This is a genomic window from Sphingomonas hengshuiensis (genome assembly GCF_000935025.1).
In the GTDB taxonomy this organism is placed as follows: domain Bacteria; phylum Pseudomonadota; class Alphaproteobacteria; order Sphingomonadales; family Sphingomonadaceae; genus Sphingomonas; species Sphingomonas hengshuiensis.
On sequence record NZ_CP010836.1, the window covers coordinates 1,253,648 to 1,311,318 of the forward strand.

Consider the following 57,671-nt stretch of genomic DNA (forward strand, 5'->3'; position numbering starts at 1 on the left):
CGCGTCCTCGGTACTCGGCGTTGGCGGAACGCTGGGCGCGGCCGGTTCGATCGTGTTCGATCCCGACGGCGACAGTCCGTCCAACGGCTTCTCCCCGCGCGAAGGCATTCGCGAGGACGACTGGTCGCTCTCCTATGGCTTCCGCGGCGAAGCCGGCGGCTTCACCTATGATCTAAGCACCACCTATGGCCAGGACAAGAACCTGGTCTACACGCTCGACAGCGCCAATCGCTCGCTGTTCATCGACACCCACTTCACGCCGACCACGTTCTACAACGGCTCGTTCAAGGCGACCGAGCTGACCGGCAACGCCGATTTCACCTATGCGCTGGAAGCCGGTTTCGCGGAGCCGGTGACGATCGCGTTCGGCGCCGAATATCGCAAGAACACCTATGCGATCGGCTCGGGCGACTCGGCATCGATCTACAAGGAAGGCGGCCAGTCCTATCCGGGGTTCCGCCCATCGGATGCCGGGTGGCACAGCCGCGAGAACGAGGCGGGCTATCTCGACATCGCGGCCAGCCCGATCGTCGGGCTGAAGCTGGATGGCGCGGTGCGCTACGAGCATTATTCGGATTTCGGCAGCCAGTGGATCTTCAAGGGCACGGGTCGCTATGATTTCACCGATACGTTCGCGCTGCGCGGCACGGTGTCCACGGGGTTCCGGGCGCCGACGCTGGCGGAGAGCTATTATTCGGCGACCAACGTCTCGCCGACCTCGGCCTTTGTCCAGTTGCCGGCCAATTCGGCGGCGGCGAAGCTGATCGGCTTCCAGAACCTCGAGCCGGAGAAATCAACCAACTTCTCGGCCGGGTTCGTGGCGCGCCCGGTGGATCGCCTGACGATCACGGCGGACGCCTATCAGGTGAAGATCAAGAACCGAATCCTGGGGACGGGGTCGATCTTCGGCAGCGGGGGCGCGACCAATTTCGCGGTGGTCACCCAGGCGATCGTCGCCAACGGCAATGTCCTCGATCCGACGGTGTCGCAGACCGGCATCAACATCTTCACGAACGGCGCCGACACCCGCACCCGTGGCCTTGAGGTAACGGCCAGCTACCCCACCGATCTCGGCGCCTATGGCCGGATCGCCTGGACGCTGTCGGGCAATTACAACGAAACGAAGGTCACCAAGGTCAAGGCGGCGCCGACCAAGCTGACTCCCACTGGATCGACGACGCCGATCGCGCTGTTCGACCTGGCGACGATCAGCAACCTCGAAAGCGCATCGCCCAAGTTCAAGGTGATCGGGAGCGCAAACTGGTCGCTGGACAGCGTTTCGGCAACGCTGCGCGGCACGTTGTTCGGCAAGTCGTCCAACTATACGAGCCCGAACGGCGGCACCTACTACAAGCAGGAAATCCCGACTGCGTTCCTCGTGGACATGGAGTTGGGTTACGACCTGACCAGCTTCATCAAGCTGTCGGTGGGCGCGAACAACGTCTTCAACAAGCGGCCACCCACCGTCGCCCTGGTCCCGGGTACGACCAACAACACGCTCGTCAACGGCGGCAACGTCATCGACGCGCCGCTGACGTTCAGCCCTTATGGGATCAATGGCGGCTATTATTACGGTCGCGTCACCATGAAGTTCTGATCGCGAAACACCGGTCGCCTCCTATTCGGGGGGCGACCGGATACGCCGTCTTCGGCGGTCACCCACCCGTCGCTTAGTGGCGGTGTTCGCGCTTCAACTGGTAGCGTCCGTCGGCGAACTGTTCGAACAGCCCGCCGATCGCCGGATGGTCTACCGGCTCGTCGGTCTCGTCCACCACCAGATTCTGCTGGCTGACATAGGCGATATAGCTCGACTCGGAGTTCTCAGCGAGGATGTGGTAGAAGGGCTGGTCCTTGCGCGGGCGGACGTCCTCGGGGATCGCCTCATACCATTCGGCGCTGTTCGCGAAGACCGGATCGACGTCGAAGATCACCCCGCGAAACTCGAAAAGCCGGTGGCACACAATGTCTCCGATGGCGAATCGGGCATGCGAGACGGGCGGCATGGGAACCGTCGCGTCGAAGGGCAGGGGAGCGGAGGTTACGCGAGGCATCCAACTAATTTAGTGTCTGTGGCGTTGCGCACAAGGAGGCGGGTTGCAGCGCGTGAATCATTGCGCTAGAGGCGCGCCCTCATCGACTGGCAAGCAGCGTTTCGCAAGGAACATTGCCTGCCGCGCCAATGCGGAGAGGTGCCGGAGTGGTCGATCGGGGCAGTCTCGAAAACTGTTGAGCTCGTAAGGGTTCCGAGGGTTCGAATCCCTCCCTCTCCGCCACTGGTTCCCCGATTATGGCGTGGCTTCTGGCGCTCTTTCCAAGGCATAGTGCGCCGGCGCCGGCGCTGACCCAGACGGGCCGCTGATCCAGCGCTCTGCAACGTGTGCGTTGTCATGCGCCGTCTCGCTTTCGCCATCTCCGTCCTCGTCGAAGCAAGCGCGGTTCTCCGGCCTGGCACGGTGGGAACCCGCCGGGCCGGAGATTTTGGCATCAAGCCACGATGCCGCCGATCATCTCTAGAAGTGCGTGGGATTCGATGCGCGTCTTGCCCAGATGCCCGGAAACACGGCAGAGCGATTGCCCGCCATTGTGGCCCTGTCCGACGGGATAGACGAATTCGGGGCGGGACATCATGGCTGTCAGGACGAGTTCGAGATCGAGCTTTGGCGCCGTGATGTACACGAGACCGGGATATTTCTGTCCGGTCGCGTTGCTGGTCCAGACCTTTTGGTATTCGATCCGAGCGTCCACATTGGTTTGCAGGCCATTGTCCGCCAAATAGGTCAGGAACGTCCAGCGATTATCCTGTCCCATCACATCCCAGAACGAGATTGCCGACCGGTTGCCCTCGCCGAAGCTCAGGCCCAGCCAGGTCCAGTGGGCCTGGTTGACCACTGCAGCATTGCGCTGCAGGTCGGCCGGCGTCAGGCCAGCTGCGATACCCCATTGCCGATCGAACCAGACCGCGTCCGAATTCACCGCATGGACTACGCCATCGATCGTGATCGTGCCTTTGGTGAGCATGTTGGGGAACGCGAACTCGTAGGAGTCGGTCCCCAGGAAGGGCAGCAGCCCGGTCGTGCCGTTGTACAGTTCGGCAGCCTGGGGGCGCATCACAACATCGACGCTGTTGTTGCCGTTTACGGCCTTGAACCGCATTTCGGAACGGTCGCCGCTAAGAGCGCCGATGGACGAATAGACATGCATCTCCGTGGTCGAGGCACCCACTTTCGCTGACATGGCCTCGGCCGCCGCATAGGGCCTCCAGACGTCGACCGTGGCGTTCATCACCAGGAACTCGGTGCTGCTGCCCATCGGCGTGATACCCTGGTGCCATTCAAAACCCAGAATCTTGCCGCCGCTTTCAAAGGCGGCGTTGATGTACCAGGATTCCAGGAACGTGTTGGTGTGGCTGGCCAAATCCTTGGTGGTGTCGACGTACACCGGCGTGCCGAGTTGCTGCCGCGTCGACCCGTCCGGCTCGTCCGCTGCGGCCGCTGGCAAAGCGGGGGCAAGCGCGATCCCACCGAGGGCAAGGCCGCCGCCGATCAGCGTGCGGCGGCTCAGTTGGAGGCGGGACGCTGTTCGAATCGCGCGTGTGCATGTCTGGGCCTTTCATTTCGCGTTAGAGGTGAAGCGTAATTGGCCGCGTCTGGGCGGACGATGTGGTTTGTTCAGGCGAATTGGTTTCCGCCTGCCCTCGGCGGGCAATTCGGACAGGGGAGGTTCGGCAGAGGAGGGTGGTCTTCGCGCTGCTTGTCGCACGTGCGATCTCCTCGGTTCCGCGAAAATCCGTTCCTTGTCGGGAACGTTCGGTTGGCTATCAGCATAATTTATAGCACCATATTTCGCTACAGAGGTATTGCGAAACTCGATATCACTCGTCGCCGGCCCCAGCAAGGGTGCGGTCGAGCCCATCGGACGGAGACCAGATGCCCAATCCCACTCTGAAAGGCGCGGTGCAGCCGGGGCGACCGCGTGATAAGGCGCTCGACGAAACGATCCTGCGAGTAACGCTCAAATTGCTGGCCGAAACTGGGCTTGAGAGCGTGACGATGGCCAAGATCTGCCGGCTCTCGGGCATTCCGGCAACCAGCATCTATCGGCGCTATCCGGATGCATACAGCGTCATCGTGGCGGCTATCGAACACGATCTGGAAATGATGCAGATGCGGTTGCCCGATCAGGGTTCGCTGCGGGCCGATCTGCTGGCCTTCGGCGAACTGATCGCCCGGACGCTGAACCAAGATCGGGCGCGCATGCTGGCCGGCATGATCCTGCCCATGCACAAGGATCCGAGATTGGGCTTGCTGGTGGCACGCAAATTGGAGGACCTGCGGTCGCGGCTGTGGCGAAGCATCGTCGAACGCGCGATCGAGCGCGGCGAATTGCACGGTGACGCCTTGAAAACGCAACCCCTCGATGAAGTCGCACAAATCATGATCTTCTATCAGGCAGTCGTCAGGCAGAAGCCGTCGACCCAGGACTTTCTTTGCGAGCTCATCGACAATGTCTTGATACCGGCGCTCGCATCGCGTCGCTGATCTGCGAAAGGCCGATCGGCGCATACCAGCGGTTGGTTATCCTCGCCCGATTTCGTGCGATTCCTTCAGGGGCCATCCGGACCCTAGATCGCCTCTTGCTCATCGCGGGCGAACCAGCGCTGGATCAGGTTGCCGTCGCGCGGCGCTCGTTGAGCGTCTGCCGGCGGCGCCTGTTCGCCGTCTGGGGCGCTGCCGATCGGGCGACCATGGATGATCCATCGCAGGATCAGCACCACCACCAGCATCAGCAGCAGCCACGGCCCGACATTGGCGAGGACCTGCGCCAGTTGCGACAGTGAGTTCTGGAGCGTCAGCCCGGCGTTGCGGAAGTTCGCGTCGGACGATCCCAGGCTGGTCAGCGCATTGCTCGATTCATAGGTGAGCAATAGGGGCGCATTGGCCAGCGTCTGCCCCTGGCTCGCCTCCATCTCGGCGATCGTGTCGAGCGCCGACTGGAGCCGCGCCGCGCGCGCCTGCGCCTCGGGGCCGGTCCCCGACCGGGCATTTTGGAGCTGGTCCTGAAGCCGCCGGATCACCGCGACGCTTCGCGCCGAGGCCGTCGAATCGGTTCCGGTCACTTCGGTATCGACCAGCACGCCGTCGGCGCTCGTCACATTGCGCGTGACGGCGTCGCCATAGGCGCGCGCGATCAGCGGATCGGCGTTTATCGTGAGCACGGCGCGAATGTGGTTCGCGTCATCGACTCGATAGCGCATCGAGAGAATCCGGCACCGTGCCGGGCCCAGCCGGTCGCATGCGTCGGCGTTCGATTGGAGCACGCCCTTCACGCGATTGCCAGGGAGGCGATAGGCATAGCGATAATCAAAGCCGGTGCCGGTCGACGCGAACGCTGCCGCATTTGCCGCCGAGGACAGGTCGGCGTCCCCGCCCTGTGGCGCCTTGGGGGAAAGATCGCCGCATCCGGAGAGCAGCGCGAGCGCCGCGAAAGCACAGACGAATCGCATTGCGTCCCCCCAGGTTCGTTGCGCTTTGTTAACCATTTTTGGTGCGTTCCCCAAATCGGCGCGACACCGGGTCTGTTCCCTTTCGGGAAAGCGCTGCTATCGGTGGGCGGATGGCACTCGACACCGAACTCCTCGATCCCGCCGGCCCCACCGACGTTCCCTTCGATAGCGCGCTGTCGGAGCGCTACCTCGTCTATGCGATGTCGACGATCACCGCGCGATCGCTGCCCGATGTGCGCGACGGGCTGAAGCCGGTGCATCGCCGGCTGCTATGGGCGATGCGGCTGCTCAAGCTCGACCCTGCGTCGGGCTACAAGAAGTGCGCGCGCGTCGTCGGCGACGTGATCGGTAAATATCATCCGCATGGCGACCAGTCGGTCTATGACGCGATGGTCCGCCTCGCCCAGACCTTTGCGCTGCGCTATCCGCTGGTCGACGGGCAGGGCAATTTCGGCAATATCGACGGCGATAACGCCGCGGCCTATCGCTATACCGAGGCGCGGCTGACTCAGGTCGCGATCGACCTGATGGACGGGCTGGACGAAAGCGCCGTCGATTTTCGCCAGACCTATAATGGCGAGGATGAAGAGCCCGAGCTGTTCCCGGGGCTGTTCCCCAATCTGCTCGCCAATGGCGCCGCGGGGATCGCGGTCGGCATGGCCACGTCGATTCCGCCGCACAACGCCGCCGAACTGATCGCGGCGGCGGTCGCGTTGATCGACAATCCGCAGGCGAACGTGCTCGATCATGTCCGCGGCCCCGATTTCCCGACCGGCGGTGTCGTCGTCGACAGTCCGGCAGCCATCGCCGAATCCTACGCCACCGGGCGCGGCAGTTTCCGCGTACGCGCAAAGATCGAGAAGGTCTCGGAAAAGGGCGGGGGCTGGCACCTGATCGTGTCCGAAATCCCGTACGGCGTGCAGAAGGGCAAGCTGATCGAGGCGATTGCCGAGCTGATCAACGACAAGAAGCTTCCGATCCTGGGCGATGTTCGTGATGAATCCGCCGACGATGTCCGCATCGTGCTGGAGCCGCGCAGCCGCACCGTCGATGCCGACACGCTGATGGAGAGCGTGTACCGCCTCTCCGACCTCGAAGTCCGGGTGCCGCTCAACCTCAACGTGCTCGACGCGCGGCATACCCCGCGCGTGATGAGCTTGCACGAGGCGCTGAGCCAGTGGCTCGAGCACCAGTTCATCGTGCTGCGGCGCAAGTCCGAGCATCGGCTGAGCAAGATCGCCGATCGGCTGGAGTTGGTCGGCGGCTATATCATCGCATTCCTCAACCTCGATCGCGTGATCGAGATCATCCGCACCGAGGATGAGCCCAAGCCGGTGATGATCGCCGAATTCGCGCTCAATGACCGCCAGGCCGAGGCGATCCTCAACATGCGGCTGCGCTCGCTGCGGCGGCTCGAGGAAATGGAACTGCGCCGCGAGCAGGACGCGCTGGAAAAGGAGAAGGGCGAGCTGGAGCTGCTGCTCTCGTCCGACGCACGCCAGCGGACGCGGATGAAGCGCGACCTCGGCAAGCTGCTCGTGCGCTATGGCCAGGATACCCCGCTCGGCGCGCGGCGCACCCAGGTCCGCGAAGCCGGCCCCACGCGCGAAATCCCGCTGGAGGCGATGATCGAGCGCGAGCCGATCACCGTCATCCTGTCGCAGCGCGGCTGGATCCGGGCGATGCGCGGGCATGTCGATCTCGCCTCGGCGGAGACACTCAAGTTCAAGGAAGGCGACGGTCCGCTCTTCTCCTTCCATGCGCAGACGACCGACAAGCTGCTGCTCGCCGCCGACAATGGGCGCTTCTACACGCTGGGCGGAGACAAGCTGCCCGGTGGGCGGGGATTTGGCGAGCCGGTGCGGCTGATCGTCGACCTGGAGGGCGAACGCGGTGTCGTTGCGCTCCTCCCGGTGTCGACGGCGGCACGGCTGTTGGTCGCGGCCAGCGACGGGCGGGGCTTCATCGTCGCCGCGCAGGACGTCGTGGCGGAAACCCGCAAGGGCAAGCAGGTGATGTCGCCACGCCCCGGCGCGGTGCTCAAGCTGGTCCGCCCGATCGCTCCTGATCATGACGCGGTCGCGGCGATCGGCGACAATCGCAAGATGCTCGTCTTCCCGCTGACCGAAGTCGCCGAGATGGCGCGCGGGCAGGGGGTCCAGCTCCAGCGCTTCCGCGACGGCGGGCTGTCGGATGCGATCACGTTCCGGATGGAAGAAGGGCTGAGCTGGGCGATGGGCGGCGACACCGGTCGTACGCGGACCGAAAGCGACCTCAGCCCCTGGCGTGCGGCGCGGGGCGCGGCAGGCCGGATGCCCCCAACCGGCTTCCCGCGCGACAACAAATTTTGATGAACGGGATGGTCTGCCTGGTTATCGTTATTTTAGGACGATTTAACGAATTTGTCCTAGTCAAAGCCTGATGGCGTTCCGGCGGCCCAAAGCTTTTTTCTCGACTCCGGCTGCGCCACCGCCGCCGGCCAGTGATCCCGTGGCATTTGGCCCCGGCGACAGCGGTATGCTGCTCGACCTGTTGCCCGTCCCTGCGGCGGTGCTGCTGCTCCAGGAGGATGCGCTCCAGATCGAGTCGGTCAACAAGCCGTTTCGGGTGGCAGGGCTGGGCATCGTCGGCAGCGATTCGCCTGTCATAACGCTGCTCGGGGCCCGCATCCTCCGCTTTCTCGAATCCGGCGACACGCGGTGTGAGATCTCGTGGCAATTCGGCGACGAAGTCGACTGCCGCCATTTCCGGGTATTGCTCGCGCGGCGGGCAGTCGATCGGCGGCACAAGCGCTGTCTCGCGACGTTGGTCGACCAGACGTCGGAACTGCGCACCGAATATAGCCTGCGTCGCGAAATGGCGACCGACAGCCTTACCGGACTGTCCAACCGTGCCGGGTTCAGCGACCAGCTGGAGGCCCTGATCGGCCCGCACAATGCCAAGGGGTTCGCCGTGCTCGTGGTGAACCTCGATCGCTTCAGTCGAGTCAATGCCTGTGTCGGCGGCCTTGCCGGGGACGAGCTGCTGATTTCGGTCGCGCGCCGGCTGAAGGGTGCGCTGCGCGGGCACGACACGCTCGCCCGGTTGGGCGGAGACGAGTTCGGCGTGCTCATCACGCTGGACGATGGTGCCGAAGACGCGCTTCAGGTCGCGAAGCGAATCCAGGGCGCGCTCGCGGCGCCGTTCCGCCTCTCCGATTTCGAAATCCGCATCGAATGCTCGATCGGGATCGCAATGGGCGCCGATAGCGAGGGCGACCCCGAGGACCTGATCCGCAACGGGCAGTTCGCGGTAAAGCGCGCCAAGAGCAGCGGCCGCACCGAAGTGTATCACACCCGCGCATTCGATATCGCCCGCGAACAATTCGGAATGGAGTCCGAACTGCGTCGCGCGATCGAAAATGGCGACATGACGCTCAGCTTCCAGCCGATCTGCGACCTTGCCTCCGGGCGCATCACCGCGTTCGAGGCGCTTGCGCGCTGGACGACCGAGGAGGGGATCAAGCTGTCGCCCAACGATTTCATCCCCGTCGCGGAGGAATCGGGGCTGATCGTTCCGCTCGGGCGCTGGGCGATGGAGGAGGCTGCGCGGACGCTGGCGGCATGGGATCGCTCGGCGGGCGGCGATTGCGGCGTGAAGGTCGCGGTCAATCTGTCCGCGATCCAGCTCCAGCGCGACCAGATTCCGGCGATGGTCAAGATCGCGCTCGACCGCCACGGCATTTCGGGCGCGCGCGTGACGCTTGAGCTTACCGAAAGCGCACTCGTCAGCGATCCCGACCGGATCAGCCGGACGCTGATGGCGCTCAAGGATTTGGGCACCACGCTGGCGATGGACGATTTCGGCACCGGCTATTCGAACCTCGCCTATCTCCAGAAGCTGCCGATCGACTTGCTCAAGATCGACCGTAGTTTCGTGTCGGGCATGCTGGCCGATCGCGACAAGGTGGCGATCGTCCGCGCGATCCTCAGTCTCGCGCAGGCGCTGGGGATGCAGACGACCGCCGAGGGGATCGAGACCAACGAACTGGCGCAGACGCTTGCCGCGCTCGGTTGCACCTATGGTCAGGGATTCCTCTATGCGCGCCCGCTCGAGGAGCGCGCCGCCTACGACTTCCTGATGGCGTCGCGGGCCTGAGCGACTGCTGCGTCGGCGATCTGCTCGACGCGCGCTGTGTCGGGAAAGCCTTCCGCGACCCACTGCGCCTTCACGGCGTTGAGCATCCGCGCGACGTCGGGGCCTGCCTGTATCCCGCGCGCGACAATCGCGCCGCCGCCCATCGGGAACACCGGCACCTCCCAGTCGCGCAGGTGGCGGACCGCGGCCACCATATCTGCCAGCGGTCGGTCGGACAGCAGCAACAGGTCGATCGCTCCCTCCGTGCCGAGCAGGTACGCCAGCGCCTCCGCCGATTCGGCTTGCTGCGATCGCGCGGGGCGCGCGAGGCGCTCGCGCTGGAGCTTCGAGAGCTTGAGCCGCGCGCCGACCGATTCGGCGGTCTTGGCGTCGCCCGGGAGCAGCGCGAATAGCCGTCGGATCGCATGCGCCGGGGTGTCTGATGCCGCCTCGCGCTCGGCCAGCCTGGCGAGCCGCGCGACGCCCTCGGCGCCGAACTCGGGCAGCACGGGGGCGAAGATGCCGTGCTCGACCATCACCCCCGCAACGCGCACCGCATCGCGCGCGACCAGCAGCTTGAGCAGTTCGTCGGCGACGCGCTCGCGCGACAGCGCCATCAGGTCCTTTGCGCGCTGGGTGCAGGCGTCGAGCCCGGCGGGGTCCGCGATATCGCCGAACCGCGCGAGGAAGCGGAAGAAGCGCAGGATTCGCAGATGATCCTCGGCGATTCGCCGAAGCGGGTCGCCGATGAACCGCACGTGCCGCCGCTCGAGGTCGGCGATGCCGTCGAAATAATCGAACAACGCGCCGCTCAGCGGATCGGCATAGAGCGCGTTCATCGTGAAATCGCGGCGTGCCGCGTCTTCGCGCCAATCGTCGGTGAAGGCGACGGTGGCGTGGCGCCCATCGGTGCTAACGTCGCGGCGCAGGGTGGTCACTTCCACCGGTCCGCTCTCCAGCACCGCCGTAACCGTCCCGTGCGCAAGCCCTGTCGGGACGACGCGGATGCGCGCATCCTCCAGCAGCCCGATCACCGTCTCCGGCGCGTGGCGAGTCGCGATGTCGATATCGGCTACGTCCACGCCGATCAGCGTGTCGCGCACCGCGCCGCCGACGAAGCGCGCCATGCCCTGCTCGGCGCCCAGCACGTGGGCGAGCGATTCGAGCCCCGGTCGATCGCGCCAGGTTGCGGCGGGAAGGATCAGCGCGCCCATTGCAGCCGCCGCGACAGATTGACGAGCATCGCGGCGGTCGCGCCCCAGATCCGCCGGTCGCCCCACAGGATTTCGTAATAGCGCCGCTCGCGGCCCTGATAGAGGGCGCGCGCCTCGATATGGTTCGCAGCGTCCAGGACGAAGGCGAGCGGCACTTCGAATACCGCCGCCACCTCGGCCTCCGCAGGAGCCAGCGTCAGCCCCGGGGGTATCACGCCGATCACCGGGGTCACGTCGAATCCCGTGATCGTGCGATAGCGCTCGACCGTGCCGACGACCTGGACGGTGTGCGGCGGCAGTGCGATTTCCTCCTCGGCCTCGCGTAGCGCGGCATCCACCGGCCCGGCATCACCGGGATCGATTCGCCCCCCGGGGAACGCGATCTGACCGGCATGATTGCGCAGCGTGTCGGTGCGCTGGGTCAGGATCAGCCCCGGCTCGCGCTGGTCGGTCACCGCGACCAGCACCGCCGCCGCGCGGCCCGCCACCTCGGGGTCATAGTCATGATGGTCGCCGCGCAGGAAGGCTTCCGTGCCGTTGCTCCCGGCCAGCGCGACGCGCAGCCGCTCGGCCAGCGTCATGGATGGGGCTCCAGCGCAAAGAATGCGCCGTTGCTCCACACGCCCGCCGGGGCGCTGCCATTGGCGAGCGCGATCTGGGCGAGTTCGTAATAGACCGACCGCGCCACCAGCGCCTCCAGCCCGCGGCGGACGTGGAGATAGGGGCGGGGGCCGTCCTCGCGCGCCTCGAATCGCAATGCATTGGCCGGCCCAGCGCTCACCAGGTCGCCGGTGTTCAGCCGGAAGCCCAGTTTCATCGCGGCGCCTTCGCCCTCGGCCTTCATCTCCACCGCCTGGAACGGTGCATCCTCCACGTCGATGTCGAGCTTCTCGACCGGGGTGACCAGCACGAATCGGCCATCGGGCTCGCGCCGCAGGATCGTCGAGAACAGCTTGACCATCGCGGGGCGCCCGATCGGCGAACCCTGATGATACCAGGTTCCGTCGCGCGCGATTCGCATGTCGCTGTTCCCGCAATGCGCCGGGTTCCAGCTCTCGACCGGGGGCAGCCGGTTCTCCTCGGCGAGACGCGCGATCTCGGCGAGGGACAGGTTTGCGAAGTCGAACGGGGGCGGTGTGGGCATGGCGCCTCGTTAGGCCAGCCGGGGCCGTTGCGCAAAGGTACGGGATTCCCGGAGATTCGTCGAGGTCAGGCTGCCGCGCGCACCCGCGACTCGAGCATGCCGGCGCATGCCGGGACACCGGACCCGCGCGCGAGCAGCCGCCGCGGCTCGAACGGACCGGGGAGCCGCCAGCCGCCCGTGCGCTCGGCGGTGAAGCCGAAGAACCGACCATAATATTCGGGATCGCCGATCAGCATCAGCGCGTCGCTGCCCTCGACGGTGCTCCCGGGCACGGCCTCCAGCATCCGTTCCATCAGCGCGCGGCCGATGCCCGCCTGCTGGCGCTCGGGCTCGACTGCGACCGGCCCGACCATCACCATCGGAATGCGGCCTCCCTCGTCGCAGGCCAGCGCCACGGGCCAGCACTGGATCGTGCCCGCCAGTTCGCCTTCGTCGTCCAGCGCGGCGAAGCTCAGCGTGGCGACCGGTGCCGCCCCGGCGCGGATGCGATAGGCGGTGCGCGCGCGTCGATCCGCCCCGAAAGCGTGGTCGAGCAACGCCTCGACGGCCTGGGGGTCGACGGTATCGAGCGGCACCAGTGCAAACACCTCTTCATCCTTCGCATCGCCCCGTCACGCGGCGGGGGACGCGCGCTTTAGCGCCGGCGCGCACCGACGCAAGCGTTTCCCGCAGGCGCCAAGGGTTTCGCCTGCCGCCGCATCTGCTATTGCGCGGCCAAATTCGAAAGGCCCGTACTTGCCCGATCTGCTCCAGCTCCAGGTCTGCGACCTGGAAGTAGACGTCCTCACCGGTATCTATTCCGAAGAAACGCACCTGCCGCAGCCGTTGCGAATCTCGCTCATGGTCGACCTCGACATGCCCGAGCGGTTCGATCCGGATACGCCGCTCAGCGCGTCGAAAAGCTATATCGACCTAAAACACGCGGCGACCACCGCGCTTCCGCAGGGCGTCCATTTCACGCTGATCGAGGCGGTCGCCGAACATATCTGCGACACGCTGTTCGTGTCGGACCGCCGCGTCCGCCGAGTCGAGGTGCGAATCGTCAAGCTCGCAATTTCCCAGAATGGCGAATCGATCGGCATCACGATGGTGCGCAACCGGCGCTGATTCGCACGCTGGCGGGGCCGGTTTTCGTCGCGAAGACGATGTCGTTGCATCAGGCGCAACGGCCGAGCTGATTTAGCACCATCGCATAATCTTCGCGCGCGATCGCGGCGTTGGCGGGGTCGTCCGAGGCGACGCTCGACGGCGGCAGCGCGCGCGGAAGCCCGCAAACCAGACGATACCAAAGCAGCGTGTCTGGGGCAGGCGGGCCCGCCGAATCGTCCACAATGTCTCCCAATGAAACAGACCAGCGCGGCTGTTCGCCGGGGCGGCGCAGGATCTGCAGCGAGACCGGGGCATTGGTGCTGGTCTGCAGGAAAACCTGGGTTTCCCCTTCGCCCGGGAGGGATCCGGGCACGTGGAAGGCGTTGCCGACTCCGGTGATGGCGGGCGGTGCGTCGGGCGCTAATACTGCCTTGATAACACCGCGGACCATCGCGTCGAGTTCGGGCAGATAGAGGCGCTGGCTATCGAGATCGATGAGCTGGAGCTGGTCCGCGCGCCCCGCAACCGGCCTCGCGAACAACAGTACACGCTGCTTCTTCAGCTTGGGCTCCTTGCCGCGGGCGGACAGCGGCACATCGGCGACATAGCCGACCCTGGTGGGAATCGCCGAGGCACCGCGAATCAGCCCCAGAACATCGGCTTCGATATAGAATCGGGCCCGCCCGGGAGCGACATCGGCGGCCTCGGCGCCCTTGATTCGCACGGCGCTGCGAATTTTTGCGTCGATTACCAACGGGGCGCCCACCACCTGCCGCGCGATGGTGACATAGGGAGGTAAAACGCTGGGCGCTGATGCTTGGATTTGCGCGGTTTCTTGCGGTGCAGTTGCAGTTGCAACAAGCGGCAGCGCGCAACAAAAGGCGATAAAAGGGATGCGGATCATGGCCGGACGTTACCGGATCGCTGCGCCCGGATATAGAAATAATTCAGTCATGCTGCGACGCTAGGCCCGGATTGTCCGACAAAGCGTTTGCGTACCCTTGGTCCCCACGATAGAGACTCGCGCTCTGCCGAACGGACGCACAGAGCGCACGGCGGGCGGATTTGTGCGCGGATCAACCGATGCCCAGGGTCGCAAGCATGATAAGAGGAGTGACGTTGCCGAATGGCTTACGCTGACCGGAATGTAAGTGGCAGCCGCTTCGTTGCGATCATCATGGTCGCAGTGATCGTGGCTGGCATGGGATATGCCTTCGTCACAGGTCTGGCATACCAGTATATCAAGAAGAAGGCGGAGGAGCTGAAGACCTTCGAGGTCGATGAGCCGCCGCCCCCACCCGAGGAGGTACCCCCGCCGCCGCCGCCGCCGGACACGCCAGTGCCGCCGCCGCCGACGCAGGTGGTTACGCCGCCTGCCCAGGTTCAGGTGCAGGTGCCGTCGCCTCCGATGGCGACCACTCAAATCATCCCGCCGCCACCGCCGTTGACGCCACCGGCGCCTCCGGCGCCGCCAGCGCCACCGGCTCCGCCGGCGCCGCCGCGGATCGCGAAGGGTCTGAAGCCCCGCACGCCTCCGGGCAGCTGGGTGACCAACGACGATTATCCGGCTGCCGCCATCCGTGCGGAACAGCAGGGTACGACGGGCTTCCGTCTGTCGGTGGACGCTACGGGCAAGGTGGTCGATTGCCAGGTCACCGCGTCGAGCGGCTCGTCGGTGCTCGACAGCACCGCATGCTCGCTGCTCAGGCGTCGTGCCCGCTTCTCGGCCGCCGAGGATGCGTCGGGGAACAAGATTCCCGCGACCTATTCGAATCGCTTCCGCTGGGAGCTGCCGAAGAACTGATTGAGTGGCCGGGGCGCCGGTGCGGCGCTCCGGGGTGTGGAACGCTATCTATCTAGAGGAAAGAACCGACAATGCTCACGACCATTCTCGCCGCTGCGGCGCCCCAGGCGGAAAACCCGTACGGCCTCACGCAGGCGCTCAAGGAAGGCGGCCTGATTTCGCAGAGCGTGTTCACCATCCTGGTGCTCATGCTGTTCGTCTCGCTCTATATCCTGTTCACCAAGCTGTTCGAGCAGCAGAAGATCATCAACCAGGGCAAGCGCATGCGCGCGCAGTTCTGGAGCTCGAACAGCCTGCGCGAGGGCGCAGCGAAGCTTGAGAAGAACTCGGCATACCGCCAGATCGTCGACGACGGCCTGACGGCGCAGGAGCAGTACAAGGAACTGACCGATCCCGTCGAAGCGCATGACTGGCTGCACAGCTCGCTCGCGCGTTCGGAAGGCACGATCAACTCGGCACTCGGTGGCGGTCTGGCGTTCCTCGCCACGGTCGGCGCGACCTCGCCGTTCATCGGTCTGTTCGGTACGGTTATCGGTATCTACCGCGCGCTGATCAAGATCGGCTCGTCGGGCCAGGCTTCGATCGACGCCGTTGCAGGCCCGGTCGGTGAAGCACTGATCATGACCGCACTGGGTCTGGTCGTCGCGGTTCCCGCCGTGCTCGCCTTCAACTTCCTGCAGCGCCGCAACAAGTCGATCGCAGAAGCGCTGAACGCCTTCTCGAACGACGTGCTGGGCTATCTCGCTTCGGACGGCCGCGTGCGCCCGGCCGTTGCCAAGAAGGCTCCGGTGAAGCCGGCTGCGCCGACCACGACTGCCGGCCAGGCCGGTGGTGTGCAGACCCGCGCCTGAGCAATGAACCTACAGGGTCGCGCGCCGGTGCGCGCGACCCAGTCTCCGGCCTCGCGCCGGTGGCGATTTACGAAGGATAGGATAGCGCCCAATGGCGATGAGCGTAGGCGATAAAGGCGAAGACGCACCGATGTCGGACATCAACACCACGCCCATGGTGGACGTGATGTTGGTGCTCCTGATCATCTTCCTGATCGCCGTTCCGGTGGTGATCCAGACGATCGATCTGGCGCTTCCCAAGGTGCAGTTCGAAGTGACCACGACCAAGCCCGAGAACGTCTCGCTCTCGATCAAGGGCGGGCCGGACGGATGCGAAGTCTATTGGGGCATGACCCGAGTGAACCGCACCGAACTGCTCGACCGTGGCGTTGCCAAGCTGAAGGCGGAGATCGAGCGCCAGGGTGGCCCGACTGCGGCTGGCCTGGAGCTTCCCGAGGTGCATATCCGCGGCGACGTCAACACGCCGTATCGCTGCATCGGCGGGACGATCTACACCATGCAGATGGCGGGCTTCGTCAAGGTCGGCTTCATCTCGGAGCCGGAACCGGGCGCAAGCACGGTCCGGCTGTGACGCGCACCGTTTAAGGAGTTACGCTAAATGGCAATGGCTGCGGGTCGCGACGACGACCAACCGATGATGGACCTGAACACGACGCCGTTGATTGACGTCATGCTCGTGCTCCTCATCATGTTCATTATTACCATCCCGATCCAGACCCATGCGGTGAAGGTCGATCTTCCGCAGAGCAACGGCGCTCCGCAGAGCCCGGTCGAGCCTGAGAAGAACAAGGTCTATATCGACGCGAACGGCAACATCTTCTGGAACAGTGTCCAGATCGACGATGTCACGCTGCGCCAGTATCTCGATGCGTCGCTCCAGCGCGATCCAGAGCCGGAACTCCACTTCCAGCCGGATCCGCAGGCGCGCTACGAGGTTGTCGATCACGTGCTTGCGATCATCAAGCGCGCGAACGTCACGAAGCTCGGCTTCGTCGGCAACGAGCAGTATCGCAACGACTTCTGATCGGACGCGCTTCGGCGCACCCTCGGATGGATGAAAGAGAGGCGGCCTTCGGGTCGCCTCTTTTTTTTGTGCGCGCTTGTGAAGGTGCAACGAAAGTGTCATACAATAGTCATGTAAGAGTCACGGAACTGTATCCGTGACGTAACATGGAGAGTTGCTGATGCGCGCCGCGTTGTTCATTCTCGCCGCCGTTCCGCTTGCCGCGCTGGTTCAGCCGGCTGCCGCGCAGGACCGCGCCCTTGCCACCACCCAGATCGTCAGCGGCGACTATGCCACCGCTGAAAAGGCGCTGGGCGCGGAGCTTCGGATCTACCCGAACCGACCGGAGCTGTTGCTCAATCTGGCCGCGGTCTATGCAAAGACCGGTCGTGCCGCGCAGGCCCGCGCGCTCTACAGCCAGGTACTGGCGCAGGACGACGTGCTGATGGACCTTCCCGCAGAGCGCGTCGCCGGATCGCACGCGGTGGCGCGTACCGGGTTGAGCCGTCTCGCGAACGTCCAGTTTACCGCGCGCTGAGTCGACGGCGCACCAAGGCGAACCCCGCTCGCGTCCAACGCGCGGCGGGGTTTTTTCTTTGTGCCCAGACCGACAGTCGCGGACCTCTCGAAAAGCTTGCGCGGCGTGCTAAGCGTGCTTGCCTGAATTGTTTGCCTTGCATACATTCTCCGCAACTAAAAAAGCGAGAGGATGCACCATGGCTCAGTTTCCCGATTCGCCGTCGTTCACAGGTTTCAACACCCCGTCGCGTGTCGAGGCTGACATCCTCGACCTCGATGTGAAGGGCGCGATCCCGCCCGAACTCAACGGCGCCTTCTATCGTGTTCAGCCCGATCCGCAGTTCGCGCCGCGGCTGGGCGACGACATCGCGTTCAACGGCGACGGCATGATCACCATGTTCCGCATCCATGACGGCCAGGTCGACTTCAAACAGCGCTGGGCGCAGACCGACAAGTGGAAGCTGGAAAAGGCGGCGGGCAAGGCTTTGTTCGGGGCCTATCGCAATCCGCTGACCGATGACGAGAGCGTCAAGGGCAAGATTCGCGGCACCGCGAACACCAACGCCTTCATCCATGGCGGCCGCCTCTATGCGCTGAAGGAAGACAGCCCGGCGCTGGTGATGGACCCGGTGACGCTGGAGACCGACGGCTATACCTGGTTCAACGGCGCGATGACCGGGCAGACCTTCACGGCGCACCCCAAGATCGATCCGCTGACCGGCGACATGATCGCGTGCGGCTATGCGGCGAAGGGCGTGCTGACGCTGGACATGACCTATTATGTCGTCTCGCCCGAGGGGGAGCTGAAGCAGGAGGTGTGGTTCAAGCTTCCTTATTACGCGATGATGCACGATTTCGCGATCACCCCCGATTACGCGCTGTTCCACGTCGTCCCCAGCACGTCGAACTGGGAGCGGCTCGAAAAGGGGCTTCCGCATTTCGGGTTCGACACCAGCCTCCCGGTCTATCTGGGCGTGCTCCCGCGCCGCCCCGGCGTGACCGAGGCGGATATTCGCTGGTTCAAGCGCGAGAATTGCTTCGCCAGCCATGTGATGAACGCCTTTCAGGAGGGCAGCAAAATCCATTTCGACACGCCCGAGGCGAAGAACAACATGTTCCCCTTCTTCCCCGATATCGACGGCGCGCCGTTCAACCCGGTCGAGGGGATGAGCTATCTGACGCGCTGGACGGTCGACATGGCGTCAAACTCCGATGCCTTTGAGAGCGTCACGCAGCTGAGCGGCATGTTCGGCGAGTTTCCGCGCATCGACGATCGCTGCGCGGGGCTGCCCTATCGCTATGGCTGGATGCTGGTCGTCGATGGCGAGAAGCCGGTAGAGCTGAAGGGCGGCAGCGCGGGCGGGCTGATCATGAATACGCTCGGCATGATCGACCATGAGACCGGGCGCGAGCAGAAATGGTGGTGCGGGCCGGTCTCCTCGCTCCAGGAGCCGTGCTTCATCCCGCGCAGCGCCGATGCGGCGGAGGGTGATGGCTGGATCATCCAGGTGTGCAACCGGCTGGAGGAGCATCGCTCCGACCTGCTGCTGTTCGACGCGACCGAGATCGAGAAGGGGCCGATCGCCGAAGTCCGCATTCCCGTCCGGCTGCGGTTCGGGCTGCACGGCAATTGGGCGAACGCCGCCGATATGGGGATCGCGGCATGAGCGAGTCGATCCGCCCCGGCCTCGAATTCGTGTACGAGGCGGGCGGCGCGCTGGGGGCGCCGATCGCGATCGGCGATACCCCGGACGGCACGCGGCGGATCATCCCGATCTTTTCGGGGCCGGTCGAGGGGCCGCGTATTCGGGGGAAATTGATCGGATCGGGTGCCGACTGGCAGGTCACCCGATCCGACGGGGTGACCGTCGCCGACGCGACCTATGCGATGGAAACCGACGACGGGGTGGTGATCCAGATCCGCAATCGCGGGCTGCGCCACGGCCCCGCCGAAGTGATGCAGCGGCTGGCGCGCGGCGAGGAGGTCGATCCCGCCGACTATTATTTCCGCACCATCCCCGAATTCATCGCGCCAATCGGCAAATATGACTGGCTGAACCGCAGCGTGTTCGTCTGCACCGGCGCGCGCTATGCCAATGCCATCCGGCTTTGGGTGTGGCGCGTCACCTGATCGGGGGCGTCACACCGGTTCGCCGGCGGCGCGGGCGCGATCGAGCATCGCGGCCTGATCGCGGTTGACGCGCAGCAGCAGGACGACGAGCAGTGCGACCATCACCGGCGCCACCCAGTTGATCGACACGATCGCATGGCGCAGGTCGCCGCCATGCGCGTCGCTGATCAGCCCGACGACATAGGGCCCGATGCCGAGCCCGAAGATCGTCGAGACGATGATGTACAGGCTGGCGGTGATCCCGCGCATGCGGGGCAGCACCAGGTCGTACAGCGTCGCGAACAGCGGTGGCATCCACATCGTCACGATCACGCTGTACAGCGCGAAGCGGATGTAGAAGCTGCCGACGTCGCCCGCCGCATAGACCCACGGCGCGAGCAGCGGCGCGATGACGAGCGAGGCCAGCGTAACCGCCACCCGCCCGCGCGGACTCCCGAAGCTCACCCGGTCCGACAATGGCCCGGCGATCAGCGGGCCGACCACGCCCAGCAGCGTGGCGACCAGCCCGAACTGGAGCCCGGTGACGCTGGGCGACAGGCCATAGGTTTTCATCAGGAACGACGGGGTGAAGCCCATCACGCCATAGTTGATCACGCTCTGAAGCGTGCCCACGGCGATGCACAGCAGCACCGACGGACTCGTCGCGATCACGGCATAGGCGGGGCGATCGGTCCGCGCGAGCGTCTGGACCAGATTGGTGACGACGAACACGCCCAGCCCTGTCACGCACCATTGCAGCACATGCGCGCTCACCGCGATGCCGCCCAGCACCAGCGGCGGGCGAGGCGCCAGCCGCTCGGCCCCGGCAATCGCCGCCAGCGTGCCGAGCACGATCAGCGCGAGCATCCCCAGGTTGATCGCCCAGCTCCGCGCCGGGGCGCCTGCCCGCGCGAGCGTGATCCAGTTCGCACCCGGCGTGACCGCCGTGAGCACGCCCAGGCTGGCGCGGAAGGGGGCGGGGTCGGCGGGCGTTGCGATGCCGTCGCTGCCGCCGCGCGCGGGTTCGCGCAGCCGCCACATCGCCGCCGAGATCAGCAGCCCGGGCAGCGCCGCGACCAGAAAGGCGAACTGCCATCCCGCCAGCCCCAAAGGCGCGGTGCCCGCGGCATGGTGGCGATCCCAATATTCGGCCGCCACCCCGCCCAGCACCAGCGATGCGCCGAGCCCCAGCGCGATCGCCGCCGACATCACCGCCATCACCAGCCCGCGCCGCTGCCGGGGGAAATAATCATAGAGCAGGCTGGTGCCCGCCGGCTGCGCCGCAGCCTCGCCGATGCCGACTCCCAGCCGCGACAGTGCGAGCAACAGGAAGCCCCCTGCAAACGCCGCCGTGCCCGTGGCGATCGACCAGAACAGGATCGACAGGGCGAGCAGCCGGGTACGCACCCAGCCATCGGCAAGCCGCCCGAGCGGCAACGAGAACAGCGCATAGAAGAGCGCGAACACCGTGCCGTACAGCAGCCCCATCTCGGCATCGCCGATATGCAGGTCGGCCTTTATCGACGGGGCCAGGATCGCAAGGATATTGCGATCGAGCAGGCTGACCATCTGCGTCGCGGCGACGATCGCCAGCGCGTACCAGGCACCAGGGACGATCGCCGCGCGCGCCTTCACAGCTTGAACACGCGTTCGGCGTTGGTCTGCATCAGCTTCTTCTTGGCCGTGTCGGAAATGTCGAGCAGGTCGCAGGCGCGGACTTCGTCGGCGACATATTCATACGGATAATCCATCGCATACATCACGCGATCCTCACCCATCACTTCCTGCATCAGCTTGATCGCGGGCGGGAAGGGCAGGCCGCTGGTCGTCGCCAGCACATTCTCGCGCAGACAGGCGAAGAAGTCCTTCTTCAGCGGCTTGAATCGCTCATAGCGCTGCGAGCGGACGCCGGCCTTGTGCATGTAATCGATGCGGTACAGCCAATAGGGGATCGCCTCGCCGCCATGGCCGACCGCGATCTGCAGGTCGGGATAGCGATCGAAGATGCCGGTGGTGATCAGCCGGAGCAGGTGCATCCCGGTCTCCACCCCGAACCCGAAGATCGCGCCGTCCAGTCCGGCCTCGATCATGCCGCCGATCATCGAATCGGGCAGCGTCTGCGGGTGGATGTAGAGCGGCTGGCCGGTGTCGGCGAGCGCGCGGAAGATCGGGTCGAACTGCGCTTCGTCGAGATAATGGCCCTGGGTATGGCTGTTGACCATCACGCCGCGAAAGCCGAGTTCGTTGGCCCCGCGCCGGATTTCGGCCGCCGACCATTCGGGGTCCTGCGGCGCGATCGAGGTCATGCCGACGAAGCGCGTCGGATGCGCCTGGCACCGTTCGGCGAGAAAGTCGTTGGCGCGCGCGACCATCGCCTTGGCCTCCTCGGTGTCGAGCAGCGGCTGCACGCCGGGCGAGGTCAGCGACAGGATCGCCACGTCGATTCCGGTCGCGTCCATGTCCGCCAGCCGCCGCTCGCCCAGGTCGAGCAGGCGATCGATGATCAGCGTCGCGCGCTCGGAGGGCGAGGTGGCGTAGAAGCCCCAGAGCGATTCCATCCCCTTGTCGGCGGTGCCGTCCTTCACCATCCGGAGGTAGACGTCGATCTGCTCGCGCGTCGCGAAGGCCTCTTCGGTCGCGATGCGCAGATAGCCGCGGTCGCCGCCGGTCTTCAGTTCATGGCTCATGTCGCTCAACCCTCGTGTATTGCTTTGGTGACCAGGCACGCATCGATGCCCTCGGGACCATCCTCGGAGCCATGGCCCGACCATTTCATGCCCCCGAACGGGCTGTCGGCGCCGCCGATCATGGTCGTGTTGATGCCGATCATCCCGCTCTCGATCTCGCGCCCGATGCGGCGCTGGCGCTGCGCGTCGCGCGTCCAGGCATAGGCGGCGAGGCCATAGGGCAGGCGGTTGGCCTCGGCGATCATCGCCTCTTCGTTGGCATAGGGATTGATGATCGCGACCGGGCCGAACGGCTCCTCGTTGAGCATCGCGGCATCGATCGGCACGTCGGAAAGCACGCTGGGCTTGTAGAAATAGCCGCGATTGCCGATCCGCTCGCCGCCGGTGTGCAGCGTCGCGCCCTTGTCGCGGGCGTCGGCGATCAGCCGCTCCATCGCATCGGGGCGGCGCGGATTGGCCATCGGCCCCATGCCCGAGCTCGCTTCCATTCCGTCGCCGACGACGATCGCCGAGGCGCGTTCGGCAAAGCCTGTGCGGAAGGCGTCATAGACATCCTCCTGCACGATGAAGCGCGTCGGCGAAACGCAGACCTGGCCCGCGTTGCGGAACTTGCTGGCGACCATCGTGTCGAGCGCCTTGTCGATATCGGCGTCGTCGAACACCAGCACCGGGCCGTGCCCGCCCAGTTCCATCGTGGTCCGCTTGCAATCCTCCGCGGCGAGTTTCACCAGATGCTTGCCGACCACCGTCGAACCGGTGAAGCTCAGCTTGCGGATGATCGGCGAGCCGAGCAGGTGGCGCGAAACCTCGTCCGGCACGCCGAACACCGCCTGCGCGACTTCCTTGGGCAGCCCGGCGTCCAACAGGCATTGCAGCACGCCCAGCGCCGATGCCGGCGTCTCCTCGGCGGCCTTGAGGATGACCGAACACCCTGCGGCGATCGGCGCGCCCAGCTTGCGCCCCGGATTGCCCAGCGGGAAATTCCACGGCGCAAAGGCCGCGACCGGGCCGACCGGCTCCTTGACGACCGTCGATCGCTGTCCGACCGGGCGCACCAGCGCGCGGCCATAGATGCGGAAGACTTCGCCGGCATAGAAGTTGAACAGGCCGATGTTCATCATCACTTCGATGCGCGATTCGGCGAGCGTCTTGCCCTCTTCCAGCGTCGCGACGCGGGCGAGCGTCTCGATCCGCTCCTGCATCAGCCGCGCGGCTCCGGAGAGCACCGCGGCGCGCTGCTGCGGCGTCGAGTTGCGCCACAGCCGGAAGCCGCGCTGCGCCGTCTCCAGCGCGCGGTCGAGGTCGGCGGCATCGGCGAGGGGCAGTTCGGCAAGCGTCGCGCCGGTGGCGGGATTGACGACGGCGTGCGTCCGTCGCCCGCCGCCGGCAACACGCTCGCCGTCGATCATCATGTACAAATCGGGGTAGGTCATCGGGCATCCTTGATGCAGCGGATGGGTCGAAACGGGCTGAGCTTTCAGTCGTGGGCGAGGGATGCGCGGGGATCATTGATAAGTCAACGTTCCATTGCGTCCAGGCGAAAATTTCCGTACCCGTGTTGAAACCCTGTCGAGAAAACAGCCTGTTGCCGCGCGGTCGCGGGCCAGCGGACAAGGATTGGAGAGAGATGCTCGACTATTCGGCCTATATCGCGACCTTCTGCACCGGCGACGACGACCTTCTGGTTGAGCGCTATTTTGCAGACGATGTGGTCTTCACCGGCGGCACCCGCGAGCATCACGGCAAGGCCGAGTTGCGCAAGTTCCTGGCCTGGGCGCATGACGGCGTGCGCGAAGTGCCGCGGGTGCAGAATGTCCTGCAACGCGAAGACCTGATCCTTGCCGAGATCGACATGGATTTCCACGCGACCCGCCCGCGGCGCGACTTCCCGTTCGGCGATCTGGAGCCCGGTGACAGCGTCACGGTCAAATTCCTGGTCAGCTACAAAATCGAGAACGACAAGGTCGTCGCGCTCAAATCGATGACCTGGCCGCCGGGCAAGGGCGTTTCCCGGCTTCCGAAGCTGGGCGGGCATCCCAGCCAGGTCGCGGCATTCCACGCCTATTGCGCGGCGTTCAGCAACGCCGATTTCGATCGATTCGCGCGCTTCTACACCGACGATGTCGTGCTCGAGCTCGGCTCGGTGCCGCCGATTCACGGCAAGGACGGGATCACCGGATTCTACCGCGCCATGTTCGCAAGCGTGCGCGAAAGCCTGACCGTGCATTCGGTGCTGGCGGACGACCGCACCATCGCGCTTGATGCCACCGCGCGCTTCACGGCGGTTACCGATGCCCCCGATTTCGTCGTCGGCGCGCTCTCGAAAGGCGAGTTCATCGAACTGCGCGTGTTCGTCCATTACGAACTGCGCGACGGATTGATCTCGCACATCCGCGTCGGTCGCGGCGGCGCCGATGGTTTGCCGCGATTCTTCGACGCGGAGGGGCGCCGCAAGCCATAGCGCTAAGCGCTTGTTTGAAAATTCGCGAAAGAGCGAATTTCAGGCGGCACCAGCCCGCTCCCCCGCCCGGCCACCCCTAGAATATTGTCGTCGGGTGGCCGGGCGGGGGAGCGGGCTGGTGCCGCGCGAAATGCGCCGCAGCGCATTTCCAAACAGCTTCTAATCCGCTGGCTGGCGGGCGCCCGAAAAACGCGATAACGCACGGTCGATGACGAGCGTAAGACAAGAGACAGCGGCCCCTGCGCAGGAGCAGAGCGGCCATCGCGATCCGGAAGCCGAGGAGACGCTGCGCGGCTGGACCTATACGGGGCTCGACTTCCCCACGTTCCGGCTCACCTTGCTGGCGAAGGCGATCGACCGCGTGACGCTGCGGATGCTGGCCGATCACTGCGACCTTACGTTCGCGGAGTGGCGTGTGCTCAGTCGGCTGGCGCCGATCGACGGTGCGACGGTGCGACAGGTCGCGCAGATGGCGTGGGTCGATCGCGCCGAAGTCAGCCGCGCGGCCAGCACGCTGGAGGATCGCGGGCTGGTGACGCGACGCGACAACCCCGCCGATCGCCGCGCGCCGATCCTGTTCGTCACGCCGAAGGGGCAGGCCGAATATGAACGGCTGCTCCCGATCCGAGCGGGCTTTCACCGCGGCCTGACCGAGGACATGCCGGCTGAGGACCGCGAGACGCTCGACCGGCTGCTTGCCCAGATCGGTAAGAAACTGGGCAAGCTGGTCGAGAAATGACGCGCCATGCGCCGTGAGGCGCATCACCAGACCTCCGCTCAGCGGATCGCGTAATAGCGCACGATCGAGTGATCGGGTTCGTCGTCTTCGGTTAGCTTGGGAACGCGCTTGCCGACGCCGACGATGACGGTGCGGTTCATCCATTCATGCTTTCCCGCAGGTGCCCGGAAATAGGGGGTGCAGCGGAAATAGCGTCCGATCGCGGGTTCTTCGTCGGGCCCCTGGTCGGGGGTGCGCAGCGGCCCGTGCACATAGCCCATGTTGCGGATATAGATCAGCGCGCCGTCATCGGCCTGGATCATGTAATGCGCGTTCAGCTCGACGACGCCGTCGGTGCGGATCACCGGCCAGTCGGCGCCGCTATGATCGACCAGCATCCCGTTCAGCAGCGGCCCCGATACCGTCGATCCGATGTCGAGCGAGGTATAGCCATGGTTGGGCCCGTTCGGATGGATTGCCCCGGTGGCCCATCTTTTGTCGAAATTCATCCGGACGTCGAAGGCGTGTTCGTAGCGCAGTTCCAGCATTGGGTCGGCGATGGACATTGGTACTCCTCAAAAAACGAAGGGGGTCAGGCGGTCGCCGGCTTGGGCTGCGAAACAGGCTCGGCACGCGCGAGATCGGGGATCATCAGCACCAGCAGGCCCACGGTCAGCGGCAGCACCGCAATGATCGTCAGCGTCGTCTGGAGCGAGAAGTGCGAGGCGAGCGCCAGCCCGCCGAACAGCGGCAGGATCACGCCACCGATCCGCCCCATGCCGCCCGCCCAGCCCAGCCCGGTGCTGCGCATGCTGGCGGGATAGATGCGGGTCATCATCGTGTTGAGCCCGGTCTGCCCGCCGGTCTGGAAGAAATTATAGGCCAACAGCGCGCCCAGGAAGAACGGGGCCTCGAACGGGACGATCGACAGCATCAGGATCATCCCCGCAAGCCCGAAATAATAAGCGGGGATCAGCCGCGACGCGCGAATACGGTCGAATAGCCACCCCATCGTCAGCGTGCCGACGAGCCCGCCGAAGAATCCGAGCATCGCGAGCACCGCAAAGCGCTGGATCGGAATGCCCGCCATTTCCTGGAAGAAGGTGGGGAGCCATGCCGCCATCAGCGCGATCGTCCCCATCGACAGCACGCATGCCATCCACAGCACCGCCGTCGCGCGCGCCCGCCCGCCGCGGAAAATGTCGAGCAGCCGCGCTTTCTGCGCGTTGGACGAGCCATCGGCGGCGACGAAGACTTCGTGCCCGGTCAGCTCGATGCCCGGGGCAAGGCGCCGCAGGATCGGCGCGATGCGGCGGTCGGCGGGGTTGCGACTCGCGAGGAACTGGACCGATTCGGGAAGCGCCAGCAGCATCACGAGCGCGCCCAGGAGCGGCATCACGCCGCCCAGCCAGAACCCGCTCTGCCAGCCATAGGCGTCGATCAGCCATGCGGCGGCAGCGCCACCCGCGGCGCCGCCCGCGCTATATCCTGCGAAGGCGATCGATATGAAAACGCCGCGGCGCGCGCGCGGGGAATGCTCGGCCAGCAGCGATATCGCCATCGGCAGGCCGCCGGACAGGAAGATGCCGGAGAGGCCGCGGATAATCGCGAATTCGGTGATCGTCGTCGCCATGCTCGCCACCAGCGTGAGCACGCCGAACGCCAGCGAACACGCCACCAGCATCCGCTTGCGGCCATAGCGATCGGCGAGCGGGGGCGCGACGAAAGCCCCGATCGCCAGCCCGATCTGCTGAAGGAAGAAGACCAGCGTCATGGCTGCGGGCGCCTCGCCCAGGCCGCGGGCGATGGCGGGTGCGATCTTGCCGACCAGGAAAATGTCGAAGCCGTCGACGAACATCACGAAGGTGCAGATCGCCAGGATCCGGAAATGGATCGAGCGCGATTGCTGGCCGTCGATGAAATCCTGGACTCGGAACGTCGTCATGCCTCTCCATCTCCTGCACGCCCGACGCCGGTGCTGTCGGCCCGATGTCGTGACCCGGGTACCGTTGACGAATCAATGAAAAAAGTCAAACGCTGCAACGCGGGGTGTCGAGTGATCCCGCGCGACGCTGCACGGCGCGGCATCTGCCCCGCGCGCGGCATTGCGGCCTGGTCCACGGTTTTCGCGCCGCCCGCACTCGATCCGCGCGCTCGCGCGACCCGAGCAAGCATTCGTCATGTTTCGCGTCTTTCTTCTTGGCTCCGACTGTGTCATTGAGTAATCATTGAATGATTGAGTAATCAATGAAACCCGGGAACCGGGTTCACAGGGGAGGAAGGCAATGCACCATTCCATTCGAGTCTACGCCACAGCGCGGTTCCGTCTGGGCGCAAGCCTGGCAGCAATCACGGCAGTGATGGCGGCGGGCGCCGCCTCCGCCCAGCAGCAGGATGTGCCGGCTGCGACGCCGGTCGTCGAGCAGGCATACCCTTCGCAGGACGTCGCCGCGGACCAGACCCGCGACGAAACCGATGCGATCGTCGTCACCGGTTCGCGGCTCGCCCGGTCGGGCTTTACTGCGCCGACGCCGGTCACCGTGCTCGGCGCCGAGCAGATGGAGCGGCAGGGTGTCGCCAACGTCGCACAGGTGCTCGCCGAAATCCCGGCATTCCGCGCCCAAAGCTCGCCGACGACCTCGGCGATCTTCGTGAGCAATCTGGGCGCCGCCACGGCCGATCTTCGCGGGCTGGGCGGCAACCGTACATTGGTGCTGGTCGACGGACGCCGCGTCGTGGCGTCGACGGTGTCGGGCGGCTCGTTCACGCCCGCCAACACCGTCGACCTCAATCTGGTCCCCGCCTCGCTGCTCGAGCGGGTCGAAGTGGTGACCGGGGGCGCATCGGCCGCCTATGGATCGGACGCCGTCGGGGGCGTGGTCAACCTGATCATCAACCGCAACCTGATCGGCCTGAAAGCCACCGCGCAATATGGCATCACCGAACGCGGCGACGGCGCCGAGTTCATGGGGTCGCTCGCCTATGGCACGCGCTTTGCCGGCGATCGCGGGCGGTTCATCATCGGCGCCGAATATGTCGACAATCGCGGCACCGGCGACTGCTACACGCGCAAATGGTGTGCGGAGAGCTACAACACGGTCAGCAATCCGTTCCGCGCGGGCAGCACGACCGAGCGCGTGATCGCCGGCCAGGCGGCCACGCTGATCCTGCCCAATGCGCGCACCGCCACGGCATCGCTCAACGGCCTGGTGATCTCGGGCCCGCTGCGCGGCACGTCGTTCAATGCCAATGGCACGACGTTCGCGCATAATTACGGCACCTATGGCGGGGCCGGCCTGTTCCAGAGCGGCGGCGGCGATTCGCAGCTGGCGTTCTACGAATATTTCCCCATCGCCGCGCCCGCCGAGCGCATCAACGTGTTCAGCAATCTCGATTACGAACTGGCCGACAATTTCAAGGTCTTTGCCCAGGGCTCCTACGGGCGCGTGCATGGCGAAGTGCAGGGGTCGGCACGTCGCGACATCTCGCCCGCCGGCGCCTATCAGATCCGGCGCGACAATGCCTTCCTGCCCGCATCGGTGGTCAGCCAGATGGTGACCGCTGGCGTGCAGACATTGGCGTTCGGCCGCATCTGGAACGATATCGGGCCGCAGCTGGGCGAGGTCACGCGCGAAACCTATCGCTTCGTCGGCGGCTTCGAATATGGCATCGGCGCGGGGCTGACGATCGACGGCTATTATCAATATGGCCGCACCGATTATTCGCAGCGCGGGTATAATACGACGGTCAATTCGCGGATGGGCTTCGCAGTCGATGCCGTGCGCGATGGATCGGGCAACATCGTGTGCCGGGCGACGCTGCCCGGCGCCAGCTTCAACGCCGCGGCTGCGGGCTGCGTACCGCTCAATCCGTTCGGCAATGGCGCCTCGTCGGCGGCGGCGCGCGATTATGTGACCGAAACGGTGATGCAGGACACCGTCCTCGACCAGCATGTCGCCGCGCTGACGTTGCGCGGCAACCTGGTCGAGCTTTGGGCGGGGCCGATCGCCTTCGCCGTGGGCGGCGAATATCGCCGCGACGGGGTTTCGACGACGATCGACGCAATTTCAGCGGCGAACAACTTCTTCACGAGCCCGGGCGGCGGCATTGACGGCGGCACCCGCAGTCTTGACGTCAAGGAAGGCTTTGTCGAAGTCGCCATACCGCTCGCCCGCGACATGACCCTGCTGCGGAGCCTGGAATTGAACGGTGCGGCGCGCGTTACCGATTACAGCAACAGCGGCCAGGTCGAAACCTGGAAGGTCGGCGTCAATTGGGAACCGACCGATTTCCTGCGCTTCCGCGGCACGCGTTCGCGCGATATCCGGGCGCCGAACTTGTTCGAGCTGTTCACCTCGCCGCAAAACTCGTTCCAGACTGTCGATGATCCCCGGAATGGCGGTGCGCGGGTGCTGGTGCCGACCCTGCTACAGGGCAATGCGACGTTGCAGCCCGAAGTCGCCGATACCTGGACGGCGGGCGGCGTCATTACCGCGCGCATGGGCAGTGCGGGCACCTTCCGCGCCTCGCTCGACTGGTTCGACATCAATCTGGCGGGGGCGATCAGCACGCTGGGCGCGCAGGTGATCGTCAATCGTTGCAACACCGGGGATACGGCGCTGTGCAGCCTCATCACCCGTGACAGTGGCGGGACGCTGACGCGCATCCTGAACGCCAACCTCAACCTCAACACGCTGATCACGCGCGGATGGGATATCGAGGCGGACTATAATCTGCCGCTTGGCAACGGCAATTCGATCGGCATCCGCGCGCTCGCGACGGTGGTGAAGGATCTGATCACCGTCGATACCGCCGGCGTCGCGATCGATCGCGCCGGGCAGAACGGATCGGGCGTGTCGCAGCCATCGGGGCTTCCCGACTACACCATCAACGGCTTCCTTACCTATCAGGGCAACCCGTTCTCGGCGCAGCTCCAGCTCCGGCATATCTCGGGCGGGCGCTATTCGGTCACCAATATCGGCCCGGACGAGGAGGGCTACAGCCCGCTGCTGGCCAATTCGATCAGCAACAACCGCGTGCCGGCGGTCACCTATGTCAACCTGAACTTCCAGTTGAAGGTGAACCCCCAGTTCGAACTGTTTACCGTCGTGAACAACCTGCTGGACAAGGATCCCCCCAACAACCTGCCGTCCAGCTTCGGGCCGACCAACCCCGTGCTGTACGATGTGCTGGGCCGTTCGTATCGCGCGGGCGTCCGCCTGACGTTCTGAACCTGATGCCGGCCCTTCCTGCGCGAGGGGCCGGTGTCGCACGCCGGAGTTCTGGTTTGACCGACACCCCGCACCCGTTTCATCCGAATTTCGAATACGCGTTCACGATCGCGATCGAGCTGAGCAAGGCGACCTATATCGCGCCGTCGAACACCGGGCAGACGCGCGCCGCGATCTATGCGACGAGCGGGACCGTGGAGGGGAGGATCAACGGCATCGTCGTGCCGATGAGCGGGGGCGATTTCCCGCTGGTGCGCGCCGATGGCGTTCTCGATTTCGATGCGAAATATCTGCTCGAGCTCGACGGCGATGCCCATGTGATGATCCACAACCGTGGCTATCGCTGGGGCAGCGAGGATGCGATGGAGCGCCTGCGCCGCAACGAGCCCGTCGGGAATGACGAATATTATATGCGCGTGGCGCCGCGATTCGACGCGCCGGCTGGCCCGTACGAATGGCTGAACCGCTATGTCTTCGTCGGCGTCGCGGAGAAGCTGCCGGGATCGAACCGCATCCATTATTTCCAGTTGATGTAGGCGTGGGGCGAACGCGACACTCCCGATTGCCCGTTGTTTCGGAGCCTGATGCGTGACGGATCGCTATGACTATATCATCGTCGGTGCCGGCTCGTCCGGGTGCGTGCTTGCCGATCGTTTGTCCGCCGATCCCGCGAACCGGGTGCTGCTGATCGAGGCGGGGGGCTCCGAAAAGGGGCACCTGACCGAGATGCCGCTGGCGTGGTTCCGCGCGATGCTGTCGCCCGCGATCGGCTGGGGCTATATGTCCGAGCCTGAGCCGTACGCCGATAACCGGCGTATCCCGGTGCCGCGCGGCAAGGTGATCGGCGGGTCGGGCTCCATCAACGGGATGATGTATTCGCGCGGCGCCCCCGCCGATTACGATCAATGGGCGCAGCTCGGCGCTAAGGGCTGGAGCTGGGCGGACGTGCTGCCCTATTTCCGCAAGTCGGAGGCCAATTGGCGCGGCGAGAGCGTGCATCATGGCGGCTCCGGCCCACTCACCGTCAATCGCAATGCGCCGCATCCGATCATCCATCCGGCGATCGTCGCGGCGGCGGGGCGGATGGGATTTGCCGAACTCGACGACTTCCATGGCGATACGCAGGAGGGGTTCAGCAGCGTCGACATCACCACGCATCGCGGGCGGCGGGGCAGCAGCGCCGCGCGCTTCCTGCGCCCCGCAATGGCGCGGCCCAACCTCACCGTCGTCGATCAGGCGCTGACGACGCGGGTGATCGTCGAGCAGGGTCGCGCAGTCGGCATCGCCTATGACCGCGAAGGCACATCGCATGTCGCGCATGCGGATCGCGAGGTGATCCTGTCGGCGGGGACGTTCAACACGCCGCAATTGCTGCTGCTCTCGGGCATCGGCCCGGCGGAGGCGCTTCGCGATCTCGGCATCGCGGTTGTCCACGACCTCCCCGGAGTCGGCCAGAACCTCCAGGATCACGCCTCGATCCGGGGGCTGTACGAAGCCTCGGGGCCGATCACCTTCGACCGCGAATTGCGCCTCGACAAAATGGCGATCGCGGCGGCGCGCTGGCACCTGCTGGGCACCGGGCCGCTGACGCAGATGCCGATCGGCGCGCAGGGCTTCGTGCGCACCCGCGAAGGGCTCGAGCGCCCCGACCTCCAGATGCTCGTCAGTTCGGTGGCAATGGACGCGCAGGTATGGATGCCCGGCTGGCGCAAGCGGCGCGGCGATTATCTCGCCGTCGCCAGCGTGCTCCTGCACCCGGAGAGTACCGGCAGCGTCACGCTGCGCTCGCCCGATCCGCGCGACAAACCCGCGATCCGCTTCAACCTGCTCGCGACCGAGGGCGATCGCGCGGCCTTTCGCCGCATCGTGCGCTTCGTCCGCACGCTGTTCGCTCAGCCCGAGGCGGCGGCGCTGGTCAAGGCGGAGGTCCAGCCCGGCGGCGCGGTACAGACCGATGCCGAGGTCGATGCATTCGTGCGCCAGGTCATCGGCACGGCGATGCACCCGACCAGCACCTGCGCGATCGGCCCGGTGGTCGATCCCCAATTGCGTGTCCATGGCATCGCGGGGCTGCGCATCGCCGATTGCTCGGTGATGCCGGCGATCGTCGGCGGCAATACCAATGCCCCCGCGATCATGATCGCGGAAAAGGCCGCCGACATGATCCTGGGCAAGATGCCGCTGGTGCGCGCCGCATGAGCTGGGATTATGTCATCGTCGGCGCAGGCTCGGCGGGATGCGTGCTGGCCGCGCGGCTGAGCGCCGATCCCGCGAACCGCGTGCTGCTGCTGGAGGCAGGGGGCACGCACCGCAAATTCCTGCTGACGATGCCGCTGGGGTTCATGCGCGCGTTGATGCAGCCGCGCTATCGCTGGAGCTTCTGGTCGGAACCCGAGCCGCATCTGAACGGGCGGCGCATCTTCTTGCCGCGCGGGCGGGTGCTGGGCGGGTCGTCGTCGATCAATGGCCTGTTCTTCATGCGCGGGCACAGCCTCGATTTCGACACATGGCGGCAAATGGGTTGCGAGGGCTGGGGCTTCTCGGACGTGCTGCCCTATTTCAAGCGGATGGAGACGAGCTGGCACGGCGCCGGGCCCTGGCATGGCGGCGACGGCCCGATCTCGGTGGTGCCGGTCGCCACGCGCGGACGGCTGCATCGCGAGCTGATGGATACGGCGGTGGCGATGGGCCTGCCCACGACAGCCGATCTCCACGCCGAGGCCGAGGAGGGCTTCGCGCGCGGCGAGCTGACCATCGACGCACAGGGCCGCCGCGCCAGCACGGCGCGCGCCTATCTCGACCCCGCGCTAAAGCGCCCGAACCTCACCGTGATCACGGGCGCCGAGGCCAATCGCGTGGTCTTCGAGGGGCGCCGTGCGGTTGGCGTCGAGTATCTGCGCGACGGGCAAGTTGAAACCGCCCGTGCCGAGCGCGAGGTCATCCTGTCGGGCGGCGCCTATAACTCGCCGCAGCTGCTGATGCTGTCGGGCGTCGGCCCCGCCGACCAACTGGCCGAACACGGCATTCAGCCGGTGCATGTGCTCGAAGGCGTCGGTCGCAATCTTTCCGAACATCCCCGGGTGCCGGTGCATTTCCGGCTTAAGCAGCCGATCAGCTTCCTGAACGAGCTGCGCGCCGATCGCGCGGTGCGGTCGGTCGCGCGCTGGTGGCTGACGGGGAAGGGCGCCTTTGCCAGCCAGGTCAACAGCTGCAACATCATCCTGCGGACGCGACCCGAACTGGCGCAGCCCGACGTCCAGCTCTGGGCGAACCCGATCCGCATGGACGCGCATCTATGGTTTCCCGGCATCAAGCCCCGGCAGGAGGATCGGATCACCGCCGACGTGATCCTGCTGCATCCCAACAGCCGGGGGCGGTTGACGCTCAAATCCGCAGATCCGCGTGCGCATCCCGCGATCCTGCTCAACAATTTCGCCGAACCCGCCGATTTGCGCACCGCGCGCGACGGCATCCGGCTGGCGCGGCGCATCTATCGCAGCGGGCCGCAGGGCGCGATCACCGGCGACGAGCTGCTGCCCGGGGAGGATCGCCAGAGCGATGACGCGCTCGACGCGCATATCCGCGACCACGCCCAGGTTACCCAGCATCCGGTGGGCACCTGCGCGATGGGCAATCACCCGATGAGCGTGGTCGATCCGCAGCTGCGCGTCCACGGGATCGAGGGGCTGCGCGTCGTCGACGCCTCGATCATGCCGACGGTGCCAGGCGGCAATACCAACGCGCCCACGATCATGGTCGCGGAAAAGGCGAGCGACATGATCCTCGGCCTGGCCCCGCTGCCCCGCGAAGACCCGCGCGAAAGGAACGCCGCATGACCAAGGAAGAGTGGGCCGAAAACTATATCGGCGCGTTCAATCGCGGCGATTTCGACGCCTTCACGGCCTTTTATGCCGAGGATGTCGTGCTGCAACTGGGGCAGAAGAAGACGCTCGTAGGCAAGCAGGCGATCCGCGATTTCTACACCGGCGTGTTCGCGAAGGTGCGCGAGACGCTGACGATCGAGAAGATCGTGCTCGACGAAACTGGGCTGGCGGCGATCGTCAGCACCGAGTTTCACGGGCTCGCCGACTGGCCCGACTTCATCGCCGGTCCGCTGGTGAAGGGCCAGTCGATCTTCATCGAGAGCATCGTCGTCTACGACATCGGGCCGGACGGCAAATTCACCGCAATACGCAGCGCAAGATCAAAGGGTTGATCGACATGAATGCACCTTATTCCAGCGAGACGCTCGCCTCCCTGCGCGACGACCATGCCGCACGTCCCCGGCGGCTGTTCATCGGCGGTGCGTTCGTCGAGGCCGCGTCGGGCGAGACGTTCGACGTCGTCGACCCCGCGACCGGCCAGGTCTTCGCGCACGCCGCATCGGGCACCAGCGAGGACGTCGATCGCGCGGTAAAGGCCGCGCGCGCAGCGTTCGAAGGCTGGGCCGCCACGCCCCCCGCCCAGCGCGCGCGCCTGCTCCACGCGCTTGCCGACCGGATCGAGGCGGCGGGCGAACGCATCGCGCTCACCGAAACCCTCGACAACGGAATGCCCTTCATGATGGCCAAGTTCGCCGGGGTGTTCGGCGCGGCGGAGGCGCTGCGCTATAATGCCGGCTGGGCGACCAAGCTCACCGGCGAGACGATGCAGATCTCGTGGCCGGGCGAGTGGCAGGCGATGAGCCTGCGCGAGCCGGTGGGGGTAGTCGGCGCGATCGTGCCCTGGAACTTCCCGTTCGTGATGGCGGTGAGCAAGATCGCAGCGGCGCTCGCCGCCGGGTGCACCGTCGTGCTCAAGCCCGCCGAACAGACCCCGCTCAGCGCCGCGCTGCTCGGCGAACTGATCGCCGATGCGGGCTTCCCCGCCGGGGTGGTCAATATCGTCACCGGTTTTGGCGAGACCGCCGGCGCAGCGCTCGCCGCGCATCCCGGCGTCGACAAGATCAGCTTCACCGGATCGACATCGGTCGGCAAGGCGATCGTGCACGCGTCGACCGGCAACCTCAAGCGCGTGACGCTCGAACTCGGCGGCAAGTCGCCGACGCTGATCTTCGCCGATGCCGATCTGCAAAAGGCGATTCCCGCCGCAGCGATGGGCATTTTCGGCAATGCCGGACAGGTCTGCGCCGCCGGATCGCGGCTGTATGTGCATGAGCGCGTCTATGACGAAGTGATCGCGGGCATTTCCGCACGCGCCCGCACGCTGCGGGTGGGGGCCGGGCTCACGCCGGGAACCGAGATGGGGCCGCTGGTCAGCCAGGTCCAGCTCGACCGCGTCCTGGGCTATGTCGAAAGCGGTCGCGCGGACGGCGCGAGCGTCGATGTCGGCGGCGCGCGGATCACCGAGGGTGATCATGGCCATGGCTATTTCGTCCAGCCGACGGTGCTGTCGGGGACGGTATCGGGGATGAAGGTCGTCGAGGAAGAGATTTTCGGCCCGGTGCTGTGCGCGATGCGGTTCGGCGACGACGATGTCGAGGCGATCGCGGCGTCGGCCAATGCGACCGACTATGGGCTGTCCTCGGCGGTGTGGACCCGCGATATCTCGATCGCGCTGAAGCTTGCGCGGCGGCTCAAGGCGGGGACGGTGCGGATCAATGGCGGCGGCGGGGTCGATCCCGCGATGCCGCTGGGCGGGTACAAGCAATCGGGCTGGGGCCGCGAGAATGGGCGCGCCGGGGTCGAGGCTTATACCGAGCTGAAGTCGGTGACGATCGGTCTGTAGCGGCGCGCGGCGCGGGTTGGATTTCCAGCCCGCGACCGTTTAGGCTGTGCCGATGCACGCGCCTATCGCCACTGAAGAGATTGCAACGACCTCTGCCGAAAGCGATTCGGCGATCATGGCCGTGTTGTTCCGCAAGCCGGGCTTCCTGCTCGCGCGCATCGACCAGATCGCGACCGCGCTCTACGCCCGCCGTCAGCCGATGACGACGCTGGCGCAAAGCGAGTTGCTCCTGCTGCTGGGGCAGCACGGCGCCATGCCGCAAATCACGCTCGCCCGCGCCGCCGGGATGGACAAGTCGACCGTGGGGCTCGTGCTCGACAATCTCGAAGCGCGGGGATGGATCGCGCGGGCGACTTGCGCTGAGGATCGTCGCCGCGCCCAAGTGTCGCTGACTGCCGAGGGAACTGCCGCACTCGCCGGGATGGCCGCCGATTTCGCGGAGTTGCAGCGCGATTTGCTCGCGCCGCTCACGGCCGAAGATCGCGACCGGCTGCTCGACATCCTCGCCGGACTGAAGGCAAACCCGCGCAGCCCGGCGCCCCCGCTTGCGCAGCCCGCCGGCGCGCAGGATGCCCCCAGCTTCCTCTTCCGGCGCGCATTGCAGCATCTTCAGGCGGCGTTCGCTGCCCTGAGCCCTGATACCCGCGCGTCGCTGCGTCAGTTCGCGCTGCTCTACGTGCTCAGCCGAAGGGACGCGATCACCCAGACCGGCTTCGCCCGGCTCTACGGCCTCGATCCATCGACCTGCGCGGTCATCCTCCGCGCGCTCGCTAAACAGGGCTGGGTATCGGCGCATCGCTCCGCCGCCGATGGCCGCGAGCGGCTGTATCGCCTGACCGACGCGGGCCGCGATGCGCTCGCCGAACAACAAGTGCGCGCCGATCGATCGCAGCGCGCGGCGTTCCCGGACCTGGGCGGTGGCGATCTGCGGCTGTTGATTGGGCTGCTCCGGCGGATCGTCGCGGCGCATAGCCACCATCTGCGATTCCCGGGGACGATACCTACAGACCTGGTCCGCAGACCCGCCCGGTGATGCGGAGTGCCGCAAAAAGCAGAACAGATTGTCATCTTGACGAAAGTCAGGATCCATTCGGTGCTCGCTCCGCGTTTTCTCTTCCAGCGGAGCGGCTGAATGGATCGCAGCCTGCGCTGGGATAACGGGGTTCAAGTTCGCCCCGCTGCCATAAGCGATAGTCCGGTTGGTATCACCGAAAACCCGGAGATTGACTCCTCAACCCCGCAATATACAATGACGTCGGACGGTTTATCCAAAGACCGCAAGACGCATTAGGAGGGATTCGCAGCATGGCTGACAGCGACGCACGCCATCTGTCGGTGCGCAACCCGCGCACCGGGGCGATCGACTTCCAACTGGCCGTGACACCGCCCGCATCGGTGGCGGAAAAGGCGCGATGCCTGCGCGCGAACCAGCCCGGCTGGGCGGCGCTGGGCCTCGATGGACGGATCGCGGTGATGCGGCGCTGGCTCGGCGAAGTCGCCCGGCGCGCCGACGCCATCGCCGCTGCGGACGCCGAGGATACCGGCGGATGCCACACGTCGTATCTCCAGGGCTTCATCACCATGGGCAATATCGGCGGATGGATCGAGGATGCCGCCGCCGCACTCGATCGCGCCGCGTTCGCCGGGCCGTCGCGCGCGATGCCGCAGGTCGAGGTGCGCACGCAACTGGTCGCCTATCCGCTGGTCGGGGTCATCAGCCCGTGGAACGCGCCGATGATGCTCGCGCTGCTTGATGCGGTGCCGGCGCTGTTCGCGGGATCGGCAGTGCTGCTCAAGCCGTCCGAAATCACCCCGCGCTTCATCGAACCCCTGTTCGAGAGCGTCCGCGCCGTGCCCGAACTCGCCGCCGTGTTCGACACCGCGATGGGCGATGCCGAAACCGGGCAGGCGGTGATCGCCGCGAGCGATCTGGTCTGCTTCACCGGCAGCGTGCCGACGGGCCGCAAGATCGCCATCGCCTGTGCCGAGCGCCTCATTCCCTGTTTCCTCGAACTCGGAGGCAAGGACCCGGCGATCGTGACCGCAGCCGCCGACCTCGAACGCGCAGCGACCGCGGTGCTGCGCGGCGCGGTCCACGCCACGGGACAGGTCTGCTTCTCGATCGAGCGCGTCTATGTCGACCACAGCATCCATGACGCCTTTGTCGCGCGGCTGGTGGAGAAGGCGGGGGAGGTGCGGCTCAACGCCGACGATCCGCGCGCCGGCCATCTCCACCCCTTCACCTTCGCCCCACAGGCGGCGATCGTCGCCGCGCATCTGGCCGATGCGGTCGCAAAGGGCGCGACGATCCTGACCGGCGGCGACGTCGAGGAGATTGGCGGCGGGCTCTATATGCGGCCGACGATCGTCACCGGGGTAACCCACGATATGCGCCTGATGCGCGAAGAGACGTTCGGCCCGATCGTGCCGGTCATGGCCTATCAGGAGATCGACCAGGCCGTCGCGCTGGCGAACGACACCGATTTCGGCCTGACCGCTTCGGTGATCGCGGGCAGCGCGGAGGAGGCGATGGCGATCGGCGAGCGCGTCAACGCCGGTTCGGTGTTCCTCCAGGATACATTCCTCACCTTCGCGAAGAACCGCACTATCGGCACCAACAGCTTCGGTTTTTCGGGGCTGGGCGGGTCGCGCACCGGCCCCGAATCGATCCTGCGCTTCGTCCGGCGAAAGGCGCTGCTGACGCAGCACGGCCCGGTCGCCGACATTCGCAACGACCATCATCTGGGCAAGCCCGGCGCGCATTGAGCGTCGGCGGCCCCTGACGGAGACGATTATGGCCTGGCAATTGACCGCACTCGACCGACTGGAAATCCAGGAGACCTATTCGCGCTACGCCTGGGGCATCGACCTTGCCGATGAGGCGATGGTGCTGTCGGCCTTCACCCAGGACGGCTGGTTCGACCATCTGTGGCAGGGGCGCGTGCAGGGGCACGAGGCCATCATAGCCAACCTCCGCTCGCTTTGGAACGACCGCCAGCATTGGTGGTACGGGCGCCAGCATCTGATGAACACGCTCATCATGGAGCCGCGCGAGGAGGAAGGCGAAGTCGATGTTCGCTGCTTCTTCCAGATCATCCAGTATAATGTCGATTATAACAACAACTTCGTCTTCGGCATCGGCACCCGCCGCGATCACGTCACCAAGAAGGAAGGCGTGTGGCGCTTCCAGTCCCTGTGGGTCAACGCCTGGACCGCCGCCGATCAGGTGCCGTGGCAGGGCGAGATGGTGATGAAGGTCAAGCCGCGAAACAATCCCGCGCCGTATAACGAGAAGCTGGCATGAGGATTTCGGCAGCCGTCAGCCGGCCCGGCACCCCCGCACCGACGATCGAGGACGTCGAACTCGCAGAGCCGCGCGCAGGCGAGATGCGCGTCCGGATCGTCGCAGTGGGTGTGTGCCACACCGATGTCCACGAACATCCCGGTCGCCTCGCGCCGCACCCGATCGTGCTGGGCCACGAAGGCGCGGGCGTGGTCGAGGCATTGGGGGAGGGCGTGCGCGGCTTTGCGGTCGGCGACCCTGTCGTGTTGAGCGGCACGTCGTGTGGCGAATGCCCGTCGTGCCTGAACAACCGGCCCACCTATTGCGATCTGGCGATGCCGCTGACCTTTGGCGGCAAACGGCTGGACGGGTCCACGTCGCTGTCGGCGAAGGGCGAGCCGCTGCATTCGCACTTCTTCGGCCAATCGTCGTTCGCAAGCCACGCGATCGTGCCCGAGCGCACCGCGATAAAGGTCCCCAGCGACGTGCCGCTCGAACTGCTCGGGCCGCTCGCCTGCGGGGTGATCACCGGCGCCGGTTCGGTGATCGAGGCGCTGCGGGTGGGGTTTGGCGACAGCATCGCCATCTTCGGCGTCGGCGGGGTCGGGCTTTCCGCGGTGATGGCGGCGCGGCTGGTAGGGGCGGAGCGGATCATCGCAGTCGATCGCGAAGCATCGCGGCTCGATCTCGCGCGCGAACTCGGCGCGACCGATACGCTGCTCGCGGGGGAGGATGTGGTGGCACAGGTCCGCGCGATCACCGGGCGCGGGGTGCGCTACTCGCTCAACACCACCAACGCGCCGTCGGTGCACAGCCAGGCGCTCGACTGCCTGGCGATGAACGGCACCGCCGCGTTCGTATCGGCGCCGATGGGGCAATGGGCGCCCGCGATGTTCCCGATGCTGGCGGGCGGGCGGCAATTGCGCGGCATATTGGGCGGCGACGCCAACCCGCGCATCTTCCTGCCCCGGCTGATCGAATATTGGCGGCAGGGGCGCTTTCCGTTCGAGCGCATGATCCAGACCTATCGCTTCGACGAGATCGCCCGCGCGTTCGACGATGTCGAGCATGGCCGCACGATCAAGCCCGTCCTGCTGGTGAGCGAAGCATGAGCCCCGATTTGCGAGAGCGCATCGCGGCGCTGGGCACCGAACTGAGCCTGCCGATGATGCAGGCGACGCAGGCGCTGTTCGCCGAACGCCATGGCGGGTTCGATCCCGCAGTCGAGGTGACGCAGGACGTCGCCTATGGCGCGCACCCGCGCCACCGGATCGACCTGTTCCGCCGACCCGGTGCCGATCGGGCGCCGATCCTGCTCTATGTCCATGGCGGCGGGTTCGTGCAGGGGGACAAGCGTTCGCCGCTCGGGCTGCCCTTTTACCAGAATGTCGGCGATTTCGCCGCGCGCCACGGCCTGCTCGGCGTGACGATGACGTACCGGCTGGCGCCCGACGCGCGCTGGCCCGCCGGGCCGGAGGATGTGGCGGCGGCAATCGCCTGGCTGCGCGAGAACTCGGCGGAATATGGCGGCGATCCCGATCGCCTCTTCCTCGCCGGGTCCTCGGCGGGGGCGGTGCATGTCGCCAGCTATGTCGCGCATTCGCGCTTCCATGTCGCGCCGGGCGGCGGGGTTGCCGGGGCGATCCTTTTGTCGTGCGTGTTCGATTGCGCAAGCGCGGACGCCAATGCGTTTCACCGGGCCTATTATGGCGACGATCCTGCCGCCTATGCCGAAGCGTCGACCCGCGCCGGGCTGATCGCGAGTGCAGTGCCGCTGCTCGCCACGGTGGCGGAGTTCGACGTCGCCGACTTCCAGCACCAGGCCGCGCAGTTCGTCGCCGAGTGGCACGCGGCGAAGGGCAGCTTCGCGCCGATGCTGCGGCTTGCCGGCCACAATCATCTGTCGCCCGCGCTGTCGCTGGGATCGAGCGAAGACGCAGTCGGGCGCGCGCTGCTGGACTTTATCGCCGCGCATGCGCGGACCTGAGGAGAGAGACATGGAACCGCTGCGCTTTCCGGAAAACGAGCTGTTCAAGGGCTGGGGCGAGCCGATGCGCACCGAGAGCGCGATCGAGGGGCTCGAGATCGTGCAGGGGGCCATCCCCGAGGGGCTGGAGGGCACGCTGTATCGCAACGGCGCCGACTGGCAATATCCGTCGAAGCGCAATGACGACATCTTCATCGATGGCGAGGGCATGATGCACATGTTCCGCTTCGAACAGGGGCATGTCAGCTATCGCAGCCGCTGGGTGCACACCGAACGCTATAAGCTCCAGCAGCGCGCGAAGCGCCAGCTTTTCGGCCGCTATCGCAATCGCTATACCAACGATCCTGCTGCGGGTGACACGCATATGGGCACCGCGAACACCACCGCGATGTTCCATGCCGGGCACCTTTATGCGCTCAAGGAGGATGACCATCCTTACGAGGTGAACCCCGACACGTTGGAGACGATCGGCCGCACCGACCTGAACGGCCAGATCAGCGCGACCAGCTTCACCGCGCATCCCAAGGTCGATCCGATCACCAACGAGCTGCTCGCCTTCTCGTACCAGGCACGCGGCGACGGATCGAAGGACATCGTGTTCTATCTGTTCGACGAGACCGGCGCGAAGAAGAACGAAATCTGGTTCGAGATGCCCTATGCCGCGTGCGTCCATGATTTCGCGATCACCGACGAATGGATCGTCTTCCCGTTCTTCCCGCTGATCCACGACGATGCCCATGCGCGCGAAGGCGGCACTTTCTATCGCTGGTATCCCGATCAGGAGACGCATGTCGCGCTGGTGCCGCGCTATGGCACCGCCGCCGACATCCGCTGGTTCAAGGGGCCGGCGACGAGCGCAGGCCATATGCTAAACGCGCATCGCGAGGGGAGCCGGGTATTCCTCGATGTCGTGCTGTACGAGGGCAATTGCTTCCCCTTCTTTCCCACTCCGACGGGTGAGCATGTGCCGGGGGTGCCGCCGTTCCTCACGCGGCTGACGCTCGACCTGGAGCGCAACGACGGCGGCTTCGACAAGCAGCGGTTGCTCAACACCCCGTGCGAGATGCCGCGTACCGACGATCGCTATCAGGGGCGCACCTATCGCCACGGCTATGTGATCGCCGCGCGGTCGCAGGACGGGTCGAGCGCGACGGGGCATCTCGACCTCGCAACCGGCGCATTCGAAACCTGGTCGCCGGGGCCGGGCGACAGCGTGCAGGAATGCCAGTTCGTGCCGCGCAGCCCCGACAGCGCCGAGGGCGATGGCTGGCTGCTCGTGCCGGTCGCGCGCGTCGCGCAGGGGCGCAGCGATCTCGTGGTGCTCGACGCGCTAAATCTGGCGGCGGGGCCGGTCGCGACGATCAAGCTGCCGGTGCGGGTGCGATCGACCTTCCATGGCTGCTGGGTGCCGGCAGAGGCGCAGCGGACGGGCCGCTATGACTATGCGCTGCACGCCGGGACCTAGGGCGGGCTCCGCGCCGGGCCCCGCAATGGAGGCCCGGCGCGGCGAAGACTAAGTCAGGCGTCTTCCAGCGCCACGGCGTTGATGATGTGCGCCTGGGTATATTCGTGGAGCCCGGCCTCGCCGAGTTCGCCGCCCAGGCCCGATTGCTTGGCGCCGCGGAACGGGATCGTCGCGTCGATCGCGAGCACCTGGTTGACCCAGACCGTGCCGGTGTCGATCCGCCGCGCGACATCGGTGGCGCGCGCCAGGTCCTTGCCCCACACTGACCCGCCCAACCCATAGTCGGACGCGTTCGCGCGCGCGATGACGTCGTCGATGTCCTGATAGGAGAGCACCGGCAGCACCGGCCCGAACTGCTCTTCGCGCACCAGCGGCGCTTCGTCGTCGAGGTCGCGGACGATCGTGGGCGGGATGAAGTAGCCGGGCCGGTCGAGTGCCTCGCCGCCGGAGAGGATGGTGCCGCGCTCGCGGGCATCGTCGAGCAGCGCCTTGACCTTGTCGAACTGCATCTTGTTCTGGATCGGGCCGATCGTCGTGCCCTGCCTTGCGCCGTCATCGACGATCGCCGCCTTGGCGAGCGTGGCCAGTTCGTCGCAAAAATCGTCGTACAGTGCCGCGGGGACATAGGCACGCTTGATCGCGACGCAGATCTGGCCGGCATTGGCCATCGCGCCGCCATAGACCTTGCGCGCAACCTGGCGCGGATCGACGTCGTCGAGGACGATCGCGGCGTCGTTGCCGCCAAGCTCGAGCGTGACGCGCTTCACCCCGTCCGCCGCCGTCGCCATCACCTTCTTGCCGGTCGCAGTCGATCCGGTGAACGCGACCTTGGCGACATCGGGGTGCCCCGCCAGCTTTGCGCCCAGCTCGTTCTGGTCGCAGATCGTGTTGACTACGCCGGCGGGAAGCACCTCGGCGCAAATCTCGCCGAACAACAGGGTCGTGAGCGGCGTCGTAGGCGCCGGCTTGAGCACCATCGTGTTGCCCGTGACCAGCGCCGGCCCAAGCTTGTTCATCACCAGGATCACCGGGAAGTTCCAGGGCGTGATCGCCGCCACGACGCCCAGCGGGGTGCGATGTTCGGTCACCACATTGCCGCCGGCCTCGCGCAGCGTGCGGGGCGCGATCCGCATCGCGGCGAAGGCGCGTAGCGTGAACACGGAGCCCATGATCTCATACATCGCCTGATCGAGCGGCTTGCCCTGTTCGCTCGTGAGCAGGCTGGCGAACTCCGCCGCACGCGCCTCGAGCCGATCGGCCAGCGTCGCAACCAGCGCGGCGCGCTGATCGATCGGTGTCGCGGCCCAGCCCGGAAACGCGCGCTTCGCCGCGGCGACCGCTGCATCGAGCATCGATTCGTCGGCCTTGGGACAGCGTGCAAAGGGTTCGGCAGTGGCCGGATTGAGTACGTCGAAGCTGCTCGACCCGTCGAGCAATTGTCCGTCGATCAGCATCCTGAAAGCGTGCATATCTGGTTTCCTCTCCTGTCCCGCCAGGCGACCTTTGGCCGCGCGCAGGCGTCTCCGACGATACATAGTCGCTTGCCGAATTGTTTGCCAAGGATACAATTCGGCAAGCGATTGCCGCGGGGGGACAGCGATCGCAGCCGACGCCCAAATGCCGGCGCAGGCGGGCGAACCGCTTTCGTCCGCAATCCGGGAACGATGCGTCAGGCGTCAGGCGGCAACCAGCCGCGCGTGCCGGATGCGATTTCGCGATCGACGCGCTCGGTCACGACCTGCAGGACCAGGTCGATGTCGCTGGCGGGCACCTCTGCACGCGCACTGAAGGAAATGGTGCGGACGAGCGAGGGGCCGACGATCGTCGCGCATCGCAGGCGTCCGGCAGCGATTTCGTCGGCGAACAGCCCGCGCGACAGCACGGAACAGCAACCGCTCTGCTCGAGCAGGTCCGGCGTGATCCCGGCCGGCTCCACCTCGGCCACGACATCGAGGGCGGAGGCATAGGGCCGGTACAACTCCTCGACGAGGAGGCGATTGCTGGGATCGAGGATCAGCCGGTAATTGCCCAGCGCGCGAACCGGCATCGGCGCGCCTCCCTCAGGTAACAGCGCGGACGGCCCGACGAGGCAGAACGCCTCCTGATATAGCGGCACGATCCGTACGGCCTTCGGCGCCGGAAGGTAGCAGATGACCAGATCGAGCTTGTCCTCGCCGAACTGCTGGAGCGCGGTGGCGGTCATCACGCTGCGGATCGCCAGTTCGAGGTCGTGCTGGCCGGCGCAGGCCGCCATGATTTGCGGTCCAAACGCACGCGCCGCGGCGGGAGTCGCGCCGAGAATCAGCTTGCGCCCGCGCCCACTTACGGGCTTGCGCAGCGCCTGCTCGGCGTCGGCGACCTGCTGCAGGATCGTCCGCGCATAGGGCAGGAACAGCGCGCCCGCATCGGTCAGCCGCGCTCCGCGCGCGTGCCGTGCGAGTAGCTGCGCATCGAGATGCGCTTCGAGCTTGCGGATCTGCTGGCCGAGCGCGGGCTGCGACAGATGCAGTTTGCCCGCTGCGGCAATGAAGCTGCCCTCTTGTGCGATCGCCGAAAAGGCGCGCAGCCAGCGAAGATCGAGGGACATGTCAGCTATAACACCAGCTTTTAGCTCCGAAAACAACTCGGTATTGGACGCTGGCGAGCGGGGCGCATAGCCATGGACGCATCGCAAAATCGATCTGGACCAGCCAGATAAAGAGTTGAGCGGCAGCAAGCCGCCACGGGCTGAGATCCGGGATACAGGGGAGAGATGAGGATGAGGCACTCAATATTGCGCGGCCGCCTGCGAGCGAGCGCCGGCTTGCCGCTGGTGCTCGCGGTGACGGCCGTTACCGGGATCACGCAGGCACAGGCGCAGGACGTGCCCCCAAGCGCGGCTGCGGCGGACACGGCGCTCGCGCAGGACGGCGCGCCCGCCGACGAACCCACCCAGGATATCGTCGTCACCGGATCGCGCCTTCAGGCAGCGGGCTTCACCGCGCCGACGCCGACCACCATGCTCGGGATCGAGGCCATCGCCACGCGCGCGCCGGTGTCGGTGTCGGAGGTGATCAACCGGCTCCCCGCGGTCCGTAATTCGGTCAGCCCGTCCGCCAACCAGCGCCAGTTCGGCGGCGGCACCTCGCCGGTCGACCTGCGCGGCCTCGGCCCGGTGCGCACGCTGACGCTGGTCGACGGCAACCGCTTTACCCCCACGCTTGAGGACGGCACGGTCGACACGTCGCTGATCCCGGTCGGCCTGATCGAGCGGATCGACGTGGTGACCGGCGGTGCCTCCGCCGCCTATGGCTCGGATGCAGTCGCGGGCGTGGTCAACTTCGTGCTCGCCAAGAAGCTGAGCGGCGTGCGCATGTCCGCACAGGCCGGCATCACCGAGCGTGGCGACGGCGCGACTCAGTCGCTCAACCTGGCGGCGGGGACCGCGTTCGCGGGCGGTCGCGGCCATGTCATCGCCGGCGTCGACGTGACGCGCAGCGAAGGCGTTGGCATCATCCTGAACCGCGAATTTGGCCAGTTGATGCCGGGACAGATCACCTATGGCACGGCGCGTGCCGCCGGCACGCCCGCGCTCGGGCTCGTCACCGGCGTCAACTATTCGACTCAGTCCGTGGGCGGCCTGATCACCGCCGGCCCGCTGCGCGGCCAGGCGTTCGCCCCGGATGGCAGCACCTACCCGTTCCAGTACGGCACGGTTTACAGCAACCTGATGGTCGGTGGGTCGAACCCGGGCAGCGAAGTGTTCCACTGGCCGATCCAGACGCCGCTGAATCGCGTCGCGGCGCTCGGTCGCGTCGAATATGAGCTGACCGACGGCGTCACCGCGTCGCTCGTCGGCAGCTATGGCAGGACCCAGGCGGACACCTACACCGGCTATAACCAGAGCAGCTTCATCATCTCGCGCGACAATGCGTACCTTCCCGCCGCCACGCGCGCGGCGATGATCGCGAACAATCTTCAGACGATCACGGTGGGCCGTCTCCTGACCGAGAATGGCGGCGTCCCGCAGCGCAACACCTTTGAGACCTGGCGCGTCGTCGGCGGCCTGTCCGGGCGTCTGGGGAGCAAGTGGAGCTGGGACACGAGCGCCCAGTACGGCGAATCGCAGAACGAGTTCCGGTTCCTGTCGCAGGTCATTCCGGCCAACTATCGCGCGGCGGTGAATGCGGTGCGCGATGCGAGCGGCAACATCGTCTGCGGCCCGATCGCGACCAACCCCAATCTGACGCCTGCCCAGCGCCTCCAGGTCCAGCCGGGCTGCGTGCCGATCAACATCTTCGGCCAGGGCGCGCCTTCTGCCGCCGCGCTGTCGTACATCGCGCCGGAGACCTACCATGCCTGGACCAATCGCCGCCTGGTGCTGGCGGCGAACCTTCGCGGCTCCCCCTTTGCCACCTGGGCGGGCGACGTCCAGGTCGCAGTAGGCGGCGAGGCCCGGCGCGACGAGCTGATCGCGACGTCCGACCCGCTTTCGCTCGCGGCGATCGCGGCGGCGGCCAATTATGGGGCGTATCGGGGCCGGGTCAACGTGACCGAGTTCTACGGGGAAGTCGGCGTGCCCCTGGCACGGGACATGGCCTTCGCCCAGTCGCTGGAACTGAACGGCGCGGTTCGGCGGACCGACTATAGCACCAGTGGCGCGGTCACCACCTGGAAGGTCGGCCTCACCTATGAGCCGATCAGCGCCATCCGCCTGCGCGGCACCTGGTCGCGCGACATCCGCGCGCCGAACCTGTCGGAGCTGTTCGCCTATACCGGGTCGGGCGTGTCGGTGAACAGCACCGTAAACCCCTTCAACAACCAGACCGGCGCGCTTGCGACGTCGAGCAATGGCAATCCCAACCTCAAGCCCGAAGTCGCCAAGACGAAGAGCGCGGGCATCGTCTTCCAGCCGGACTGGACCTGGGCGCGGGGGCTGAAGCTGTCGGCGGACTATTTCGACATCGACGTCCGCGGTCTCATCACCCAGGTCGCTGGGACGCAGGTGATCGCGCGCTGCTATGCGGGAGAGACGGTGTACTGCCCGCAGATCCAGTTCGACAGCTCGACCTTCGGCATCGCCAATGTCCAGCAATTGTCGTTCAATCTGAACCGCCTGCGTACGCGTGGGCTGGATTTCGAACTCGCCTATCGCCTGCCGCTGCCCGAGAGCGCCGGCCGGCTCGACCTGCGCATGCTCGCCACGCGCATCCTCGAACTGCGGACCTATGATCGCGGCACGGTGATCGAGCGCGCGGGTTCGCTCGCCAATGGCGGCCTGCCCGAATGGGTCGCGACGGCCGACCTGACCTATGCCATCGACGGCTTCTCGTCGACGCTGAGCGGACGCTATACCCAGGCGGCGATCAACGACGTCACGCGCATCGGTCCGGACGATCCGAACTACAATGCGGCACTGCCCAACAGCGTCAACATCAACAAATTCCCCAGCGCCGTGTATGTCGACCTGAACCTGCAACAGCGGATCACCGCCGGGGGGACGGAGTTTACTGTGTTCGGCCTGGTCGAGAACCTGTTCGACAAGGCGCCACCCACTTTCGCCGCGACCGGCATCCTGACGGGCAATCCCTATGACCTGATCGGGCGGCGCTACAAGCTCGGCGCGCGGGTGCAGTTCTGATGCATGCGGCAGGGTGCGGGCAGGGGGGGCAGACGCGCCGGCTGCGCGGGATCGTGGCGGTGTCCGCGCTGATCGCGACCACCGCCGTCCCCGCAGCGGCGCAGACGCCGCCTGCGGCGTACACCGACGACGGACAGGTGCCGTCGGCGGTGCAACAGCTACGGCGGCACCGGGTCGATGCGACGCTCAACGCGCTGACCTTCCGCAACATGGACGAAATCTTCGACACCCGCGTCGTCCCGCGCAGCGGCCCGGTATGGGCGTTGCCACGCCGCGACGCGGCGGCGCTTCCCGGCTACAGCTTTGGGGGCGAGCGCCGTGCGGGCGAGGCGTTCATCGACCGCACCTTCACCAACGCACTGCTGATCATGAAGGACGGCAGGATCGTTTTCGAACGCCATTATAACAATGGCGGCGATGGCGATCACTACATCGCCTATTCGATGTCCAAGACGATCACTGCGATGCTGGTCGGCATCGCACTCGACAAGCGCCTGATCCGGTCGATCGACGACCTCGCGTCCGCCTATGTCCCCGAGCTCAAGAACACCGCCTATGACGGCGTGACCATCCGCCAGCTTCTCCAGATGCGGTCGGGCGCCGACGTGCGCGAGAGCCGCGGTACCGTGGACGGGCGCAAGACCGAGGGACAGCGCGTGTTCGACGACGTCGTAGTCGCCGGCCGGATGCGCTTCGCCGAGGTCGCGCTGGGCGCCCCGCGCGCGGCCCCGCCGGGATCGCGCTTCAACTATTCGACCTTCGACACCGCGATGCTAGGCTGGGTCCTGGAACGCGCGACGCGCCAGCCGGTCGCGACATTCATGACGACATGGCTGTGGGAGCCCGCCGGCATGGAATCCTATGGCTATTTCCTCGCCGACGGCCCGCCGGGCGTCGGTCGCGAGATGAACGGCATGGGGTTCAACGCAACGCTTCGCGACTATGCGCGGCTTGGCCAATTGATGCTGAGCAAGGGCATCGGGCCGGGCGGGCGGCGCATCCTGCCGGCAGGATGGGTGGAGCAGATGACCACCATCATCCCCTTCGCGCCCGACGCCAGCCGCACGTTCGGTACCGGCTATGGCCTGCAGCTTTGGCGGCTGGACGACAGCACCGCCTATGCCGCGGTCGGCCAGCAGGGACAGTATATCTATGTCGATCCGGAGACCCGCACGGTGGTCGTCAAGCTGAGCTATTATCCCCCCGATGCCGGGCCGGAGGTTGCCGCCGAAGCGGTCGCCTTTTTCCGCGCCGCCGCGCAGTGGACGCCGGCGCCATGAGCGCCGCCGTGCGACCCGCCGCCGATCTCGACGCACTCGTCGACGGCCAGCGCTTCGGCGCGTTCAATCTCGGCCTGCTGTTCTGGTCGTTCGCCGCGCTGTTCGCGGACGGGTTCGAGATCTCTTCGCTCGGGCTCGCGACGCCGCACCTCATCCGCGAATGGGGCGTCCCCGCGAGCAGCCTTGGCCCGATGCTGAGCGCGAGCCTGGTCGGCATCTTTGTCGGCGCGCCGCTGCTCGGCACGCTCGGCGACCGCTATGGCCGGCGCCTGGCGATCATCGTCGGATGCGTGTTGTTCGGCATCACCACCCTGGCCGTCGCCTTTGCGGACGGCGTGACACAGGTCACCATCCTGCGCTTCCTGACCGGAGTCGGGATGGGCGGCGTCATGCCCAATGCGATCGCGCTCAATTCGGAACTCAGTCCGAAGCGGCTGCGGGCGGCGCTCGTCACGCTGATGTTCCTGGGGATCAGCGCGGGCAGCGCCACCCCACCGCTGGTCGCGCTATGGGGCATGGCCGAATATGGATGGCGGCTCATCTTCGTCGTCGGCGGCGGCGTCGCCCTGGTCGCGGCGCTGGGGCTGTTCTTCTTCCTGCCGGAATCGGTGAAGTATCTGCACCGGCGGGGGGCACGCGATGCGGAGATTTTGCGCGTGCTGCGCCGCATGCGCCGCGACGTCGCGCTGCCCGAGGGCACCCGCTTCGCGCCGCCGCCCGAGCAGCGCGCCGGCGAAGCCTCGATCGGCGCGCTGTTTCGCGGCGGGCTGGCGCCGATCACTTTGCTCCTCTGGCTGTGCTTCGCAACCGCGCTGTTGGCGAACTATTTCCTCAACAGTTGGCTGCCGCTGCTGCTGGAGATGAAGGGCGTGACCGATCGCGACGCGGCGTTGGTCGTCACCTGCTTCCATGTGGGCGGAACGCTCGGCGGCATTGCCATGGCGGCGCTGCTCGGACGGCTCGGAATGCTGGCGGTTGCGGCGTTGCTGCTGCTCGCGGCACCCGCGGTGGTCGCGTTCGACCTGCCGCAGCTCCCGGCATTCTGGCTCGGCCTGCTCGCCGGCTTTGCGGGCTTCGCGATCCTCGGCGCGCAGTTTGGCTGCAACGTCACGGCGGGTATGGTCTATCCCACCGCGTGCCGCGCCAAGGGGGTGGGCACCGCGCTTGCCGTCGGGCGGATCGGCTCGGTGCTCGGGCCGCTGTTCGGGGCGCAGATGCTGGCGCTGAAGGTGCCGTTGACCGTGCTGCTGCTCGCGCTGGCGGGACCGATGCTGCTTGGTGGTCTTGGCGCACTGGCGATCGGCGTCATCACCCGGCGTCGCTCCGGCAGCTTTCGGATCACGGAGGCCGCGGAACCCGCCGCCGGATAGCCCGCCAGACCACACAAGATGAGCCCGTCTTCAGGAAGACCGGGCCGACAACCCACAGGAAAGCAGAAGGAACGAGCATGTCGCATGAACTGAAGACCGGCGGCGATCGAGGCTATCTCCGGATCGCGACCGAGGAGACTTTCGCAACCCGGGGCCAGGTCGATACCATCCTGCGCAGCGTGCGCGACGGCACCGCGGACAAGGGTATTCGCTCGCTATGGGGCTTCTACGGCACGAGCCAGTCGCAGCGTGCGACCGAAGTTCTTGATCGCCTGCTCGATCTGGGTGCGCAGCGGATCGCGCATATGGACGAGGCGGGGATCGATCGCGCGATCCTCGGGCTGACTGCGCCGGGCGTCCAGCCCTTTCCCGACGTGGCGGAGGCGTGCGCGCTGGCGCGCGACGCCAATGACCAGCTCGCCGCCGCCGTCCAGGCGCATCCCGACCGCTTCGTCGGCCTGACCGCCGTCGCCCCGCAGGACCCCGAATGGTCGGCCACTGAGATCCTGCGCGGCGCCCGCGACCTGGGGTTCAAGGGCGCGATCATCAACAGCCACACGCAGGGGCATTATCTCGACGAGCCGCAGTTCGATCCCATCTTCCGCGCGCTCGTGGAGGCCGATCAGCCGCTGTACCTGCATCCCTCGACGCCACCGGACAACATGATCGATCCGATGCTCGAGGCGGGGCTCGACGGTGCCGTGTTCGGCTTCGGGGTCGAAACCGGCCTGCACCTGCTGCGACTGATCACGATCGGCATCTTCGATCGCTACCCCACGCTGCAGATCATGGTCGGCCATATGGGAGAAGCGCTGCCCTATTGGCTCTACCGCCTGGACTGGATGCATCAGGCGGGCGTGCGCGGTAAGCGGTACGAACGCATGAAGCCGCTCAACAAGACGATCCAGGGCTATTTCCAGTCGAACATCCTGGTGACGTCGAGCGGCATGGCATGGGAGCCTGCGATCAAATTCTGCCAGCAGGTGATCGGCGAGGACCGCGTGATGTACGCCATGGACTATCCCTATCAATATGAACTGGCCGAGGTCCGCGCGATGGACGCCATGGACATGCCGATCGAGACCAAGCGCAAGTTCATGCAAACGAACGCGGAACGCTGGTTCAAACTATGAGAACGGGCACCGCTTTTTCTGCGGGCTGACGGCGCTGGCGCTGGTTGGACGAACGTTGGCTGGCGCCCGCAGGTCTTCGCCATGGCGCGATATCTGCGAAATTCCTACGCGAACGCCATCGAAGAGTGGAACAGGATGGTGACTGCCGCATGCCGCACATCCTGGCGTGCTATTCGCGCAAATATTTGCCCATGCGAAGGAGCGGCACCGAGACCCCGTCCACGTCCACTGCGGCGGGTTCGATCACGCGGTATCCGCATGCCACATAGAGCGGCTGCCCGCTAAGTGTCGCCATTAGTTCCACGCGGGCGAAACCTTCGGCGGCAGCCGCCTTTTCGCACAGGTCAAGGATGCGCCTTCCTACGCCGCGCCGGACGAAATCCGGATGGGTGTACATCGCCCGGACTCGCGCTGCATCCCGAAGCGGATCAAGCAACGCCGCATCACGCGACGCGCTGTGGTCACCGCCATAGAGCGTCGCACGTCGGCTCCACCCGCCGCAGCCAGCAAGTACGCCGTCCTCCTCCACCATGAAATAGGTTTGATCGTGGATGAGCTGGGTATCGAGCCCCATGATCGCACGGCTGGCCAGCACCTGCTCGTGCGACAGGAAGCCGATTTGGAGTCGATCAATCGCCGCTGTCATGAGATCATGGAGCGCGACGAGGTCTGCCAGTGTGGCGAGCCTGGAGGTGACGTCGCCGATCATATTGCCAGGCCCTCTTGCGCGGTCTCGCGCTCCGACGGTGGCGCGAGGCGAAGCTGCCACCGTTCCCCGGTGACCGCTTCGCCGAAATCATGATGGACGGCGGTTTCGATCCGCTCGAACCCGTGCCGGGTATAAAGCCTGCGCGCGGTCTCCAGCACCGCCTGCGTCCAGAGCGTCAGCATCGCGTAGCCCGTGTCCCGCGCGAAGCCGATGCAGGTCCCGACCAACGCATCGCCGATGCGTCGTCCGCGCGCGAACGGCTCGACATAGAGAAGGCGCAGCCGCGCGATACCGCCACCTTCGTCGGTCAGGAAGATTGATCCGGCCATGACGCCGTCAACTTCCGCGACCCAGCATTGCTCGCGTCCTGGCTTGAAATCACGCAGGAACGCAGTCGTCACCTCGCTTTCCACCACCTCCAGGCCGCGTCCCCAGCCATGACTGTCGGCGTAGAGAATCGACTGCCGAGCGGCGATCCGGCCCATGTCACCGGTCCGGAACGGGCGGATGGTGAAGCCCGATGGGGGCGTAGCGTCGAGCAGGAGGCGGGCTCTTGCCAGCGCCTCGACCAAGTCGGCCTGTGCGACGGGATCGAGCCGCGCGATCATGCCCGCCACGGCATCGCGCTGGCGCGCATCAAGCAGCGCGAATGTCTCTCGCCCCGCCTCGGTCAACCGGATCGGACGAGTCCGGGCGTCGGTGCCGCGATCCCGGATGATCCAGCCACGCTTCTCGAAACGCGTGAGGATGCGACTGACATAGCCGGCATCCATTCCCAGGCTCGCCTGCAGCGCATTGGCGCTTCCCGGTTCATTCACGGCAATCTCGAACAGCAGCCGCGCCTCGGGAAGCGTCGCCTCGCTGCCCAGGAACCGCGCATCCAGCGCGCCGGCCAGTTGCGTATAGAAGCGGTTGAAACTGCGAATGGAGGCAATGGCGTCGGTCATGCAATCAACTGCACCAGAATACTTGACGGAGTCAATCATTTCATGCTGCCCGGGCAGGACGCGGAAACGTCGGCTCGTGAGAAAGAGCTGATGGAGGACCGACCTTGTCGGCGAAAGAGGTCTATTGCGAGTGACTCGCAGTTATGCAACTGGAGATCCGGTATGCGCCTGCCCGATTGGTGGAGAGGCAGGGACAGGAGGCCTCAAGAATCGTGTCGCAGGAAGGCGCCGCATTGAAGCTATTCCAGTCGCATCGTGCGTCGCTGGTTGACTATGCGCGCACAATTACGGGCAACGAGAGCGCAGCGGAAGATGTGGTGCAGGACGCATGGCTGCGCTTCCGGAACGCCTGCAATGCGGTGACGCTGCGCGAGCCGCTGCATTACCTATATCGTATCGTCCGGAATCTCGCGGTGGATGAAAATCGTCGTACTGCCCTCGAAGTGTCGCGTTGTCCGGTGGATGTGGAGGCAATCACCCATTCGATCGCCAGCGACGCGCCTTCGCCTGAAGACATCGCGATTGCGCGCAATGAACTGAGGCTTGTCCGCGCCGCGCTCGGCGAATTGCCGGAACGCACGCGGATCGCTGTGGAAATGCACAGGTTCGGCGGGCACACGCTCGCGCAAATAGCCGGCTCCCTGGGGATTTCGGTCGGGCTCGCCCACACGCTCGTTGCCGATGGCATCAAGCATTGCCATTATCGCCGCAAGCGCAGCAAATAACATCATGGGCTTTATTCTGAAAATCCAGGCGGGCAGACCTGTCTATAGGGCATGGGCGACAGTCCTCCTCCAAGGCGATCTGCACGATGGCGCGCGCGGCTACGGCTTGTCGCGGGCCGGGATTGCACCTTGCCGGTAATGGACGAAGCCGAGCGTATCCTCGATGAAGCGACCGACTGGCTGCTGGCACTGACCGAAAAGCCGGGTGACCGGCTGATACAGGTACGTTTCCAGCAATGGTTGGCGGCAGACAGGCGGCATGGCGAAGTTTGGGAAAGCCTCAACCATAGCTATGATCTGATCGGCAAGACGCAGCCGCAAAGGGCGCGGCGACCGGAAGACGGCGCGCGCGCGCCGTCGCGGCGCTGGTTCCGGCAGCGGGAGCGGGGCGGGCGAGGATCTGGGCATCCGCTCCAGGCTCTCCGCAAGCGGCGCGTATTGGCGGTTGCCGCTTCGGTTGCGCTGGCAGTCTGGTTGGCGCCGGAAGCCGTGCTTGCCCTGCAGGCCGATCACCGCACGGGTACGGGCGAACTGCAGGTCGCCAAGTTGGAGGACGGCTCTATCGCGCAGCTTGGGCCGGGGTCAGCAATCCGGGTCCGCTATGCCGGAGGCGAGCGCAGGATAGACCTGCTGGCAGGTCAGGCGCTTTTCGAAGTGAAGCCCGACAAATCCCGCCCGTTCCGGGTCCATGCCGATGACGTTACTGTTACGGTTCTGGGAACCGGCTTCGATGTTCGCCGCTTGCCGTCCAGGACCGAAGTGGGTGTGCGGCATGGGCGCGTGCGAGTGGATCGGTCCGCCTATGCGGCAAGCCCCGTGTTTCTCTCGGCCGGCGACTTTGTGGCGATTGGCGAGGAGGGCAAGGCCGTGACCGACCATGTCGCACCGCAACTCATCGCATCCTGGGCCCTGCGCGAGGTGAACGCGCGGGACCGGGCGGTATCCGATGTGATCGACGATATCCGGCCCTGGTATCGGGGCAAGATCATAGTGGCGAGCACGGCGCTGGGCAGACGCCGGGTCAATGGCGTCTATGATCCGCGCGACCCGTCCAAGGCAATCCGTTCGATGATCCTGCCGCTGGGCGGCGCGGTCACCCAGATTACCCCGTGGGTTATCGTCGTCCATGAGTAAAATCGCATAAATTCAAGGAGATGGGTTCCGTCTCCGAAAAAATCGCAAAAAATCTGAAAATTGGTTGGCTTCACAGAGTCCTTGTAGCGAGGGTTGTGCGGATGCGAATCATTATCAATTGATCGCATGCCGGCCCGATCTGGATGATTCAGGGATATCGGAATGCGACTGATGAATGGACGATGGAATACACGGCGCCGCTCGATGGGGATGGCGTTCCTTCTGGCGACCGGGTCCGGTGTGGCGGCATTCGCCCCGGCGCTTGCGATGGCCCAGGAATCGGCCTCTGCCCAGTCGTTCGACATTCCCGCACAGTCGCTGCCCGATGCGCTGATCCTGTTCGGACGCCAGGCCGGGATCGAGGTGACGGCCGAGAGCGTCAATACGCGCGGGCGATCCACCCAAGGCGTGTCAGGCACGTTCGCGCCCGCCGACGCGCTTTCGCAACTCCTCGCGGGCACAGGCCTCACCTTCCGCTGGCAATCGGCTCGGTCGGTCGTGGTCGAACCTGTCCCGCAGGCAGCCGGAGGCGCAATCCAGCTTGGCCCTGTGCGCGTGGAGGGAAGTGGCGGCTCGGGCGCGGTGGCGCTCGCCTCGCCGATCAGGACGAGCGATCTGGGCGCCACGGAGGGCACGGGAAGCTATCGCTCGCCGGTGACAACCACGGCGCTGCGCATGCCGCTGACCCTGCGCGAGACGCCGCAAAGCGTGACGGTCATCACGCGCCAGCGGATCGAGGACCAGAACATTACCGAGATCGCCCAGGCCTTGGCGCAGACGGTGGGCATCAATTACAATCTCGGCGGCTCACCGGACTCCGATCAGAGCGGGCTTTATTCGCGCGGTTTCGAAGTCAATAACTGGCAGGTAGACGGCATTGCCCGGCCCACGGCCTATGGTTTTGGCGATGGCTATGCGGACATGGCCATTTATGACCGCGTCGAGGTGATCCGTGGCGCATCCGGCCTGCTCAATGGTTCGGGCAATCCCTCTGCCACCGTCAATCTGGTTCGCAAGCGTGCGCCGGGCGACTGGCAGGTGCAGCTGGAAGCGCAGGGTGGCAGCTGGGATTATGTCCGCGGCCAGGTCGATGTAGGTGGTCCGCTCGACAAGGATGGGCGCGTCCGTGCGCGCGCCGTCGCCGCCTATCAGGATGGCGGGCTTAACATCGATCGCGCCACGTCGCGCCGGAGCATCTTCTACGGCACGGTGGAAGCCGATCTGACCGAGACCACGCTGCTGCGCGCGGGCGTCGATTATCTCAATCGCAGCGCCGACGATGCCAACATGGCCGGCGTGCCGATCGTCACCACCGACGGTACGCCGACGGATTTTTCCCGTTCGCGCAACACCGTCACGGACTGGACGCGCTATGATCGCGATTCGCTCAGCGCATTCGCCTCGATCGAGCAGAAGCTGGGCGAATGGTCGCTGCGCGCCGATCTCGACTGGACGCGCAAGACCTATGACATGGTCTTTGGCTATGCCTTGCGGGGGGCTTTGAATGCGGACGGCACTGGCGTGGGCATCTGGCCCGGCCGCTGGGCTGACAAGCAGCGCATGACCAGCCTGGTCAGCACCGCCTCCGGGCCGTTACGGATCTTCAGCGACGACGATCTGCTGATGGTCGGCGCGAGCCATTACGCCACCAAGGAAGGCGGCGACGACTATCAGATCTGGTATTTCGACGGCTATGATCCGTCGATTCCCAACTATTATGATTGGCAGGGCGGTGGCTTGCCCGAGCCGGATTGGCCCTATCTTGGCCAGTTCGGCAATAATGAGAAGCAGACGGCCGCCTTCGCTACCCTGCGGGTCAAGCCCTTGCCGATGCTCTCGGT

General features: G+C 65.9%; 50 protein-coding genes and 1 tRNA gene (2 of these 51 running past the window's edge). 34 read left to right on the plus strand and 17 right to left on the minus strand.

Translation table 11 applies throughout. The features are described 5' to 3' along the window. Positions 1 to 1,597, plus strand: the 3' portion of a protein-coding gene (locus TS85_RS05490; RefSeq protein ID WP_044330892.1) for a TonB-dependent receptor plug domain-containing protein. It extends 941 nt beyond the left edge of the window; 1,597 of the gene's 2,538 nt are visible here — the last part of the coding sequence; the start codon falls outside the window, past its left edge; its stop codon occupies positions 1,595 to 1,597. Between the two features lie 73 nt (positions 1,598 to 1,670). Here the strand turns inward: TS85_RS05490 and hspQ are convergent, their stop codons facing one another. Then, on the minus strand, positions 1,671 to 2,051 hold the full coding sequence (hspQ, locus tag TS85_RS05495; protein ID WP_044330893.1) for a heat shock protein HspQ: 381 nt from the start codon (positions 2,049 to 2,051) through the stop codon (positions 1,671 to 1,673). A 132-nt stretch (positions 2,052 to 2,183) separates the two neighbouring features. On the opposite strand from hspQ, the gene TS85_RS05500 reads away from it, so the two are divergent. Beyond that, positions 2,184 to 2,273, plus strand: a tRNA-Ser gene (locus TS85_RS05500). A 211-nt stretch (positions 2,274 to 2,484) separates the two neighbouring features. Here the strand turns inward: TS85_RS05500 and TS85_RS05505 are convergent. Beyond that, entirely contained in the window at positions 2,485 to 3,498 is a 1,014-nt protein-coding gene (locus TS85_RS05505; RefSeq protein WP_227698689.1) for a lipocalin-like domain-containing protein, read from the minus strand. 428 nt (positions 3,499 to 3,926) lie between these two features. On the opposite strand from TS85_RS05505, the gene TS85_RS05510 reads away from it, so the two are divergent. Continuing rightward, positions 3,927 to 4,538, plus strand: coding sequence for a TetR/AcrR family transcriptional regulator (locus TS85_RS05510; RefSeq protein WP_044330896.1), 612 nt, complete (start codon positions 3,927 to 3,929; stop codon positions 4,536 to 4,538). 83 nt (positions 4,539 to 4,621) lie between these two features. Here the strand turns inward: TS85_RS05510 and TS85_RS05515 are convergent, their stop codons facing one another. Beyond that, on the minus strand, positions 4,622 to 5,503 hold the full coding sequence (locus TS85_RS05515; RefSeq protein ID WP_044330898.1) for a hypothetical protein: 882 nt from the start codon (positions 5,501 to 5,503) through the stop codon (positions 4,622 to 4,624). 110 nt (positions 5,504 to 5,613) lie between these two features. Here TS85_RS05515 and parC point away from each other — a divergent pair, with 110 nt between their 5' ends. Both parC and TS85_RS05525 read left to right on the plus strand, forming a co-directional pair. Beyond that, on the plus strand, positions 5,614 to 7,854 hold the full coding sequence (parC, locus tag TS85_RS05520; RefSeq protein ID WP_044330899.1) for a DNA topoisomerase IV subunit A: 2,241 nt from the start codon (positions 5,614 to 5,616) through the stop codon (positions 7,852 to 7,854). A 166-nt stretch (positions 7,855 to 8,020) separates the two neighbouring features. Next, the gene (locus TS85_RS05525; protein ID WP_155006563.1) at positions 8,021 to 9,640 is read left to right on the plus strand and encodes a putative bifunctional diguanylate cyclase/phosphodiesterase; all 1,620 of its coding nucleotides are present in this window, start codon (positions 8,021 to 8,023) and stop codon (positions 9,638 to 9,640) included. Here TS85_RS05525 and TS85_RS05530 read toward each other — a convergent pair. From TS85_RS05530 to TS85_RS05545, 4 genes are all read right to left on the minus strand, one after another. Beyond that, entirely contained in the window at positions 9,610 to 10,833 is a 1,224-nt protein-coding gene (locus tag TS85_RS05530) for a CCA tRNA nucleotidyltransferase (RefSeq protein ID WP_044330901.1), read from the minus strand. The two genes, TS85_RS05525 and TS85_RS05530, sit on opposite strands and share 31 nt — an antisense overlap. After that, the gene (locus tag TS85_RS05535; RefSeq protein ID WP_044330902.1) at positions 10,821 to 11,414 is read right to left on the minus strand and encodes a CoA pyrophosphatase; all 594 of its coding nucleotides are present in this window, start codon (positions 11,412 to 11,414) and stop codon (positions 10,821 to 10,823) included. The genes TS85_RS05530 and TS85_RS05535 overlap by 13 nt, the downstream gene beginning before the upstream one ends. Beyond that, positions 11,411 to 11,977 carry a DUF1285 domain-containing protein gene (locus tag TS85_RS05540; protein ID WP_044330903.1) on the minus strand — a complete coding sequence of 189 codons (567 nt, stop codon included), beginning with the start codon at positions 11,975 to 11,977 and terminating at the stop codon, positions 11,411 to 11,413. Before TS85_RS05540 ends, TS85_RS05535 begins: the two co-directional genes overlap by 4 nt. 65 nt (positions 11,978 to 12,042) lie before the next feature. After that, positions 12,043 to 12,564 (minus strand): GNAT family N-acetyltransferase, encoded by a 522-nt coding sequence (locus TS85_RS05545; RefSeq protein ID WP_044330904.1) that lies wholly within the window; start codon positions 12,562 to 12,564, stop codon positions 12,043 to 12,045. Positions 12,565 to 12,712: 148 nt separating this feature from the next. Here TS85_RS05545 and TS85_RS05550 point away from each other — a divergent pair, with 148 nt between their 5' ends. Then, positions 12,713 to 13,084 carry a dihydroneopterin aldolase gene (locus tag TS85_RS05550; RefSeq protein WP_044330905.1) on the plus strand — a complete coding sequence of 124 codons (372 nt, stop codon included), beginning with the start codon at positions 12,713 to 12,715 and terminating at the stop codon, positions 13,082 to 13,084. Between the two features lie 49 nt (positions 13,085 to 13,133). Here the strand turns inward: TS85_RS05550 and TS85_RS05555 are convergent, their stop codons facing one another. Further along, positions 13,134 to 13,970 (minus strand): hypothetical protein, encoded by an 837-nt coding sequence (locus tag TS85_RS05555; protein WP_227698690.1) that lies wholly within the window; start codon positions 13,968 to 13,970, stop codon positions 13,134 to 13,136. Positions 13,971 to 14,192: 222 nt separating this feature from the next. Between TS85_RS05555 and TS85_RS05560 the strand changes: the two genes are divergently transcribed. The 7 genes from TS85_RS05560 (at position 14,193) to TS85_RS05590 (ending at position 19,374) form a co-directional block, all read left to right on the plus strand. Then, positions 14,193 to 14,870: an energy transducer TonB gene (locus TS85_RS05560; RefSeq protein WP_044330906.1), complete on the plus strand. Its 678-nt coding sequence runs from the start codon at positions 14,193 to 14,195 to the stop codon at positions 14,868 to 14,870. Between the two features lie 71 nt (positions 14,871 to 14,941). Next, a complete protein-coding gene (locus tag TS85_RS05565; RefSeq protein WP_044330907.1) occupies positions 14,942 to 15,721 on the plus strand; it encodes a MotA/TolQ/ExbB proton channel family protein in 780 nt (259 codons plus the stop codon). Between the two features lie 91 nt (positions 15,722 to 15,812). Further along, on the plus strand, positions 15,813 to 16,292 hold the full coding sequence (locus tag TS85_RS05570; RefSeq protein WP_044330908.1) for an ExbD/TolR family protein: 480 nt from the start codon (positions 15,813 to 15,815) through the stop codon (positions 16,290 to 16,292). A gap of 27 nt (positions 16,293 to 16,319) precedes the next feature. Then, on the plus strand, positions 16,320 to 16,745 hold the full coding sequence (locus TS85_RS05575) for an ExbD/TolR family protein (protein ID WP_044330909.1): 426 nt from the start codon (positions 16,320 to 16,322) through the stop codon (positions 16,743 to 16,745). Between the two features lie 160 nt (positions 16,746 to 16,905). Further along, positions 16,906 to 17,262 carry a tetratricopeptide repeat protein gene (locus TS85_RS05580; RefSeq protein WP_044330911.1) on the plus strand — a complete coding sequence of 119 codons (357 nt, stop codon included), beginning with the start codon at positions 16,906 to 16,908 and terminating at the stop codon, positions 17,260 to 17,262. 178 nt (positions 17,263 to 17,440) lie between these two features. After that, positions 17,441 to 18,910 (plus strand): carotenoid oxygenase family protein, encoded by a 1,470-nt coding sequence (locus TS85_RS05585; protein WP_044330912.1) that lies wholly within the window; start codon positions 17,441 to 17,443, stop codon positions 18,908 to 18,910. Continuing rightward, positions 18,907 to 19,374, plus strand: coding sequence for a DUF3237 domain-containing protein (locus TS85_RS05590; protein ID WP_044330913.1), 468 nt, complete (start codon positions 18,907 to 18,909; stop codon positions 19,372 to 19,374). Before TS85_RS05585 ends, TS85_RS05590 begins: the two co-directional genes overlap by 4 nt. Positions 19,375 to 19,383: 9 nt before the next feature. Here TS85_RS05590 and TS85_RS05595 read toward each other — a convergent pair whose 3' ends face one another. The 3 genes from TS85_RS05595 to TS85_RS05605 are packed head-to-tail and all read right to left on the minus strand — an operon-like array spanning position 19,384 to position 23,473. Beyond that, the gene (locus tag TS85_RS05595) at positions 19,384 to 20,988 is read right to left on the minus strand and encodes an MFS transporter (protein WP_044330914.1); all 1,605 of its coding nucleotides are present in this window, start codon (positions 20,986 to 20,988) and stop codon (positions 19,384 to 19,386) included. Then, positions 20,985 to 22,040 (minus strand): amidohydrolase family protein, encoded by a 1,056-nt coding sequence (locus TS85_RS05600; protein ID WP_044335929.1) that lies wholly within the window; start codon positions 22,038 to 22,040, stop codon positions 20,985 to 20,987. The genes TS85_RS05595 and TS85_RS05600 overlap by 4 nt, the downstream gene beginning before the upstream one ends. Before the next feature lie 5 nt (positions 22,041 to 22,045). Then, a complete protein-coding gene (locus TS85_RS05605) occupies positions 22,046 to 23,473 on the minus strand; it encodes an NAD-dependent succinate-semialdehyde dehydrogenase (protein ID WP_044330915.1) in 1,428 nt (475 codons plus the stop codon). A 194-nt stretch (positions 23,474 to 23,667) separates the two neighbouring features. Here TS85_RS05605 and TS85_RS05610 point away from each other — a divergent pair, with 194 nt between their 5' ends. Both TS85_RS05610 and TS85_RS05615 read left to right on the plus strand, forming a co-directional pair. Next, positions 23,668 to 24,501 carry a nuclear transport factor 2 family protein gene (locus tag TS85_RS05610; protein ID WP_044330916.1) on the plus strand — a complete coding sequence of 278 codons (834 nt, stop codon included), beginning with the start codon at positions 23,668 to 23,670 and terminating at the stop codon, positions 24,499 to 24,501. 208 nt (positions 24,502 to 24,709) lie between these two features. Continuing rightward, entirely contained in the window at positions 24,710 to 25,240 is a 531-nt protein-coding gene (locus TS85_RS05615; RefSeq protein WP_044330917.1) for a MarR family winged helix-turn-helix transcriptional regulator, read from the plus strand. Between the two features lie 38 nt (positions 25,241 to 25,278). Here TS85_RS05615 and TS85_RS05620 read toward each other — a convergent pair whose 3' ends face one another. After that, positions 25,279 to 25,785 (minus strand): DUF3237 domain-containing protein, encoded by a 507-nt coding sequence (locus tag TS85_RS05620; RefSeq protein ID WP_077228482.1) that lies wholly within the window; start codon positions 25,783 to 25,785, stop codon positions 25,279 to 25,281. Between the two features lie 26 nt (positions 25,786 to 25,811). Then, entirely contained in the window at positions 25,812 to 27,164 is a 1,353-nt protein-coding gene (locus TS85_RS05625) for an MFS transporter (RefSeq protein ID WP_052507766.1), read from the minus strand. A gap of 340 nt (positions 27,165 to 27,504) precedes the next feature. Here TS85_RS05625 and TS85_RS05630 point away from each other — a divergent pair, with 340 nt between their 5' ends. The 12 genes from TS85_RS05630 to TS85_RS05685 all read left to right on the plus strand — a co-directional run bounded on the left by TS85_RS05630 (position 27,505) and on the right by TS85_RS05685 (position 42,912). Next, positions 27,505 to 30,450, plus strand: coding sequence for a TonB-dependent receptor plug domain-containing protein (locus tag TS85_RS05630; protein WP_077228483.1), 2,946 nt, complete (start codon positions 27,505 to 27,507; stop codon positions 30,448 to 30,450). Between the two features lie 56 nt (positions 30,451 to 30,506). Beyond that, positions 30,507 to 30,986, plus strand: coding sequence for a DUF3237 family protein (locus tag TS85_RS05635; RefSeq protein WP_052507768.1), 480 nt, complete (start codon positions 30,507 to 30,509; stop codon positions 30,984 to 30,986). 52 nt (positions 30,987 to 31,038) lie between these two features. Then, a complete protein-coding gene (locus TS85_RS05640) occupies positions 31,039 to 32,649 on the plus strand; it encodes a GMC family oxidoreductase (RefSeq protein ID WP_044330918.1) in 1,611 nt (536 codons plus the stop codon). Further along, positions 32,646 to 34,286: a GMC family oxidoreductase gene (locus TS85_RS05645; RefSeq protein WP_044330919.1), complete on the plus strand. Its 1,641-nt coding sequence runs from the start codon at positions 32,646 to 32,648 to the stop codon at positions 34,284 to 34,286. The genes TS85_RS05640 and TS85_RS05645 overlap by 4 nt, the downstream gene beginning before the upstream one ends. Next, positions 34,283 to 34,666, plus strand: a complete 384-nt coding sequence (locus TS85_RS05650) for a YybH family protein (RefSeq protein WP_044330921.1) — start codon at positions 34,283 to 34,285, stop codon at positions 34,664 to 34,666. Before TS85_RS05645 ends, TS85_RS05650 begins: the two co-directional genes overlap by 4 nt. 5 nt (positions 34,667 to 34,671) lie before the next feature. Then, a complete protein-coding gene (locus TS85_RS05655) occupies positions 34,672 to 36,177 on the plus strand; it encodes an aldehyde dehydrogenase family protein (RefSeq protein ID WP_044335936.1) in 1,506 nt (501 codons plus the stop codon). Positions 36,178 to 36,292: 115 nt separating this feature from the next. Continuing rightward, positions 36,293 to 37,210, plus strand: coding sequence for a MarR family winged helix-turn-helix transcriptional regulator (locus tag TS85_RS24005; RefSeq protein ID WP_162184702.1), 918 nt, complete (start codon positions 36,293 to 36,295; stop codon positions 37,208 to 37,210). A gap of 272 nt (positions 37,211 to 37,482) precedes the next feature. Then, on the plus strand, positions 37,483 to 38,943 hold the full coding sequence (locus tag TS85_RS05665) for an aldehyde dehydrogenase family protein (protein WP_044330923.1): 1,461 nt from the start codon (positions 37,483 to 37,485) through the stop codon (positions 38,941 to 38,943). A gap of 28 nt (positions 38,944 to 38,971) precedes the next feature. Beyond that, positions 38,972 to 39,481 carry a nuclear transport factor 2 family protein gene (locus TS85_RS05670; protein ID WP_044330925.1) on the plus strand — a complete coding sequence of 170 codons (510 nt, stop codon included), beginning with the start codon at positions 38,972 to 38,974 and terminating at the stop codon, positions 39,479 to 39,481. Continuing rightward, entirely contained in the window at positions 39,478 to 40,572 is a 1,095-nt protein-coding gene (locus TS85_RS05675; protein WP_044330928.1) for an NAD(P)-dependent alcohol dehydrogenase, read from the plus strand. Before TS85_RS05670 ends, TS85_RS05675 begins: the two co-directional genes overlap by 4 nt. After that, positions 40,569 to 41,447 carry an alpha/beta hydrolase gene (locus tag TS85_RS05680; RefSeq protein WP_044330931.1) on the plus strand — a complete coding sequence of 293 codons (879 nt, stop codon included), beginning with the start codon at positions 40,569 to 40,571 and terminating at the stop codon, positions 41,445 to 41,447. The genes TS85_RS05675 and TS85_RS05680 overlap by 4 nt, the downstream gene beginning before the upstream one ends. Positions 41,448 to 41,457: 10 nt before the next feature. Next, positions 41,458 to 42,912, plus strand: coding sequence for a carotenoid oxygenase family protein (locus tag TS85_RS05685; RefSeq protein WP_044330934.1), 1,455 nt, complete (start codon positions 41,458 to 41,460; stop codon positions 42,910 to 42,912). Between the two features lie 53 nt (positions 42,913 to 42,965). Here the strand turns inward: TS85_RS05685 and TS85_RS05690 are convergent, their stop codons facing one another. Together TS85_RS05690 and TS85_RS05695 are read right to left on the minus strand one after the other, a co-directional pair. Then, positions 42,966 to 44,381, minus strand: coding sequence for an aldehyde dehydrogenase family protein (locus tag TS85_RS05690; RefSeq protein ID WP_044330937.1), 1,416 nt, complete (start codon positions 44,379 to 44,381; stop codon positions 42,966 to 42,968). A 200-nt stretch (positions 44,382 to 44,581) separates the two neighbouring features. Next, on the minus strand, positions 44,582 to 45,499 hold the full coding sequence (locus TS85_RS05695) for a LysR family transcriptional regulator (RefSeq protein WP_044330939.1): 918 nt from the start codon (positions 45,497 to 45,499) through the stop codon (positions 44,582 to 44,584). Between the two features lie 225 nt (positions 45,500 to 45,724). Between TS85_RS05695 and TS85_RS05700 the strand changes: the two genes are divergently transcribed. The 4 genes from TS85_RS05700 to TS85_RS05715 all read left to right on the plus strand — a co-directional run bounded on the left by TS85_RS05700 (position 45,725) and on the right by TS85_RS05715 (position 52,315). Beyond that, entirely contained in the window at positions 45,725 to 48,532 is a 2,808-nt protein-coding gene (locus TS85_RS05700) for a TonB-dependent receptor domain-containing protein (protein ID WP_227698779.1), read from the plus strand. After that, entirely contained in the window at positions 48,532 to 49,812 is a 1,281-nt protein-coding gene (locus TS85_RS05705) for a serine hydrolase domain-containing protein (protein ID WP_052507770.1), read from the plus strand. The genes TS85_RS05700 and TS85_RS05705 overlap by 1 nt, the downstream gene beginning before the upstream one ends. After that, the gene (locus TS85_RS05710; RefSeq protein WP_044335942.1) at positions 49,809 to 51,182 is read left to right on the plus strand and encodes an MFS transporter; all 1,374 of its coding nucleotides are present in this window, start codon (positions 49,809 to 49,811) and stop codon (positions 51,180 to 51,182) included. The genes TS85_RS05705 and TS85_RS05710 overlap by 4 nt, the downstream gene beginning before the upstream one ends. Before the next feature lie 77 nt (positions 51,183 to 51,259). Next, positions 51,260 to 52,315, plus strand: a complete 1,056-nt coding sequence (locus TS85_RS05715; protein WP_044330944.1) for an amidohydrolase family protein — start codon at positions 51,260 to 51,262, stop codon at positions 52,313 to 52,315. A gap of 169 nt (positions 52,316 to 52,484) precedes the next feature. On the opposite strand, the gene TS85_RS05720 is transcribed toward TS85_RS05715, so the two are convergent. Beyond that, complete coding sequence (locus TS85_RS05720; RefSeq protein WP_044330947.1) at positions 52,485 to 53,024, minus strand: GNAT family N-acetyltransferase; 540 nt, start codon at positions 53,022 to 53,024, stop codon at positions 52,485 to 52,487. Beyond that, entirely contained in the window at positions 53,021 to 53,971 is a 951-nt protein-coding gene (locus TS85_RS05725; protein WP_044330950.1) for a bifunctional helix-turn-helix transcriptional regulator/GNAT family N-acetyltransferase, read from the minus strand. The genes TS85_RS05720 and TS85_RS05725 overlap by 4 nt, the downstream gene beginning before the upstream one ends. Before the next feature lie 143 nt (positions 53,972 to 54,114). On the opposite strand from TS85_RS05725, the gene TS85_RS05730 reads away from it, so the two are divergent. From TS85_RS05730 to TS85_RS05740, 3 genes are all read left to right on the plus strand, one after another. Next, entirely contained in the window at positions 54,115 to 54,696 is a 582-nt protein-coding gene (locus TS85_RS05730; RefSeq protein WP_077228487.1) for a sigma-70 family RNA polymerase sigma factor, read from the plus strand. Between the two features lie 138 nt (positions 54,697 to 54,834). Further along, entirely contained in the window at positions 54,835 to 55,830 is a 996-nt protein-coding gene (locus tag TS85_RS05735) for a FecR family protein (RefSeq protein WP_052507772.1), read from the plus strand. Between the two features lie 162 nt (positions 55,831 to 55,992). Beyond that, positions 55,993 to 57,671, plus strand: partial view of a TonB-dependent siderophore receptor gene (locus TS85_RS05740; RefSeq protein ID WP_044330955.1) — the 5' portion only. 820 nt of this gene lie beyond the right edge of the window; only the first 1,679 of its 2,499 coding nucleotides appear in the window; its start codon is at positions 55,993 to 55,995; its stop codon lies beyond the right edge, outside the window.

Bases quoted from the DNA above. Each gene is read 5' to 3' on its own strand.
- TS85_RS05710 (WP_044335942.1), top strand. From the start codon at position 49,809: ATGAGCGCCGCCGTGCGACCCGCCGCCGATCTCGACGCACTCGTCGAC.
- TS85_RS05695 (WP_044330939.1), bottom strand. From the start codon at position 45,499: ATGTCCCTCGATCTTCGCTGGCTGCGCGCCTTTTCGGCGATCGCACAA.
- TS85_RS05570 (WP_044330908.1), top strand. From the start codon at position 15,813: ATGGCGATGAGCGTAGGCGATAAAGGCGAAGACGCACCGATGTCGGAC.
- TS85_RS05535 (WP_044330902.1), bottom strand. From the start codon at position 11,414: ATGACGCTGGCCGAGCGGCTGCGCGTCGCGCTGGCCGGGAGCAACGGC.
- TS85_RS05650 (WP_044330921.1), top strand. From the start codon at position 34,283: ATGACCAAGGAAGAGTGGGCCGAAAACTATATCGGCGCGTTCAATCGC.
- TS85_RS05630 (WP_077228483.1), top strand. From the start codon at position 27,505: ATGCACCATTCCATTCGAGTCTACGCCACAGCGCGGTTCCGTCTGGGC.
- TS85_RS24005 (WP_162184702.1), top strand. From the start codon at position 36,293: ATGGCCGTGTTGTTCCGCAAGCCGGGCTTCCTGCTCGCGCGCATCGAC.
- parC (WP_044330899.1), top strand. From the start codon at position 5,614: ATGGCACTCGACACCGAACTCCTCGATCCCGCCGGCCCCACCGACGTT.
- TS85_RS05615 (WP_044330917.1), top strand. From the start codon at position 24,710: ATGACGAGCGTAAGACAAGAGACAGCGGCCCCTGCGCAGGAGCAGAGC.
- TS85_RS05585 (WP_044330912.1), top strand. From the start codon at position 17,441: ATGGCTCAGTTTCCCGATTCGCCGTCGTTCACAGGTTTCAACACCCCG.
- TS85_RS05670 (WP_044330925.1), top strand. From the start codon at position 38,972: ATGGCCTGGCAATTGACCGCACTCGACCGACTGGAAATCCAGGAGACC.
- TS85_RS05590 (WP_044330913.1), top strand. From the start codon at position 18,907: ATGAGCGAGTCGATCCGCCCCGGCCTCGAATTCGTGTACGAGGCGGGC.
- TS85_RS05525 (WP_155006563.1), top strand. From the start codon at position 8,021: ATGCTGCTCGACCTGTTGCCCGTCCCTGCGGCGGTGCTGCTGCTCCAG.
- TS85_RS05735 (WP_052507772.1), top strand. From the start codon at position 54,835: ATGGACGAAGCCGAGCGTATCCTCGATGAAGCGACCGACTGGCTGCTG.
- TS85_RS05540 (WP_044330903.1), bottom strand. From the start codon at position 11,977: ATGCCCACACCGCCCCCGTTCGACTTCGCAAACCTGTCCCTCGCCGAG.
- TS85_RS05530 (WP_044330901.1), bottom strand. From the start codon at position 10,833: ATGGGCGCGCTGATCCTTCCCGCCGCAACCTGGCGCGATCGACCGGGG.
- TS85_RS05680 (WP_044330931.1), top strand. From the start codon at position 40,569: ATGAGCCCCGATTTGCGAGAGCGCATCGCGGCGCTGGGCACCGAACTG.
- TS85_RS05510 (WP_044330896.1), top strand. From the start codon at position 3,927: ATGCCCAATCCCACTCTGAAAGGCGCGGTGCAGCCGGGGCGACCGCGT.
- TS85_RS05715 (WP_044330944.1), top strand. From the start codon at position 51,260: ATGTCGCATGAACTGAAGACCGGCGGCGATCGAGGCTATCTCCGGATC.
- TS85_RS05515 (WP_044330898.1), bottom strand. From the start codon at position 5,503: ATGCGATTCGTCTGTGCTTTCGCGGCGCTCGCGCTGCTCTCCGGATGC.
- TS85_RS05560 (WP_044330906.1), top strand. From the start codon at position 14,193: ATGGCTTACGCTGACCGGAATGTAAGTGGCAGCCGCTTCGTTGCGATC.
- TS85_RS05625 (WP_052507766.1), bottom strand. From the start codon at position 27,164: ATGACGACGTTCCGAGTCCAGGATTTCATCGACGGCCAGCAATCGCGC.
- TS85_RS05720 (WP_044330947.1), bottom strand. From the start codon at position 53,024: ATGATCGGCGACGTCACCTCCAGGCTCGCCACACTGGCAGACCTCGTC.
- TS85_RS05610 (WP_044330916.1), top strand. From the start codon at position 23,668: ATGCTCGACTATTCGGCCTATATCGCGACCTTCTGCACCGGCGACGAC.
- hspQ (WP_044330893.1), bottom strand. From the start codon at position 2,051: ATGCCTCGCGTAACCTCCGCTCCCCTGCCCTTCGACGCGACGGTTCCC.
- TS85_RS05565 (WP_044330907.1), top strand. From the start codon at position 14,942: ATGCTCACGACCATTCTCGCCGCTGCGGCGCCCCAGGCGGAAAACCCG.
- TS85_RS05685 (WP_044330934.1), top strand. From the start codon at position 41,458: ATGGAACCGCTGCGCTTTCCGGAAAACGAGCTGTTCAAGGGCTGGGGC.
- TS85_RS05645 (WP_044330919.1), top strand. From the start codon at position 32,646: ATGAGCTGGGATTATGTCATCGTCGGCGCAGGCTCGGCGGGATGCGTG.
- TS85_RS05675 (WP_044330928.1), top strand. From the start codon at position 39,478: ATGAGGATTTCGGCAGCCGTCAGCCGGCCCGGCACCCCCGCACCGACG.
- TS85_RS05555 (WP_227698690.1), bottom strand. From the start codon at position 13,970: ATGATCCGCATCCCTTTTATCGCCTTTTGTTGCGCGCTGCCGCTTGTT.
- TS85_RS05690 (WP_044330937.1), bottom strand. From the start codon at position 44,381: ATGCACGCTTTCAGGATGCTGATCGACGGACAATTGCTCGACGGGTCG.
- TS85_RS05580 (WP_044330911.1), top strand. From the start codon at position 16,906: ATGCGCGCCGCGTTGTTCATTCTCGCCGCCGTTCCGCTTGCCGCGCTG.
- TS85_RS05600 (WP_044335929.1), bottom strand. From the start codon at position 22,040: ATGAGCCATGAACTGAAGACCGGCGGCGACCGCGGCTATCTGCGCATC.
- TS85_RS05620 (WP_077228482.1), bottom strand. From the start codon at position 25,785: ATGTCCATCGCCGACCCAATGCTGGAACTGCGCTACGAACACGCCTTC.
- TS85_RS05665 (WP_044330923.1), top strand. From the start codon at position 37,483: ATGGCTGACAGCGACGCACGCCATCTGTCGGTGCGCAACCCGCGCACC.
- TS85_RS05655 (WP_044335936.1), top strand. From the start codon at position 34,672: ATGAATGCACCTTATTCCAGCGAGACGCTCGCCTCCCTGCGCGACGAC.
- TS85_RS05575 (WP_044330909.1), top strand. From the start codon at position 16,320: ATGGCAATGGCTGCGGGTCGCGACGACGACCAACCGATGATGGACCTG.
- TS85_RS05725 (WP_044330950.1), bottom strand. From the start codon at position 53,971: ATGACCGACGCCATTGCCTCCATTCGCAGTTTCAACCGCTTCTATACG.
- TS85_RS05605 (WP_044330915.1), bottom strand. From the start codon at position 23,473: ATGACCTACCCCGATTTGTACATGATGATCGACGGCGAGCGTGTTGCC.
- TS85_RS05730 (WP_077228487.1), top strand. From the start codon at position 54,115: ATGCAACTGGAGATCCGGTATGCGCCTGCCCGATTGGTGGAGAGGCAG.
- TS85_RS05705 (WP_052507770.1), top strand. From the start codon at position 48,532: ATGCATGCGGCAGGGTGCGGGCAGGGGGGGCAGACGCGCCGGCTGCGC.